At 66.8% G+C, this 55,799-nt stretch carries 59 protein-coding genes and 1 riboswitch (1 of these 60 running past the window's edge); of the genes, 23 read left to right on the top strand and 36 right to left on the bottom strand.

The features are described 5' to 3' along the window. From QH168_RS20215 to QH168_RS20200, 4 genes are all read right to left on the bottom strand, one after another. Positions 1-380, bottom strand: the 5' portion of a protein-coding gene (locus QH168_RS20215; protein WP_280236311.1) for a DJ-1/PfpI family protein. The gene continues 253 nt to the left of window position 1, outside the view; the window shows 380 of its 633 coding nt (coding positions 1-380); the start codon lies at positions 378-380; its stop codon lies beyond the left edge, outside the window. A 105-nt stretch (positions 381-485) separates the two neighbouring features. Next, complete coding sequence (locus QH168_RS20210; protein ID WP_280236310.1) at positions 486-1,700, bottom strand: O-succinylhomoserine sulfhydrylase; 1,215 nt, start codon at positions 1,698-1,700, stop codon at positions 486-488. Next, positions 1,697-2,113 (bottom strand): rhodanese-like domain-containing protein, encoded by a 417-nt coding sequence (locus QH168_RS20205; RefSeq protein WP_280236309.1) that lies wholly within the window; start codon positions 2,111-2,113, stop codon positions 1,697-1,699. Before QH168_RS20205 ends, QH168_RS20210 begins: the two co-directional genes overlap by 4 nt. Positions 2,114-2,134: 21 nt before the next feature. Continuing rightward, positions 2,135-2,249, bottom strand: a riboswitch (SAM riboswitch). A 65-nt stretch (positions 2,250-2,314) separates the two neighbouring features. Then, complete coding sequence (locus tag QH168_RS20200) at positions 2,315-2,794, bottom strand: Rv0361 family membrane protein (RefSeq protein ID WP_280236308.1); 480 nt, start codon at positions 2,792-2,794, stop codon at positions 2,315-2,317. Positions 2,795-2,957: 163 nt separating this feature from the next. On the opposite strand from QH168_RS20200, the gene QH168_RS20195 reads away from it, so the two are divergent. Both QH168_RS20195 and QH168_RS20190 read left to right on the top strand, forming a co-directional pair. Then, positions 2,958-4,346, top strand: coding sequence for an FAD-dependent oxidoreductase (locus QH168_RS20195; protein ID WP_280236307.1), 1,389 nt, complete (start codon positions 2,958-2,960; stop codon positions 4,344-4,346). 52 nt (positions 4,347-4,398) lie between these two features. After that, entirely contained in the window at positions 4,399-5,268 is an 870-nt protein-coding gene (locus QH168_RS20190; RefSeq protein ID WP_280236306.1) for an amidohydrolase family protein, read from the top strand. A 46-nt stretch (positions 5,269-5,314) separates the two neighbouring features. Here QH168_RS20190 and QH168_RS20185 read toward each other — a convergent pair whose 3' ends face one another. The 3 genes from QH168_RS20185 to QH168_RS20175 all read right to left on the bottom strand — a co-directional run bounded on the left by QH168_RS20185 (position 5,315) and on the right by QH168_RS20175 (position 6,272). Further along, positions 5,315-5,590, bottom strand: coding sequence for a hypothetical protein (locus tag QH168_RS20185; protein WP_280236305.1), 276 nt, complete (start codon positions 5,588-5,590; stop codon positions 5,315-5,317). Positions 5,591-5,820: 230 nt separating this feature from the next. Then, complete coding sequence (locus tag QH168_RS20180; protein WP_280236304.1) at positions 5,821-6,021, bottom strand: hypothetical protein; 201 nt, start codon at positions 6,019-6,021, stop codon at positions 5,821-5,823. Between the two features lie 8 nt (positions 6,022-6,029). Further along, positions 6,030-6,272 (bottom strand): hypothetical protein, encoded by a 243-nt coding sequence (locus tag QH168_RS20175; RefSeq protein ID WP_280236303.1) that lies wholly within the window; start codon positions 6,270-6,272, stop codon positions 6,030-6,032. 291 nt (positions 6,273-6,563) lie between these two features. On the opposite strand from QH168_RS20175, the gene QH168_RS20170 reads away from it, so the two are divergent. Next, the gene (locus QH168_RS20170; protein WP_280236302.1) at positions 6,564-7,430 is read left to right on the top strand and encodes a DUF5753 domain-containing protein; all 867 of its coding nucleotides are present in this window, start codon (positions 6,564-6,566) and stop codon (positions 7,428-7,430) included. Beyond that, complete coding sequence (locus QH168_RS20165) at positions 7,427-7,798, top strand: DUF397 domain-containing protein (RefSeq protein ID WP_280236301.1); 372 nt, start codon at positions 7,427-7,429, stop codon at positions 7,796-7,798. Before QH168_RS20170 ends, QH168_RS20165 begins: the two co-directional genes overlap by 4 nt. Positions 7,799-7,850: 52 nt before the next feature. Here QH168_RS20165 and QH168_RS20160 read toward each other — a convergent pair whose 3' ends face one another. The 3 genes from QH168_RS20160 to QH168_RS20150 all read right to left on the bottom strand — a co-directional run bounded on the left by QH168_RS20160 (position 7,851) and on the right by QH168_RS20150 (position 9,520). Further along, positions 7,851-8,474 carry an SMI1/KNR4 family protein gene (locus QH168_RS20160; protein WP_280236300.1) on the bottom strand — a complete coding sequence of 208 codons (624 nt, stop codon included), beginning with the start codon at positions 8,472-8,474 and terminating at the stop codon, positions 7,851-7,853. Positions 8,475-8,646: 172 nt separating this feature from the next. Then, entirely contained in the window at positions 8,647-9,051 is a 405-nt protein-coding gene (locus QH168_RS20155) for a hypothetical protein (RefSeq protein WP_280236299.1), read from the bottom strand. 79 nt (positions 9,052-9,130) lie between these two features. Continuing rightward, positions 9,131-9,520, bottom strand: coding sequence for a hypothetical protein (locus QH168_RS20150; RefSeq protein ID WP_280236298.1), 390 nt, complete (start codon positions 9,518-9,520; stop codon positions 9,131-9,133). A 167-nt stretch (positions 9,521-9,687) separates the two neighbouring features. Here QH168_RS20150 and QH168_RS20145 point away from each other — a divergent pair, with 167 nt between their 5' ends. Beyond that, the gene (locus QH168_RS20145; protein WP_280236419.1) at positions 9,688-9,930 is read left to right on the top strand and encodes a type II toxin-antitoxin system Phd/YefM family antitoxin; all 243 of its coding nucleotides are present in this window, start codon (positions 9,688-9,690) and stop codon (positions 9,928-9,930) included. Further along, positions 9,927-10,346: a type II toxin-antitoxin system VapC family toxin gene (locus QH168_RS20140; RefSeq protein WP_280236297.1), complete on the top strand. Its 420-nt coding sequence runs from the start codon at positions 9,927-9,929 to the stop codon at positions 10,344-10,346. Before QH168_RS20145 ends, QH168_RS20140 begins: the two co-directional genes overlap by 4 nt. A gap of 33 nt (positions 10,347-10,379) precedes the next feature. On the opposite strand, the gene QH168_RS20135 is transcribed toward QH168_RS20140, so the two are convergent. Continuing rightward, complete coding sequence (locus QH168_RS20135; protein WP_280236296.1) at positions 10,380-10,703, bottom strand: hypothetical protein; 324 nt, start codon at positions 10,701-10,703, stop codon at positions 10,380-10,382. 117 nt (positions 10,704-10,820) lie between these two features. Beyond that, on the bottom strand, positions 10,821-11,303 hold the full coding sequence (locus QH168_RS20130; RefSeq protein ID WP_280236295.1) for a DUF456 domain-containing protein: 483 nt from the start codon (positions 11,301-11,303) through the stop codon (positions 10,821-10,823). A 293-nt stretch (positions 11,304-11,596) separates the two neighbouring features. Between QH168_RS20130 and QH168_RS20125 the strand changes: the two genes are divergently transcribed. Further along, the gene (locus QH168_RS20125; protein ID WP_280236294.1) at positions 11,597-12,691 is read left to right on the top strand and encodes a CaiB/BaiF CoA transferase family protein; all 1,095 of its coding nucleotides are present in this window, start codon (positions 11,597-11,599) and stop codon (positions 12,689-12,691) included. Between the two features lie 79 nt (positions 12,692-12,770). Here QH168_RS20125 and QH168_RS20120 read toward each other — a convergent pair whose 3' ends face one another. Next, positions 12,771-14,255, bottom strand: coding sequence for a PLP-dependent aminotransferase family protein (locus QH168_RS20120; RefSeq protein ID WP_280236293.1), 1,485 nt, complete (start codon positions 14,253-14,255; stop codon positions 12,771-12,773). A gap of 61 nt (positions 14,256-14,316) precedes the next feature. On the opposite strand from QH168_RS20120, the gene QH168_RS20115 reads away from it, so the two are divergent. From QH168_RS20115 to QH168_RS20105, 3 genes are all read left to right on the top strand, one after another. Further along, positions 14,317-14,556, top strand: a complete 240-nt coding sequence (locus QH168_RS20115) for a hypothetical protein (protein ID WP_280236292.1) — start codon at positions 14,317-14,319, stop codon at positions 14,554-14,556. 80 nt (positions 14,557-14,636) lie between these two features. After that, a complete protein-coding gene (locus tag QH168_RS20110; RefSeq protein ID WP_280236291.1) occupies positions 14,637-15,200 on the top strand; it encodes a methylated-DNA--[protein]-cysteine S-methyltransferase in 564 nt (187 codons plus the stop codon). Positions 15,201-15,620: 420 nt separating this feature from the next. Beyond that, a complete protein-coding gene (locus tag QH168_RS20105; protein WP_280236290.1) occupies positions 15,621-16,151 on the top strand; it encodes a C40 family peptidase in 531 nt (176 codons plus the stop codon). A 15-nt stretch (positions 16,152-16,166) separates the two neighbouring features. Here the strand turns inward: QH168_RS20105 and QH168_RS20100 are convergent, their stop codons facing one another. After that, complete coding sequence (locus tag QH168_RS20100) at positions 16,167-16,598, bottom strand: MarR family winged helix-turn-helix transcriptional regulator (protein ID WP_280236289.1); 432 nt, start codon at positions 16,596-16,598, stop codon at positions 16,167-16,169. A 76-nt stretch (positions 16,599-16,674) separates the two neighbouring features. On the opposite strand from QH168_RS20100, the gene QH168_RS20095 reads away from it, so the two are divergent. Beyond that, positions 16,675-17,070 (top strand): RidA family protein, encoded by a 396-nt coding sequence (locus QH168_RS20095; protein ID WP_280236288.1) that lies wholly within the window; start codon positions 16,675-16,677, stop codon positions 17,068-17,070. 89 nt (positions 17,071-17,159) lie between these two features. On the opposite strand, the gene QH168_RS20090 is transcribed toward QH168_RS20095, so the two are convergent. From QH168_RS20090 to QH168_RS20080, 3 genes are all read right to left on the bottom strand, one after another. Beyond that, entirely contained in the window at positions 17,160-17,738 is a 579-nt protein-coding gene (locus QH168_RS20090; RefSeq protein ID WP_280236287.1) for a GNAT family N-acetyltransferase, read from the bottom strand. 106 nt (positions 17,739-17,844) lie between these two features. Beyond that, positions 17,845-20,445: a helix-turn-helix transcriptional regulator gene (locus QH168_RS20085; protein WP_280236286.1), complete on the bottom strand. Its 2,601-nt coding sequence runs from the start codon at positions 20,443-20,445 to the stop codon at positions 17,845-17,847. Positions 20,446-20,711: 266 nt separating this feature from the next. Further along, entirely contained in the window at positions 20,712-21,998 is a 1,287-nt protein-coding gene (locus tag QH168_RS20080; RefSeq protein ID WP_280236285.1) for an adenylosuccinate synthase, read from the bottom strand. A gap of 247 nt (positions 21,999-22,245) precedes the next feature. On the opposite strand from QH168_RS20080, the gene QH168_RS20075 reads away from it, so the two are divergent. Together QH168_RS20075 and QH168_RS20070 are read left to right on the top strand one after the other, a co-directional pair. Then, the gene (locus QH168_RS20075) at positions 22,246-22,905 is read left to right on the top strand and encodes a hypothetical protein (RefSeq protein ID WP_280236284.1); all 660 of its coding nucleotides are present in this window, start codon (positions 22,246-22,248) and stop codon (positions 22,903-22,905) included. Then, positions 22,902-23,681, top strand: a complete 780-nt coding sequence (locus QH168_RS20070; protein ID WP_280236283.1) for a site-2 protease family protein — start codon at positions 22,902-22,904, stop codon at positions 23,679-23,681. The genes QH168_RS20075 and QH168_RS20070 overlap by 4 nt, the downstream gene beginning before the upstream one ends. A 285-nt stretch (positions 23,682-23,966) precedes the next feature. Here QH168_RS20070 and QH168_RS20065 read toward each other — a convergent pair whose 3' ends face one another. Both QH168_RS20065 and QH168_RS20060 read right to left on the bottom strand, forming a co-directional pair. Continuing rightward, positions 23,967-25,070 carry an FUSC family protein gene (locus QH168_RS20065; protein ID WP_280236418.1) on the bottom strand — a complete coding sequence of 368 codons (1,104 nt, stop codon included), beginning with the start codon at positions 25,068-25,070 and terminating at the stop codon, positions 23,967-23,969. 80 nt (positions 25,071-25,150) lie between these two features. Beyond that, complete coding sequence (locus tag QH168_RS20060; protein ID WP_280236282.1) at positions 25,151-25,594, bottom strand: DUF3151 domain-containing protein; 444 nt, start codon at positions 25,592-25,594, stop codon at positions 25,151-25,153. A gap of 207 nt (positions 25,595-25,801) precedes the next feature. Here QH168_RS20060 and QH168_RS20055 point away from each other — a divergent pair, with 207 nt between their 5' ends. Together QH168_RS20055 and QH168_RS20050 are read left to right on the top strand one after the other, a co-directional pair. Beyond that, positions 25,802-28,450 carry an Rv0361 family membrane protein gene (locus QH168_RS20055; RefSeq protein WP_280236281.1) on the top strand — a complete coding sequence of 883 codons (2,649 nt, stop codon included), beginning with the start codon at positions 25,802-25,804 and terminating at the stop codon, positions 28,448-28,450. 99 nt (positions 28,451-28,549) lie between these two features. Further along, complete coding sequence (locus QH168_RS20050; protein WP_280236280.1) at positions 28,550-29,611, top strand: fused (3R)-hydroxyacyl-ACP dehydratase subunits HadA/HadB; 1,062 nt, start codon at positions 28,550-28,552, stop codon at positions 29,609-29,611. Between the two features lie 12 nt (positions 29,612-29,623). Here QH168_RS20050 and QH168_RS20045 read toward each other — a convergent pair whose 3' ends face one another. From QH168_RS20045 to fbaA, 3 genes are all read right to left on the bottom strand, one after another. Next, on the bottom strand, positions 29,624-31,090 hold the full coding sequence (locus QH168_RS20045; protein ID WP_280236279.1) for a DUF4185 domain-containing protein: 1,467 nt from the start codon (positions 31,088-31,090) through the stop codon (positions 29,624-29,626). 153 nt (positions 31,091-31,243) lie between these two features. Further along, positions 31,244-32,362 carry a BTAD domain-containing putative transcriptional regulator gene (locus QH168_RS20040; protein WP_280236278.1) on the bottom strand — a complete coding sequence of 373 codons (1,119 nt, stop codon included), beginning with the start codon at positions 32,360-32,362 and terminating at the stop codon, positions 31,244-31,246. Positions 32,363-32,390: 28 nt separating this feature from the next. Beyond that, positions 32,391-33,425: a class II fructose-bisphosphate aldolase gene (gene fbaA / locus QH168_RS20035; RefSeq protein WP_280236277.1), complete on the bottom strand. Its 1,035-nt coding sequence runs from the start codon at positions 33,423-33,425 to the stop codon at positions 32,391-32,393. Positions 33,426-33,635: 210 nt separating this feature from the next. Between fbaA and QH168_RS20030 the strand changes: the two genes are divergently transcribed. Together QH168_RS20030 and QH168_RS20025 are read left to right on the top strand one after the other, a co-directional pair. Continuing rightward, the gene (locus QH168_RS20030; RefSeq protein ID WP_280236417.1) at positions 33,636-34,307 is read left to right on the top strand and encodes a DedA family protein; all 672 of its coding nucleotides are present in this window, start codon (positions 33,636-33,638) and stop codon (positions 34,305-34,307) included. A 6-nt stretch (positions 34,308-34,313) separates the two neighbouring features. Next, the gene (locus tag QH168_RS20025; protein WP_280236276.1) at positions 34,314-35,000 is read left to right on the top strand and encodes a DedA family protein; all 687 of its coding nucleotides are present in this window, start codon (positions 34,314-34,316) and stop codon (positions 34,998-35,000) included. Between the two features lie 154 nt (positions 35,001-35,154). Here QH168_RS20025 and QH168_RS20020 read toward each other — a convergent pair whose 3' ends face one another. Both QH168_RS20020 and QH168_RS20015 read right to left on the bottom strand, forming a co-directional pair. Further along, the gene (locus QH168_RS20020; protein WP_280236275.1) at positions 35,155-35,826 is read right to left on the bottom strand and encodes a response regulator transcription factor; all 672 of its coding nucleotides are present in this window, start codon (positions 35,824-35,826) and stop codon (positions 35,155-35,157) included. Then, a complete protein-coding gene (locus tag QH168_RS20015) occupies positions 35,823-37,196 on the bottom strand; it encodes a sensor histidine kinase (protein ID WP_280236274.1) in 1,374 nt (457 codons plus the stop codon). Before QH168_RS20015 ends, QH168_RS20020 begins: the two co-directional genes overlap by 4 nt. Positions 37,197-37,388: 192 nt before the next feature. Here QH168_RS20015 and QH168_RS20010 point away from each other — a divergent pair, with 192 nt between their 5' ends. The 3 genes from QH168_RS20010 to QH168_RS20000 all read left to right on the top strand — a co-directional run bounded on the left by QH168_RS20010 (position 37,389) and on the right by QH168_RS20000 (position 39,722). Beyond that, positions 37,389-37,772, top strand: coding sequence for a DUF4190 domain-containing protein (locus tag QH168_RS20010; RefSeq protein ID WP_280236273.1), 384 nt, complete (start codon positions 37,389-37,391; stop codon positions 37,770-37,772). Positions 37,773-37,827: 55 nt separating this feature from the next. Beyond that, positions 37,828-38,511 (top strand): TrmH family RNA methyltransferase, encoded by a 684-nt coding sequence (locus QH168_RS20005; RefSeq protein WP_280236272.1) that lies wholly within the window; start codon positions 37,828-37,830, stop codon positions 38,509-38,511. A 122-nt stretch (positions 38,512-38,633) separates the two neighbouring features. After that, positions 38,634-39,722, top strand: coding sequence for a glycoside hydrolase family 76 protein (locus QH168_RS20000; RefSeq protein WP_280236416.1), 1,089 nt, complete (start codon positions 38,634-38,636; stop codon positions 39,720-39,722). 73 nt (positions 39,723-39,795) lie between these two features. On the opposite strand, the gene QH168_RS19995 is transcribed toward QH168_RS20000, so the two are convergent. After that, positions 39,796-40,338: a dihydrofolate reductase family protein gene (locus QH168_RS19995; RefSeq protein WP_280236271.1), complete on the bottom strand. Its 543-nt coding sequence runs from the start codon at positions 40,336-40,338 to the stop codon at positions 39,796-39,798. Between the two features lie 138 nt (positions 40,339-40,476). Then, positions 40,477-40,929, bottom strand: a complete 453-nt coding sequence (locus QH168_RS19990; protein ID WP_280236270.1) for a nuclear transport factor 2 family protein — start codon at positions 40,927-40,929, stop codon at positions 40,477-40,479. A gap of 181 nt (positions 40,930-41,110) precedes the next feature. Between QH168_RS19990 and QH168_RS19985 the strand changes: the two genes are divergently transcribed. Then, positions 41,111-41,557 carry a DUF3592 domain-containing protein gene (locus tag QH168_RS19985; protein ID WP_280236415.1) on the top strand — a complete coding sequence of 149 codons (447 nt, stop codon included), beginning with the start codon at positions 41,111-41,113 and terminating at the stop codon, positions 41,555-41,557. A 16-nt stretch (positions 41,558-41,573) separates the two neighbouring features. On the opposite strand, the gene QH168_RS19980 is transcribed toward QH168_RS19985, so the two are convergent. The 6 genes from QH168_RS19980 to clpB form a co-directional block, all read right to left on the bottom strand. Beyond that, a complete protein-coding gene (locus QH168_RS19980) occupies positions 41,574-42,266 on the bottom strand; it encodes a lysoplasmalogenase (RefSeq protein ID WP_280236269.1) in 693 nt (230 codons plus the stop codon). 4 nt (positions 42,267-42,270) lie between these two features. Further along, positions 42,271-43,329: a beta-ketoacyl-ACP synthase 3 gene (locus tag QH168_RS19975; RefSeq protein ID WP_280236268.1), complete on the bottom strand. Its 1,059-nt coding sequence runs from the start codon at positions 43,327-43,329 to the stop codon at positions 42,271-42,273. Between the two features lie 63 nt (positions 43,330-43,392). After that, a complete protein-coding gene (pyrE, locus tag QH168_RS19970; protein ID WP_280236267.1) occupies positions 43,393-43,941 on the bottom strand; it encodes an orotate phosphoribosyltransferase in 549 nt (182 codons plus the stop codon). A gap of 116 nt (positions 43,942-44,057) precedes the next feature. Continuing rightward, a complete protein-coding gene (locus tag QH168_RS19965; protein ID WP_280236266.1) occupies positions 44,058-45,212 on the bottom strand; it encodes a hypothetical protein in 1,155 nt (384 codons plus the stop codon). An 85-nt stretch (positions 45,213-45,297) separates the two neighbouring features. After that, the gene (locus QH168_RS19960; RefSeq protein WP_280236265.1) at positions 45,298-46,092 is read right to left on the bottom strand and encodes a DUF5666 domain-containing protein; all 795 of its coding nucleotides are present in this window, start codon (positions 46,090-46,092) and stop codon (positions 45,298-45,300) included. Positions 46,093-46,164: 72 nt separating this feature from the next. After that, complete coding sequence (gene clpB, locus QH168_RS19955) at positions 46,165-48,720, bottom strand: ATP-dependent chaperone ClpB (RefSeq protein WP_280236264.1); 2,556 nt, start codon at positions 48,718-48,720, stop codon at positions 46,165-46,167. A gap of 341 nt (positions 48,721-49,061) precedes the next feature. Here clpB and QH168_RS19950 point away from each other — a divergent pair, with 341 nt between their 5' ends. Next, the gene (locus QH168_RS19950) at positions 49,062-50,219 is read left to right on the top strand and encodes an FAD-binding oxidoreductase (RefSeq protein ID WP_280236263.1); all 1,158 of its coding nucleotides are present in this window, start codon (positions 49,062-49,064) and stop codon (positions 50,217-50,219) included. Between the two features lie 92 nt (positions 50,220-50,311). Next, complete coding sequence (locus QH168_RS19945) at positions 50,312-51,097, top strand: FAD-binding oxidoreductase (RefSeq protein WP_280236262.1); 786 nt, start codon at positions 50,312-50,314, stop codon at positions 51,095-51,097. 97 nt (positions 51,098-51,194) lie between these two features. Here QH168_RS19945 and QH168_RS19940 read toward each other — a convergent pair whose 3' ends face one another. The 4 genes from QH168_RS19940 to dnaK are packed head-to-tail and all read right to left on the bottom strand — an operon-like array spanning position 51,195 to position 55,326. Further along, on the bottom strand, positions 51,195-51,596 hold the full coding sequence (locus tag QH168_RS19940; RefSeq protein ID WP_280236261.1) for a heat shock protein transcriptional repressor HspR: 402 nt from the start codon (positions 51,594-51,596) through the stop codon (positions 51,195-51,197). After that, on the bottom strand, positions 51,596-52,756 hold the full coding sequence (gene dnaJ, locus QH168_RS19935) for a molecular chaperone DnaJ (RefSeq protein ID WP_280236260.1): 1,161 nt from the start codon (positions 52,754-52,756) through the stop codon (positions 51,596-51,598). Before dnaJ ends, QH168_RS19940 begins: the two co-directional genes overlap by 1 nt. 45 nt (positions 52,757-52,801) lie before the next feature. Next, complete coding sequence (grpE, locus tag QH168_RS19930; protein ID WP_280236259.1) at positions 52,802-53,482, bottom strand: nucleotide exchange factor GrpE; 681 nt, start codon at positions 53,480-53,482, stop codon at positions 52,802-52,804. Beyond that, positions 53,479-55,326, bottom strand: a complete 1,848-nt coding sequence (gene dnaK, locus QH168_RS19925; protein ID WP_280236258.1) for a molecular chaperone DnaK — start codon at positions 55,324-55,326, stop codon at positions 53,479-53,481. Before dnaK ends, grpE begins: the two co-directional genes overlap by 4 nt. Positions 55,327-55,799: the final 473 nt, after the last annotated feature.

Raw genomic sequence — 55,799 nt, 5'->3', positions numbered from 1 at the left:
CTGGTGTGCTTGCGTCCGTCGAGCAGCCCTTCGCGCGCCAACCCGAACGTCGCGCCACAGATGGCCGCGACCGGAACACCGGCATCGAGGAATTTCCGTGCCTCGGCGGCGAATTCACCGAGTTCACCGTTGTCCCAACCCCCGGATCCGGGCAAGATCAGCAACGCACTGTCGGCCGGATCGAGATCGGCGAGCGCCATATCCGGCACGATCCGCATCCCACCCATCGTCGTGACCGGCTCGACCGACGCCCCGACCGTCCGAATCCGGAAACCACCCGGCTCGCGCTGCAAATTCACATTGCCGCCGATGTGCGCGATCGCCGCACCCACTTCCCAGTCGGCGAGCAGATCATAAACGGCTACATGCACTGTCTTCATGTCCATGACAGTATGCTGTCATATTTGACAGCATACTGTCAATGCCAAGGGTCGAAAAAGGCCGGTGCCCTCATCGACACCGGCCGTTTCCGCAGCGTAGGAACCTCAGCTCAACGCATGCTCCAGATCCCCGAGCAGATCCTCCACATCCTCGAGCCCCACCGAAATACGCACGACGCCATCGGTCAGGCCGATGGTCGCGCGTCCCTCCGGCCCCATCGCGCGATGGGTCGTCGTTGCCGGGTGGGTGATGAGGGTTTTCGCATCACCGAGGTTGTTGGACAGGTCGATGATGCGCAGCCGGTTCAACACCTCGAAGGCGCGTTTCTTCGCCTCGTGCTCGGGCGCGTTCAGCTCGAAGGTGACCACCGTGCCGCCACCACTCATCTGGCTCTCGGCCAGGTCGTACTGCGGATGCGATTCGAGGAATGGGTATTTCACCCAGCTCACCGCATCGTTGCCCTCGAGGAAACGCGCGATCCGCAACGCCGATTCGGTCGAATGACGCACCCGCAGCGGCATGGTCTCCAGGCCCTTGAGCAGGGTCCACGCGTTGAACGGGCTCAAGGCCGGACCGGTGTGCCGCATCAGATTCTTGACCGGACCGCCGATGTAGTCCTCGGCGCCCAGGATCGCGCCGCCGAGCACCCGCCCCTGTCCGTCGATGTGCTTGGTACCGGAATACACCACCACATCGGCGCCGAGTTCGAAGCCGCGTTGCAGCAGCGGCGTCGCGAAGACGTTGTCCAGCACCACTTTCGCACCGGCGGCATGGGCCATCTCGCTCACCCGGCGCACGTCGACCAGGGTCTGCATGGGATTGGCCGGCGTCTCGAAGAACACGGCCGTGGTCGGCACCGACAGCGCCTGCTCCCACTGGTCGAGGTCTTCGCCGTCGACGAACACCGTCTCCACACCCCAGCGCGGCAGTATCTCGTTGCACACCACGAAGCACGAGCCGAACAGGCTGCGCGCGGCGACCAGCCGATCACCCGCGCCGAGCAGCGCGCCGAGCGCGGTGAAGACCGCGGCCATACCGCTGGCCGTGGCGAAACACGCTTCGGCGCCGTCGATCAGCCGCATCCGCTCCTCGAACATGGCGACCGTCGGGTTGCCGTACCGGGAGTAGACGAAATGCTCGACCTCGCCGGTGAACGCGGCCTCGGCCGCTTCGGCGCTCTCGTAGACGAAACCCGACGTCAGATACAGCGCCTCGGAGGTCTCCTCGAAACCCGAACGCCGCACTCCGCCACGCACACCCAGGGTGGCGGGCCCGACACCCTCCGGCAGCGGCCGGTTGAACGCACCGCCGGTGATCACGACTGGCGCCAGGGTAGGCCGTCGGCGCGCCAACCGGCGCCGCCGCGGTGACCGAACTCGTCGAGCGGACCCTCGAAACCCTCGCTGACGTTGTACGCGGGCTCGATACCCACGCTGGTCGCCACGGTCGCCGCATGTGCGGAACGCTGACCGGAACGACACAGGAACACCACGGGGGCGTCGGGATCGCGGCCGTCGAGGATGGTGCTCAGCTGCTGGGCGAAATCGGCGTTACGCGCGCCGGTGCCGTCGACCCATTCGATCAGCACGGTCTGCCGGTCGATGGCACTGGTGTCGGGAATGCCGACGAATTTCCATTCGGCCTCGGTGCGCACGTCCACCAGGACCGCCCGTGGATCGTCGCGCAATATCTCCCACGCCTGCTTCGGGGTGATGTCGCCGGCATAAGTCATGTGTGTGGCACCTTCCTAGAGAATCCGCACTTGCCGCATCTGGGTTCGATGCGTGCCAGGTCGTCACCCGGAGCACCCCACCGCGGAGGAGGGTTGCCGACCAGCCAGCCGGGGCTTGGCGCTGGTACTCATGACCTGAAACGAGATTGCCTGGCCGGGGGTTGTCGTGTCAAACCCCCGATCAGCGGCTTGCGCTGGGGTTCAGTGGCAGACCAGCCACTCGTTGTCGACGCGGCGCAGCCGCCAGGTTCCGGTGGCCTCGGCACCGTCGACCTTGCTGAGGACCGTCACCGTCGCGCGGTCGCCCTCGACCTTCATTCCGTCGAGTTTCGTGATTTCTATGGCTTTTCCGGTCTCGCCCTCGTCGAGCCGTCCGGCCAGCGGCGATTGCTTCGGATCGAAGTCCGGGCACGCCGCTTCCTTCGGCGGCACCAGGCCGTAGCGCGAACTCGCCTCGCCGAAGTCGCGGACCGCGGCGGCGACCCGGTCGGCCTCTGTGACATTTTTCTCAACCGGGGACACCAGCTCGGCAATGACGATGACGGCGAGCACGATCGCCGCGATCGCCGCCGCGATGATGAACGGTGCCATCGAGCGGGTCGAATCGTCGCTTTCCTGCCCGTCTGCCGGTGTACGACGGGGCTCGTCGGCACCCGGTTCGGCTGACTGCTGATCGCTCATGACAGACGATGATCCCTGGTCCCCGCAGCCCGCTCGAGCGGCCCCCGATAGAATCGGCGAGATCGCGGCCGGTGCCGTACAGGTGCAATCCAGCCGTGCGTCAACTTAGCCTAAGCTAATCAGGACGCCATTTACTGTCCCAACCATAAGGTGCGCGTAAACGATGACCGAACAGACCGCAGCTGCACGCCCGCTCCGCATCGCGATCGTGGGTGCCGGACCGGCCGGTATCTACGCCGCCGATGCGTTGATGAAGTCGGATGCGGACGTGTCCATCGACCTCTACGAGCGGATGCCCGCGCCGTTCGGCCTCATCCGCTACGGCGTCGCGCCGGACCATCCGCGCATCAAGGGCATCATCACCGCCCTGCACAAGGTGCTCGACAAGCCGCAGGTGCGCCTGCTCGGCAATATCGACTACGGCTCCGACATCACCCTCGACGACCTGAAGGTCTACTACGACGCGGTGATCTTCTCCACCGGCGCCAACGCCGACCGGGCGCTGCCGATCCCCGGTATCGATCTGGACGGCTCCTACGGCGCCGCCGACTTCGTCTCCTGGTACGACGGGCACCCGGATGTGCCGCGCACCTGGCCGCTGGAAGCCGAGAAGGTCGCGGTGCTCGGCGTCGGTAACGTCGCCCTCGATATCGCGCGCGTGCTGGCCAAGACCGGTGACGAGCTGCTCCCGACGGAGATCCCGCCGAACGTCTACAAGGGCCTGAAGGAGAACAAGGCCGTCGAGGTGCACGTCTTCGGACGTCGCGGCCCGGCGCAGGCCAAGTTCACCCCGCTGGAGCTGCGCGAACTTGATCATTCGCCGACCATCGAGGTCATCGTCGACCCCGAGGACATCGACTACGACGAGGGCTCCGAGGCCGCGCGCCGCCACTCCAAACAGGTCGACATGGTCGCCAACACCCTCGAGCAGTGGGCGATCCGCGACCAGGGCAACCGTCCGCACAAGCTCTACCTGCACTTCTTCGAATCGCCCGCCGAGGTGCTCGGTGAGGACGGCAAGGTCGTCGGCCTCAAGACCGAGCGCACCCAGCTCGACGGCACCGGCAACGTCAAGGGCACCGGCGAATACCGGACCTGGGATGTGCAGGCGGTCTACCGTGCCGTCGGCTACCTGTCGCAGAACATCACCAACCTGCCGTTCGACGATCAGGCCGGCGTCGTGCCCAACGAGGCCGGGCGCGTACTGGCCGACGAGGACGCCGACGGCGCCGCGCGCTACCTGCCCGGCACCTACGTCACCGGCTGGATCAAGCGCGGCCCGGTCGGCCTGATCGGCCACACCAAGGGCGACGCCAACGAGACCGTGGCCTGCCTGCTCGACGACAGCAAGGACTTCACCCCCGCCGAGCGCCCCGAGCCCGAAGCGGTACTCGAGTTCCTCGAGGGCAAGGGCATCCCGTTCACCACCTGGGACGGCTGGTACCGCCTCGACGCCCACGAACGCGCGCTCGGCGAGCCCGAAGGCCGCGAGCGGGTCAAGGTGGTCGAGCGTGAGGACATGCTGCGCGCCAGCGAGCCGCACAAGGTCTGACGCTGTCCATTCGGGGGAAGCGCAAAACACGACGCTGAGGCATGCTGTACAGGTGTTCGATGCCCATGTCCACATCATCGATCCGCGTTTTCCGCTGATCGAGAATGAGGGCTACCTGCCGGAGCCCTACACCATCGACGACTATCGAAAGCGTATGTCGCGCTTCGATGTCGCTGGTGGAGCGGTGGTCAGCGCTTCCTTCCAGGGCAGTGATCAGAGCTATTTGAAGGCGGCGCTGGCCGAACTCGGCGAGGGCTGGGTCGGCGTCACCCGGCTGCCGCTGGACGCCAGCGACGCGGAGATCGTGGAGCTGGACCGCATCGGGGTGCGCGCGCTGCGATTCAACCTCAAGCGCGCCGCCGCCGATATCGCCGCGATGACATTGCAGGCGGTGCGGGCCTATGAGCTGGCGGGCTGGCATGTCGAGGTCTATATCGACGGCCAGATGCTCGCCTCACTGCAACCGGTCATCCTGAAGCTGCCCGCCCTGTCGATCGACCATCTCGGCATGTCCGAGGACGGCCTGCCCTACCTGCTGGACCTGGTCGACCGTGGCGCCCGCGTCAAGGCCACCGGTTTCGGCCGCGTCGATATGGACGTCGCCACCGCCCTGCGCCGCATCCACGCCGTCAGCCCCGAAGCCCTCATGTTCGGCACCGACCTCCCCGGCACCCGCGCCGGACGCCCCTTCGAGGACTCCGACGTGGACCTGCTCTGCGACATCGTCGGCGTCGACATGTACAAGGTCCTCGAAGACAACGCCCGCGCCTTCTACCGCCTCCCACCCGTCAAACGCGAAATCGTCGACCCCGACCCGACCCTCCCCCTCCACGCCCCACCCGAACCCACCCTGCCGCTACGCCTTTCGGACCTCCCGAAACCCGAGACGCTGGACACGGTCCCCCTACCGATCGTGGAGTGAGCGCCCGCCGACAGCGTTTTCAGGCTGTATCGCAGACGGCTGAGGTTCACATGGTCTTCCGATCAACGGATGCAAGGCCATCCGAAGCCGAGTGCTCGCGCACGGCGTCGGCGATTCCGCGCCACGATCGCGGCAGCTCGACCCTTCTTGACATCACCTGGGGCACCAGATCGTCGTAACCGTCGCGAAGTTCGGCCAGCTGCACCCACGCTCGATGCACCCGTTCATCGGCCGGAGGCCATCGCGTCAGCTCCCATTGCGCCAGCACGTGGGCCTCCGCCAATCGCGATACGACCGATCCCAGCGATTCGGTCCCTCGCACCGGGCCACATCGTCCCGGCGGCAACTGCGCAACGAGCCACGCATCGATGGCAGCCACCACCGCTGAGATCCCCACCCGAATCTCGGAAAGCCGTCGCGTATCCGCGACCGAGTCCCGGTACAGGATTGCCAGCTCCCCCGCCCAGACCAGCAGTGGCGAGCCGGTGCCATGCCCGCCGCGAACCGCAGACAGCACTTCATCCGCCGATGGCAGTGACCTACCGTGCTCGATCACGCTGTTCGCCTGTCCCGCAGCGGAACCGGACGAGCCACACTCTCGTGGCCGACCGTCTGCTCGTACTCGAGCCGAGCCTGAATGCTGCGCACCGACCATGCCGGGTCAGCGCGGCCGGGCCGCACGAAGATGATCACGACGCCCGCCATCAGGCCGCCCACTCCGATCCCGAGGACGAACAGCAGTAGATCGGTCATGGTCTGTCTCACCTCCACGCCGACCGGAGGCTGGATCGTCGTGCCCGCGCCGGGACGGCATCGGGCGCAGCACAATCCACCCCGAGCAGCGCGGCGAACTCCCGTGCGGTGTAGCCGAGCAGACGCACATCCGAATGCACATCCGGCCACACCGGATCGTGCACTCCAGGTTGTCCGTCGAGGACTTCCGCGGCCCGAATCGCGGCCACCGCGCATTCGGTCGGCACGGTCCGCCCCGGTAGCCACAACATCGACCACCTGTTCTGCCCTACGTACCACGCCGACCGCTTGACCTGGTCGTTCCCCGTTCCGACCCCCGACACGAGCAGCATCATCCGAACCCCTCCGATGAATGGGTCGTCGCATGGTTTGTGACAACCCGGCACCAGGACGCTAAGCGACGAGGCCATTTGCAGTCAATGTATACAGTCGATTGCACTTACTTATTGCATGTAAATTTACATTGCTTCGTACCGTGTGCCATCGGCGTCGGTGTATCGTCTACCTGCATCCAGCTCGTTCGGACCAACGAAGGAGACTCCGTGGCGCCACCGTCACCGACCGTCGCGAAGTGGGAATTGTTCTCGCGGTTGCGACTTCGCCAGCATGAGCTGGACCTGAACGGCACGGCCATCGCGAAGAAGCTCGGCGTGGCCCCGAACTACTGGTACCGGGTGGAGCGGGATCGAATGATCCTGGCCGAAGACAGACTCATCGCCCTACTCGAGCTGCTGGAAATCGACGGTGGCGAACGCGAGCAGATTTTGAAGTTGCGCACCCTCGCCAAAGGGCGCGGCTGGTGGGATGAGTACGCGAATGTCTTCAACGCGGAAGAATCCCGCCTCTGGGGGCTGGAGTTCGGCGCCGAGGAGATCAGCTCGTTCGAAAGCCTGCTGATCCCCGGCCTACTCCAGACCGAGGATTACGCCCGCCATCTCATCTCCGGCGATCAGGTCATAGTGCGGCGCCCCGAGGTACGGCGACGTGTCCAAGCTCGGATGAAGCGGCAGGAGCGGATCGGCAACGACCCTGTGCGCCTGAACGTCGTAATCTCCGAAGCTGCCCTCCACCAGCAGATCGGAGGACCCGACGTCCTTCGTGCGCAACTCGAGCACCTGGTCGAGGTCATCAACGACCACGACACCATCGACGTGCTGGTCCTCCCGTTCAGCAGCACCACAGGACCCACACTTGGTGGCGCCGCATTCCATATTCTCGACTTCCCCGGCGACCGAACACCGCCCGTCGGCTGGCATGAGTCGGCCGTGGTAGCCGAGGTGATCGAGGACTCGGGCAAGATCGAAACTTTGGCCGCCGCCTTCGGTTCAGCCGCGCAGGCGTCACTATCGCGTGAGGGCTCTCTGGCACGGATTCAGGATGTGATCAGAACGATAGGATCGACCTCATGAGCACCACACTACGAGGCGGCTGGTTCAAGTCCTCCTTCTCCGCATCGTCGAACAACTGCGTAGAAGTCCGGTTCAGCACCGGTTCGGCGCTCATCCGGGACAGCAAGCATCGCCGCACCACGAACGGAGCCACGGTCAGGCAGCCGGTAATCACCATCCCCTTCACCGCCTGGTCCGGCTTCTTGACCGCAGCAACCGAGCGCACAAACCGCTCACTGCCCGGGGTCGCCTCGTTCACCCCGACCAGCACCGGCGAGATGACCCTCCGCGCCCCAGACGGCACCGCCCTCACCTACACGGCCCAGGAATGGGACGCCTTCACCGCAGGTATCGAAGCAGGCGAATTCTCTCTCCTCGCCGCCGCCTGAGACGTCCCTGATCCCGGTTACCCGGGCTCGTACGAAGGGTGTCGGGGATGGTTCACTCTTCCCAGTTCCAGCGCAAATAGACCTTCTCGGTGCGGTTCGACTCCCACACGCCGGGGGTCTGGTCGTGAAAGGGGGTGCGGGTGTCGAGGGAGTGCGTGAGGGCGTCGAAGAATCCGAGCAGCGTATCGGCCCACAGAGTGCCTTCGAAGGCGCCCGAGCCGATACCCAATTCGATGACATGACCGTAGGTCGGCCCGGGGCGGTGCTCGACGAACAAGATACCGGCGTCGATGGAGTGAGCGATCGGAACCCATTGGTGGCCATGGCCGTAGAGGGCCTCCTCGGGTATGCCCATTGCTCGGTTCTCGGCGCTGAAGGTGGTTCGCGAATCGTGACCGACGAGGATCTGGTCGATCGGGTCGAGCATGTACCCCATAGGCAGGAATTCGGCACCTTCGACGGCATTCCCGTCGACATACGCAGCGCCGTTGTGATGTTCGAGTAGTGCCCGAACGTCGGGGTGCAGATCGAAACCCAGGACAGCTTCCAGATGCGCGATCTGCTCGGCGGTGGCGCCAGGTTGCAGGGTCTCGACGGAGGCGGGCGAGTACCTGCCGAGCTGATGCAGGAAATGAGTCCACACCTGATCGAAGGTGCGCGGAGCGGGATGGGTCATACGGTGACCGTAGCGACGGGCACTGACACCGCCCGGTGGGCAAACCGTATACAGCGGCGCGGGAGGCGTGCGGTTTCCTCGATGGTGCGCCTTCGACCGGAACCCGAGCGCCGGTCATCGCGGCGGTGGGCGAGTGGTTGCGAGGCGCGGCAACCACTCGGAACCACACCCCTCAGCCGCAGTGCACCTTGAAGGTCTGCCACTTGTCGTCACCGATGAGGCCACCCCAGTCGATGCACTGCCCCTTCGCCTCGACCGTCACCGGGCCCGCGTACTCCTTGTACTGATCGTCATCGATGACCTCTTTGTCGTGGTCGGACGACAGCCGCAGGCCCGCACCCATCCGTATCGGGTCTCCCGGCTGGTCACGCACGGTGACAACGCAGTTCTTCGATCCGTTGTAGGTGAGGAAGACCGTGCCGCCCTTCAGTTCATGCGAGTCGATGACCTTGAATCCGGAGCCACACTGACCGCCGTAGGTTGCCGCGGACGCGGTGGCCGGGAGCAGAACCGCTGTACCCGCCGCGATTCCGAGTGCACCCGCACCTACCGCGATCATCTTCCTGGCGTTGAACATGTGGAGCTGCTTCCTCTCGATATGGGTCTCCGATTCAGCTACCCACGCCGTGAACGCTCAAACTCGGACTGCCACCGCCCTACCCGATACGCCGCCGAGCCTCCCGAACGCATGGAGTCACCGGAAACCACTCGTCAGGGTCTTCGCCCGAGCAGGCCCAGTACTCGAGCACTCCAGCTATCGCCGGTGCCTCCGCAGCCTCCAGCACCTCGACCAGCACTTCGGTCAGCGACTCGGCCCGCTCACGAAGATCGTCTCGCCCACCCGCCGACTCGAGCACCAGATTCAGTAACCAGTACGCCAACTCCCCATCCGTCTTGTTCGCGACGAGCAGCCCGACGAACTCGTCCAACCGTTCCGGATCCGACACCTCGACCGGCCAGTCCTGCATCCACTCTTCGTGAACCACATCCGCCATCCGTGCCGCGCGCAGCATCGATTCCCGAGACGGATGGATCCTGTCGCGCACACAGCCGAGGGTAGTTCGGGCCTCAGCACCGGCTGCGCACCAGACTCCTCAGGCAGATGGCCTGGCGCAGAGAACCCTGTCCGCCCACGGCCTCGGAGTCGGAATATTCCTGGCGCAGGGACCGCCGGTGCCCTAATGTAGGTACGTACCTACATTAGGAGGTGTCGATGACCACGATGAGTGCACGCGAGTTCAATCGCGACGTCAGCGCTGCCAAGCGCGCAGCGGCCGAAGGCCCGGTCGTGATCACTGATCGCGGCGCGGACGCCTTCGTCCTGCTCTCGATCGAGGAGTATCGGCGATTGCGCGCCGACAGCCAGGACATCCTGGCCCGGTTGAGCATGGAGGACGACGACATCGATTTCGATCCCGCTCCGCTGCACGTCGAAACGAAGATTCCGCCGCTGTGACATTTCTGCTCGACACCAACGTCCTCAGTGAACTCCGGAAATCGTCACGCATCGCGAGCCCATCGGTCCGAGCGTGGATCGGCGGACGACGGCCGTCCGAACTGTACTTGAGTGTCATTACCGTGATGGAGATCGAGATCGGGATCGGCCGAATCGAACGACGTGATTCGATCCAAGGAAAGCGGCTCCGAACGTGGCTCGACGAAGAGGTTCTCGACACATTCGCGGGCCGGATTCTCGACCTCGATCTGGCATCTGCACGCCGCGCCGCTCGGTTTCACGTACCGGACCCCCGCCCTGAACGGGACACGATGATCGCCGCAACTGCGAGCGAGCACGGCATGACGCTCGTTACGCGGAACGTCAAGGATTTCACTCCGATGGGCGTACCGCTGATCGACCCGTGGAATGCCTGAAGATCCGGCTGGCCCGGTCCGGCGGTCTTTCGGTCAGAGCTTCGCGAGCCGCTCCTGCTCCTTCTGATAGGCGCGCCACGCCTGCTGCGTCGGGGTCGGCCTGGTGGTGAGGGCGGTCCAATCGGTCGAGCGGACGAAGTTCACCACCATCAGCACCGGCACGATGAACGCCTGGAAGAAGATCAGATAGCTGCCGCCTTCGAAGACAAACGCCAGATATCCCGCGTAGGCGAGGAATCCGGCGCCGAAGGCGCCGTTGAGCCACCGGGACGCCTCACTCTGCCCACCCTTCACAGCAGCCATCACGATCATGATGAGGCCGCTGACCACGAGCATCCAGACGTACCAGTCGAACATGGCGTTCCTCCCGAGTCATCACGCGGCGCCAACGCAGCACCGGACGACCGAAAGCAAACCGCCCACCCCTTGCCGAACCCTTGCGGAACCCTTACGCCGTCACTCGCGTACCAACCGTCAGGCGACGAAAGCGCCGATCAACCACAGGCCCGATGCGAGCAGCGCCCCGAGCAGTTCGACCAGGATCGACAGCCCGACACCCTTGACCGCGTGCCAGGTGGACTGCCAGGCCAAACGTTGGCCGCGGACGCGCTGAAGTTCGGAGATGTACACCCCGGCAATGAATCCCACGAACAAGCCCACGACGGGGATGACGAAGAAGCCGATAATGCCGAGAACGGCGCCGAGGTAGAGGGAGCGGTTGGGGACGCCCGCTTCCTTCAGTTTCCGTCCGGGCCAGGTGTATTTGATGACGCCCGAGATCACCAGCAGGACAGTGCTTATCGCGAAGACCGTCCAGGCGGTGGCGCCGCCGGTGAGGAAGGCCCATACGGCGATCGCGCCGAAGATCAGTACCACGCCGGGCAGGATCGGGATGACGATCCCGAGCAGGCCGACCAGAATCACCAGGCCGACGACGATCTCGCCCCACACACTCACTGTCTCGTCCCTCCGTTGTCGGCGCGGTAGCCATCGGCCCGACCCCACCGGCATTGATGCCGCCGCACCGCTCAACCCGGACAACGCGGGCGACTACGGCGCCGACGCTCCCCCCGATCGCCGGGCGAACCTTGTGTCCGAATTCTGTCGTACCGGACGAGGTCATGCAGCACGGAGGCACCGGTACCGTAGGTCCAGGTTATTGTCGTACTGTCAATACAGTCACCGGGCGGCTCCCGGCGACGAGCACCGGCCCCCGGTGCGCAGGATTCGACGACGAACCGAGGTAGGGCGTGAGCACTCCATCCACCACGCAGGGCCCGCTCGCGGGCATCCGGGTTATCGAACTGGCCGGTATCGGCCCTGGTCCGCACGCCGCACTGCTGCTGGCCGATCTCGGCGCCGATGTGGTGCGGGTCCAGCGGGCCGGTCAGCTGCCCGGCGGCTTCGACCGGCCGCAGCTGCGCGGCCGCACCATCGTCGAAGCCAATCTGAAGGACCCGGCCGATGTGCAGAAGGTGCTGGGCCTGCTCGACAAGGCCGATGTGCTGATCGAGGGCTTCCGTCCGGGCGTCACCGAACGCATGGGCCTGGGCCCCGATGACGTGCTGGCCCGTAACCCGCGCCTGGTGTACGGCCGGATGACCGGCTGGGGTCAGTTCGGCCCGATGGCCGACCGCGCCGGTCACGACATCAACTACATCAGCCTCACCGGCGTCCTGCACGCCATCGGCCGTAAGGGCGAACGCCCGGTGCCGCCGCTGAACATGGTCGGCGATTTCGGTGGCGGCTCGATGTTCCTGGTGTTCGGCATCCTCGCCGCGCTGGTGGAACGGCAGAACTCCGGTAAGGGGCAGGTCATCGACGCCGCGATGGTCGATGGGGCCCTTGCTCTTTCGCATATGATCTGGGGTATGCGCGGTTCCGGCGCGTGGTCCGACGAACGCGGCGTGAACCTGCTGGACACGGGCATGTCGTTCTACGACACCTACGAAACCGCCGACGGCAAGCATATGGCCGTCGGCGCCATCGAACCGCAGTTCTACGCCCAGCTGCTGGCCGGTCTCGGCATCGACCCCGAAGGTCTGCCGTTCCAGATCGATCCCGCAGGCCAGGACACCCTGAAAAAGCTGTTCGCCGAACGCTTCCGCACCAAGACCCGCGACGAGTGGACCGAGATCTTCATCGGCACCGACGCCTGCGTCACCCCGGTGCTGACCTTCGAGGAAGCGACCGAGAACGACCACATCGTGGCCCGCGAATCCCTGCTCGACCTGGAGAACATCACCCAGCACGCACCGGCCCCACGCTTCTCCCGCACCCCCAACCCCACCCCGACCCCGCCGCCTACTGCGGCGACACCGATCGAATCGGTCTGGGCGGACTGAGTTCCCGCGCCGGTACGGCCACGCTGTCCGGACAGCGTGGCCGTACCGGCGCACAGCAAGTTCCGCCTACATTGGGCACTCAGTAGCAGGTCAGCGGTTGCAGCGGTTCCGCTGCGCGAGGGCTGAGGGCCGCGTAGGCGACCGCGATCGATTCGACCGCGCGGTGCAGGTCGGCGGTGGGGTGGGTGAAGGGGAGGCGGACGAAGCGTTCGAAGGCGCCCTGGACGCCGAACCTGGGTCCGGCCGCGAGGAGGACGCCGTGGTTCGGGGCGGTCGCGGCCAAGGCCGTGGAGACCGGGGCCGGTAGCTGGGCCCAGACCGACATTCCACCCGCGCCCGCGGCGACCTGCCAGTCCGGCAGGTGCTCGGACAGGGCGGTGAGCAGGGCCGCGCGTTGATCGCGGAGTTGGGCGCGGCGGTGGGTGAGGATGGTGTCGGCGTGTTCGAGCAGGTGGGTCGTGGCCAGCTGATCCATGACGGGGGTGCCGAGGTCGACGGTGGCGCGGATGCCGAGCAGGCGGGTGATCAGGGACTGACCCGCACGGATCCAGCCGACGCGCAGGCCGCCCCAGAACGATTTCGATGCCGAACCGATGGTGATGATCTCGGCGCCACGGGCGAACGCGGCGGTCGGCGGAGGTGGGGTGGCATCGGTGAGGGCCAGGTCGGCCATGGACTCGTCGATGATGATGGACATGCGGGTGTCACGGGCGATGGCGGCGAGTTCGGCGCGATCCTCGGCGGGCATGAGCAGGCCGGTCGGATTGTTGAAATCGGGTACCAGATAGGCCAGGGTGGCCGCGGTTTGCCTTGCTGCGCTACGGATTCCATCGAGATCCCACCCGGACTCCGGACGCAGCGGCACCGGGACCGGGCGTGCGCCGACATCGCGGATGGCTTCGATGGCATTGGGGTAGGTGGGGTGATCGATCAGGACGCGCGCGGCGGGCGGGGCGAGCACATTGAGCAGCAGCCGAAGTCCGTGCTGCGCACCGAGCGTCACCAGGATCTGGTCCGCATCGGTGGGAAGTCCGCGCTCGGTGTAGCGACGCGCCACCGCCTCGCGGAGCGCGAGCACACCGACCGGGTCCATGCCGTGGGTGCCGAGGTAGGACGGAATACCTTGTAGCGCTGTCGCATACGCCGCCTCCATCTCGGGCGGCGCGGTCATGGCGGCGTAGGTGAGATCGACCGTCGGCTGATCGGCCCCACCCATCATCGCCAGGATGCCCTTGGCCGGTCTACTGCCGTCGTGCTGGACGGTCGGCGGTAGTGCGACGGTGCTGCGCGAACCCTGTCGGGTGATCAGATAGCCGTGCTCACGCAGCAGGGAGTAGGTGGAGGTGATGGTGGTGCGGCTGACGCCGAGGGTGGTGGCGAGATCACGTTCGCTCGGCAACGCGATACCCAGCGGGGCGCGACCGTCGTGGATGAGCAGGCGAATCCCCTCCGCCAACGCCAGATAGGCCGGACGCGCGGGTTTGCGGGCCCCTTCGGCCTCCGGATCACGCCAGCTGCCGAGGTCGCGAGCCAGGCCCGCCGCACCGATCACACGTGTCGCCATACAGTCCAGTATCGGGGCATTGGCTCTTTATCGGCAAGGCCAGTCGGCGCACGCTGGGGAAATGACCTTCCTCGTCACCCTCTTCGTCATCGTGACCTTCAGCTTGTCGGCCTACTACTACGCGCCGCGGCGTGCTGCGGATGGGCAGGATGTGGACCGGTTGCGTCCGCGCGATCCGATCAGCAACCTCCCTGTTTCGCATTACGATGAGCAGCGTCTTTTTCGCGATATCGCCGCCGTGTACGCGCATCAGTGCGAGCCCGAGTGGACTCCCTCCGCGCGATGGCGGCAACGCTCCTGACGAAGCCCTCGTACAGTCCAGTTGATGCGACTGGACCGCACGTACCGAATGTGTCGGTGGCACCGGGCAGACTGTCACCCATGAACGCACCAGGTGGCCCGCCGGTGGTGGCGGCCCTGTTCGATACCGCGATCGGAACGTGCGCGATCGCATGGCGCGCGGACGCGGTCGTGCGATTTCGGCTCCCCGAGGCGAGCGCGCAGGCCACGCGCGCGCAGATCACTCGCGACAGCCCGGAGTTCGGCGCCATCCAGGAATCCGAACCCGACGGCGTGATCGCCGACGCCATCGCGGGCGTGCGGGCACATCTGGCCGGCGAACTGGACGATCTGCGCTGGATCCCCCTGGACATCAGCACGATCCCGCAGTTCCATCGTTCGGTGTACGAGGTCACGCGCGATATCGCCCCGGGCCGCACCCTCACCTACGGCGGGGTCGCCGAACGCGTCGGCGCCGTCGGCGCGGCCCAAGCCGTCGGGCAAGCACTCGGCCGCAACCCGATTCCGCTGATCATCCCCTGCCACCGAGTCCTGGCCTCCGACCATGGGCTGCACGGTTTCTCCGCCCCCGGTGGCATCGACACCAAACAGCGGCTCCTACAGATCGAGCGCACGCCGGGCATCGGCGAACCGACGCTCTTCTGATCAATCCACATTAATCCACAGCGAAACCGTTGTTATTGTTTCGTTATTGAACAATGGCGTGTTCCGCTGTACTGAGTGTGCCGTCGAAAGAAAGATCAACCCCCGGATCCACTGGACCGAACAGATCACCGTGACGTTTTTCGAATCAATTCGAAGGCCGTGGTGAACACCGCTCGTCCGCCATCGGCCTCGATGTGACCATCGGAGGACCGCATCATGGCAACATCTGACGACGACGTTCGATATTCTCGCAGGCTGCGCGCATTTTTTCTGGCCATCGGCTCGACAGCCGGGGTCGCAGCAGCCCTGCTACCAACTGCGGGACCGGCATTCGCGCAGCCCCCGGAAATTCCCGAAATCGACTCGTTCAACCATCCCGTACCCGATAGTTTCGATGCCCCGGAAAAAGTGAATATTCCGGTGCAAGATATTTCACCGGCGGAAATTCTGGGCAGAAGTCCGGCGCTCGTACCCGCGCGAGGTGAACCAACCGGGCCTCAGTATCCGCCAGCCGTCGAGGTCGAAACCATCGATTTCTCCCTCCCGCCGCTGCCCCTAGATCTGTCATTCCTGCCGGGCATTCGTCCACCCGCCGCCATCCCGGAGCAGACCCGAGGCGACGCCGCCATAGCAGCCGCACGCAGCAAACTGGGCGCGAGCTACGCCGCAGGTGGCACCGGCCCCGACGCGTTCGACTGCTCCGGCTTGGTGCGGTGGTCCTACAGCCGTGCGGGCGTCGACCTACCGCGCACAAGCCATCAGCAGCTCGCCGCCGGAACCCCGGTCGCGCGCAACGACCTTCGCCCCGGCGACCTGGTGTCGTTCTACGGCGGCGGCCACTCCGCCCTGTACTCCGGCGGCGACAAGGTCATCCACGCCTCGACCTCCGGCGAGGGCGTCATCGAATCCGATATGTCGACCATGCCGTTCGCGGGCGCCAGCCGATACTGAACCGGGCCGCCACGATCACGCGCGGAGTTTTGCGGCCAACTCGCCGATCCGAGTATCCGCGGATGCCTCGTCCAGCGCTTTACTCAGGGCTTCCCGATAGGTCGGCTCGGACTCCCGATACAGGGCACGACCCTCTTCCGTGATCACGGTGTACACACCCCGGCGATCTCCGGGGCACAGATCACGGCGGGTAAGACCCCCCGCTTCCAAGCGGGCAACCAGGCGGCTGACCGAACTCTGATTGAGTCCGATGAGTTCGGCCAGCTCCTGCATCCGCAGCTCACCATCGTCGGCGCGGGCCAGCTGGCACAGGGCCTGATACTCGGAGAGACCGAGGCGATGGCGGCGCTGCATCTCCTTGGCCAACCGCTGAGTCACCATGCCGTGCAGGCTCTCCAGCTGCTCCCAGATCACCGCGTCCATGATTCCCGCCTTCCGTGTTGACATCAGAGTACATGTAGTGACAACATCTGTATGTACATACATTAATTGCAGGTACATACAACGGCAAGGGAGTTCGATCATGACCGCACAGCGCATCGAGAAGGTCGCCACCGCACTCGACTGGTACGAGCCCTACAACATCTCACAGGCCATCAAGGCCAACGGTTTGCTCTACGTTTCCGGACAGGCGGGTTTCGACGAGCAGGGAAACACCGTCTCCGACGACTTCCTGACCCAGGGACGCCAGGCCTTCGCCAACATCCAGCAAGTCTTGGCAGCGGCCGGAGCCGACCTCGCGGACGTGGTCAAGGTCGGCATCTTCGTCACCGACATACCGGCCAACCTCGACAAGATCATCGCGCTCCGCGAGGAATTCCTCAGCAAGCCGTACCCCGCCGACACCTTGCTCGAAGTGTCGGCCCTCGCCCAGCCCGACTGGCAGATCGAAGTCGAAGTCACCGCCCTTGCGCCCTGACTCCGACTACCGGCCCATGAAGTACGCAGCACTCGAACCGCGACCATCGGGCGAGGGGCGATCTCGCCGATATGGTGCGCCCGGTACGGTCATCCTCGACCCAGATCCCGGCTCATGAAGATCGCGATCTCACCGTCGCTCGGCGTGCCCCGGTACAGCGATGTGTCGAGCCCGCAGAAGGTGAATCCCATACGGAGATAGGCCTTGATCGCGGGTGCATTGATATTGGTGACCTCGAGCCACAAGGTGTGTGCACCCAGCTCACGTCCGTGTTCGACAGCCAGGCCGACCAGCTGTCGGCCGAGGCCGACACCGCGGCGATTCGGAGCGACTCTGATATCGGCGATCGTCAGGCGCCCGTTCCATTCCTCGAAGAGGATATCGATGGCACCGCAGATCTCACCGCCCTGATCCACGGCGACGAACCGGACCGATTCGTCCGCGTCGTCGTCGACATCGTCCGGGAAGCGTTTGACGATCGGCTCGGGCACCGTGATCTCAACAAGCGCGAACCCTGCACCGGTGTCGCGGACATCGAAGATCGTACTGGTGGTGAACGACTCGTCGATCCGGTCCACCGCATCGGAATCAGCGGGGGTGCCCCGGCGGAAGGAATCCGTCGTCGCCTGCGGCGCGGAACTCGTCCGATGTTCGGTCTTCTCGGTCATTCCGCGATGCTCACACAAGGTTGTCGGATACGCCAACGAGTTGTCATGTGGTGTCCGGGGTGGTGGCTCGGGCGGAGTAGGTATACGCGCCCGCACATCACCGGACTCAGGTGGATTTTTCGCCGCGCAGCACCGCTGCCAGCGACTCCCGGTCTGTCACATCCATTTTGATGCACGCACGGTACAGGTGGCCTTCCACCGTGCGGACCGACACGGTCAGCCGGTCGGCGATCTGGCGGTTCGACAGACCGGCGGCCACCAGATTCGCGATCTCGCGTTCGCGTGCGGTGAGCGGAAGCGGTTGCGCCGCTTGCCGGAGGGCGGGCGTGCTCGCACCACCGCAGGCGGCGGCGAGCCGGTTGGCGGTGGCGGCCGATTCCAGTAGGCGACGGCGATCCCCCGCGCGTTCATGCGCCGAGGCGGCTTGGGCGGCGGCGTCGGCGGCCGACAGCAGTGCACCGATGCGCTCGAATTCCGTTGCGGCGGCGTCGAGTCCGGGACCGTCGTGGGCGGCGAGGGCGACGGCGTGACGGGCCTGCACCTGTACCAGCTCACCATCGACCTTGGCGGCCAGATCGGCGAGCCGACCTGCGACCGAATGCTCACCGAACCGCGCCGCGGTATGCAATGCGATCGCTTCGATGGCGTGCTGATGTGAGCGGGCCGCGGCGTCGGCGGCGGCCATGGCCGAGCGGATCGCGGGGGTCATCGTCCCCTCGGCACCGGCCAGCCACGCCTTGGCGATCTCGAGCTGCGGTTCGTATACGGCGCTGTGCCTGCCGCCCCGTTCGGACGCGCCCGCGATGGCCTCGGCGGCATCGGTGGACCGGCCGAGCGCCGAATACGCTTCGGCCAGCCGCAATCGCGCCGGAAACATCCAGGCCGCAGCGCCTTCGGTGCTCAGCGCGGCCAGCGCCTGTTCCAAATTATCGATGCCGTCGGGGAACCGGCCCTGCGCCACATCGACGGTGCCTTGCAGGATCTTCGACATTCCCCAGGCCAGATACTGTCCGGGCGCCGAGTAGCCGAAATAGGCGGTGGCGCGGCGGCGCGCACCCTCCAGATCGCCGGTGAAGGTCAAGGCCAGCACTTCGGCGTGGGTGGACATGAAACGGTTCAGCCCATCGATATGCGATTCGACCTCGTGCCCGCGTGCCGCGTACTGGCGCGCGGCCTCACCGCGGCCCATCAATGCCAGCGCGAGACCGCCGCCGAACGACGCCCACCACACCGCCCATGGCGGGGCATCCTCGGTGTTCATCACGGCTTCGGCGGCATCGAAGGCATCGTCGATGCGGTTCTCGTTGACCGCGCACGCCGACGCCAGCCCGGTGAGGATCACCGCGATCTTCGGATGACTCACCTTCGACCGCACCAGGGCGAGCACCTCGTCGGCGCGGTCGGCATCGCCCATGGCCCACAGCAGATTCGACACCCGAGTGCTGCCCCAGCGCGCGAGCTGCACCTCGCTGAGCTGGTCGGGATCGAAGCTGGCCAAGGTGCGTTCGGCCTCGATCCGATGGCCCTGCCACAGCAACGCCCGCGCCAACAAGTCCGCCGACTCCACTCCACCGCGACGTTCCACCGCGGCGCGGGCGAACCGTTCGCCGAGTGGCAGATTCGCCAGGCCGATCGCATCGGCCGCGGCGGCTTCGAACAGTTCGAGATCGGCGGATTTATCGCTGTCGAGGGCCAGTTCGGCCAGGCGGATCCGGTCGGCGGCGGAGTTGATCCGCCGCTCACTCAACGCCGAATACAGCTGTCCGCGCAGCCGCCGGGCCGAGGCGATACCGAGCCGGCGCCGGATGACCTCGCCGAACAGCGGATGGTTGTAGCGCACGACCAGTTCGTGGGAGTTCTCCACCACCCGGATGACGCCGCGGTTCTCGGCCGCCTCCACCGCATCCTCACCGGCGAGTTCGGCCATGACCTCGAGGTCGATGGGTTCGCAGAAGGTGAGCAGTTCCAGCACCCGAAGCACCGGTTCGGGTAGTTGCTCCACCCGATCTTCCAGCAGCGCCGCAAGTTCCGAGGTGACAGCGGCCCGCCCACGCAGCTGCCAGACGCCATTGACCTGACGCAGCGAACCCGCCTCGAGCGCACCTTCCACCAGATGCCGCAGGAACAGCGCGTTACCGCCGGAGGATTCCCACATCAGGTTCGCGGTGAATCCCTCGAGCTGCCCACCGAGCATCGATTCCACCAGATCCACGCTCTGCCGCTGGCTGAACGGATTCAGGTCGATGCGCAGCAGATGCCCGTCTTTCCACAGCGAGGTCACCGCATCGGGCACCTGGACTCCGCTGCGCACGGTCGCGACGATCCGGGCGGCCCGGTCGATCGCCAACTGCAACAGCAGTGTCGCGGAGAGTTGATCGAGCAGATGAGCGTCGTCGACGCCGATGATGATCGGCCCATCGGCCAGCAGCGCCTCCCGCGCGGCCGACATGAACGTCACCGGATCGTGGGCGGTGTATACCCCGACCATATGGGCGAATACGCCGAGCGGGATGCTGCGCGCCGACTCGGTGCCGGCCACCCAGCGGACGTTACCGCCCACCGCCGCCGTGGCCTGCCTGGCGAGCGTTGTCTTACCGACCCCCGCATCGCCGGTGAGCACCGCACCGACCGGGCCGTCACCGGTGAGCGCGGAGCGAATCGCCTCGAATTCGGTCGCGCGTTCGATCATCGGCCAGTTCCGAGCCATCCACCTACTGTAGAGCCAACTGTGTTCGATTGCGTCGCCTCCGGCGCCGCGGTTCGCGGCCCCTTGGTGTCTCGCCTCTGCCCTAACGCAGGGTTCGATGGGCGGTCGCAGCGGCAGCGGTGACGCGAGACGGGCCGCGAACTTTGGGGCTCGGTCTCGCTTCGCTCGAAAATTGGGCGGGACCGGCTGTTGCGGCGATGGCGCACCGACGTAGTCGCCGGCATCGGACTTCGTGTCGTCGGCCGCTGAGCCGGCGTCGCGGTTCGCTACAACACGTCGTGGCGGACGATCGTCTGATCCCGGCCGGGGCCGACGCCGATGCAGGAAATGCGCGCGCCCGAAAGCTCTTCGAGCCGCCGCACATAGGCCTGCGCGTTGGCGGGCAGGTCCTCGAAGGTCCTGGCCCCGGAGATGTCCTCCCACCAACCCGGCATTTCTTCGTAAATGGGCTTGGCGTGGTGGAACTCGGTCTGGGTGGTCGGCATCTGTTCTACCCGTTCGCCGTCGACGTCGTAGGCGACGCAGATCGGCACGGTGTCCAGGCTGGACAGCACGTCGAGCTTGGTGAGGAAGTAGTCGGTGATGCCGTTGACGCGGGTGGCGTAGCGGGCGATGACGGCGTCGAACCAGCCGCATCGACGTGCGCGGCCGGTGGTGACACCGACCTCGCCGCCGGTTTTGGCCAGGTAGGCGCCGGATTCGTCGAACAGTTCGGTCGGGAAGGGGCCGGAGCCGACGCGGGTGGTGTAGCACTTGAGGATGCCGAGCACGGTGGTGATCTTGTTGGGCCCGACGCCTGCGCCGACGGCCGCACCGCCGGAGGTCGGGTTGGACGAGGTCACATACGGGTAGGTGCCGTGGTCGACGTCGAGCAGGGTGCCCTGCGAGCCTTCCAGCAGCACGGTCTCGCCGCGCTCGAGCGCCTGGTTGAGCTGCAAACGGGTGTCGCTGATGCGGTGTTTGAAGCTCTCGGCCTGTTCGAGGACCTCGTCGACGACCTGCTGCGGTTCGAGCGCGCGTCGGTTGTAGATCTTGACCAGCACCTGGTTCTTGAACTCGAGTGCGGCCTCGACCTTCTGGGTGAGGATCTTCTCGTCGAGCACATCGGCGACCCGGACGCCGACGCGGGCGACCTTGTCCTGGTAGCAGGGGCCGATACCGCGGCCGGTGGTGCCGATCTTGTTGTTGCCGAGGAAGCGTTCGGTGACCTTATCGATGGCCACGTGGTACGGCATGATCAGGTGCGCGTCGGCCGACAGCAGCAGTCCGGTGGTGTCGACGCCGCGCTGTTCCAGACCGGCGAGTTCGTCGAGCAGGACACCCGGGTCGATCACGACGCCGTTGCCGATGACGTTGGTGACACCGGGGGTGAGGATGCCCGACGGGATCAGGTGCAGTGCGAAGTTGTCGCCGTTGGGCAGCACCACGGTATGACCGGCATTGTTGCCGCCTTGGTACCGAACCACCCATTGCACGCGCCCACCGAGTAGATCGGTAGCTTTGCCCTTGCCCTCGTCGCCCCACTGGGCGCCGATGAGGACGATTGCCGGCATGGTCGTGTCTCCTACGGTTCGACGCGCAACACCGTCTGTGTTGCAGCTACCTGCCGTATCGAGGCGGTGGCCGGAAGCACAGTCTAGTCGACCCATCGATCGGCACGGCTCCAGCCTTGCCGGACAGCGACCAGGCGCGGAATAGTCGACAGAGCTATGGTTGCTGCTGGCGGATGTTGAATCGTCCGAGTGAAGTGGGCTGGACGACCGACGGGAGTCGGCCGGATCGAGGAGGGTGTACGGCAGTTTGAGTACCCATGTTCTCCGTTGCGACGGCGCACCGGTACCGATTGCCCTCGCTTCCCAGCCGACCACGCAGACCGACGCCATCCCCGATACCGGCGAGATCGATGAGCTGCTTCCGGTGCTCGCGGCCGACAGCCTGCCGCGTTTGATCGTGCTCGGTGACGACGCCGCCCTTGCCGCGGTGCTCACCCATCTGATGCGCACCGAACGGCTGAATGTGGAGATCGGTTATGTGCCGGTCGACAAGACCTACGGTTCACGCGCTTATGAGACCGGCACCGGTAACGCCGCGGCGCGGCGGGCGCTGGAGGGGCGCGCCACCGAGGTGCCGCTGATCCGTGACGACACCGGGACGGTGCTGGTCGGCCGGGCGACGCTGGTCGGCGCCGAGGGCGACAAGCTGGAGGGCGAGGCCTACGTCGACGACACCCAACTGTTCTCCGGCAAGGTCGCGGCCATGCTGGTCTCGCCGACGCTGGAGATGCCAGGCGTACGCGCCGCCGTGCAGCGCGGGGTGCGTAAACGACGCTGGGTCAGCGGGCGCGCCGCCCAGCTCGGCACGCCAGGCGCCAGGGTGACCCGCGACGGCATCGACAGCGAACGCACCGTGCCCCGATCCACGTTCTACCGGCATCACGAGCCCTGGTTGCTGGTCCGATGAGCTTTCCCATCGCGGCCCGCCGCTCCGGCGCGGTGCGGCCGAGCCCGATCTTCCTGCTGGTCGTGGTGATCGCGGTGGCGGGCGGTGTGCTGGCCTGGGACGCCGATCTGGACTCGGTGCGGGCCAAGGCCGGTGTCTTCCTACTCGTGGTGTTCGGGTGGATCGTCAGCCTGTGTCTGCACGAGTTCGCGCACGCGTACGTGGCGTGGCGGGCCGGGGACCGCGAGGTCGAGCTGCGCGGGTACCTCACGTTGAATCCGTTGAAATACAGTCATCCGCTGCTGTCGATCGTCTTGCCGATCGTGTTCATCGCGCTCGGCGGCATCGGTCTGCCCGGTGGCGCGGTGTATGTGCACGCGCACAACTTCTCCACTCGGATCCAGCGGATCATCAGTGGGGCCGGGCCCGCGGTGAATGTGGTGTGCGCGGCGCTGCTGCTGCTCATCGTGCGACTGTTCGGCAGCGCCGAGGAACATGCCGCGTTCTGGTTCGGGTTGAGCTTTCTGGCGTTTCTCCAGGTGACGGCCGCATTGCTGAATCTGCTGCCGATTCCGGGGCTGGATGGTTACGGAATCCTGGAGCCGTCGCTGAGCTATCAGACGCGTCGCGCGCTCGACCAGTTCAAGCCGTTCGGCATGCTGATCCTGTTCGCGCTGCTGTTCACCCCGGCGATCAATCAGGTGTTCTTCGATGCGGTGTATGCCCTGTACGAGCTGTCGGGTGTGCCGTCGCTGTGGTCGCGCTGGGGCGGTTACCTCACTCGATTCTGGACCTGACCGCAGAACTCAGGGCCGCCCGGTCGATGGACCGGACGACCCTGGTCTTCGCCTCCGCAGCGCGGCCCCAGCCCGCTGGGCCACCTACACCGAGATGCCCCCGGCGCGCGTCACGCTGTGCGGCGAAGTGTGTGACCGCACCACCCCTCGTCGGCTCGGTCGGCTCTCACGTTAGGGATCGGTGGGAGGCGTCGCCTGAGTAGCCGACTACGCGAAGATCGGTGGTGCCGCCGCCGCGGACGCCGGTCGGACACGCAGTGTGGGCCGGGTGGGTCGAGTAGTCGGTCAGTCCTCGGGCCGCACATACGGATTCGGCACGGTCGGCGGCAGCAGCGCGATGGCCGAGATGCGCTGCATACCGCAGACCTGCATCAGATCGACCACCGTCGAACGTACCTGGGCGAAGACCACATGGGCCGAAAGACCGGCGCCGGAAACGAGTTCGGGACGTGCACCCTTGGCGACCGAACGCAGTACCCGTGCGGCTTCGGCCCGATCCGGCTGCTGGCCCGGGTCGGCGAGCATCATCCGGCGCACCACGTCGACCGCGCGACCAAGGCCCTCCACCTCGTCGATCAGGCGCGGATCGAGGATCTCGTCGTCACGAACCAGGGTCAGGCCGCGCCGCAGCAGCACGCGCGTATTGCGGACGGCGTTGTCGAGCGGATCGGCGGTGGCGCGGATGCGTTCGAGGCGTTTGCGCGAGTTCCAGTACAGCGGTGAGATCCGGCTGATCTCCCGTCCGCCCTCGAGGGTTTTGCGCAGCGAATCCAGCTGCGATTGGGTGGCGCGGACCGCGCTCAGCGCGTTGTGCACCTTGTCGGCATCCTGTTCCAGCAGGCCCTCGGCGCCGTCGATCAGGGATTTACCCATCACACCGAGGATCTCCCCTGCCTGCTCCCGCGCCCGGCGCACCGGATGCAACGGGATCGCGGCGACGACGACCACGCCGACCAGACCACCGACCAGCGCATCGATCATCCGGGAGAAACCGCCGCCCGCGGTGGGCGGCAGCAGGGTCGCGACCAGCACGGCCGAACCGGCCGCCTGCATGGCGATGATGGTGCCGCCGTCGAGGAACACCGCCAGACTCATGGCCACCGCGACGACCAGCGCGATCTGCCAGATGCCGGTTCCGGCCTGGGAGATGAACAGGTCACCGATGCCGATGCCGACCGCGACACCCACGACCAGCTCCACCGAACGACGCAGCCGCGCGCCGAAGGAGATCCCGATCGACACGACCGCCGCCGTCGGCGCGAAGAAGGGCAGCGCGTGACCGATGACGTTGTGCGCGATGAACCAGGCGAGGGCGGCGCCGACAGCGCACTGCAAGATGGGCAGCGCGGACAGGCGCAGGCGGGTCCAGGAACTGCGCAACCGGTCCATGCCACCGGCCCGTGCGAGGGCGACGCGGGAGGTCGGGTCGATCAACTCGGGATCTGTTTCGTCGAGGGTCGGTGTTGGGATCAGTCCAGACCGAGTTCCGCGGCGGCGCGCGGATCGCAGTCCTCGAGCAGGTCGAGACAGCGGGCGTATTCATCGGATTCGCCGATGGCACGTGCGGCCCTGGCGAGCGCACCGACGCTGCGCAGGAAACCCTGGTTGGGTTCATGGCTCCACGGCACCGGGCCGAAACCCTTCCAGCCGTTGCGGCGCAACAGGTCGAGACCGCGGTGGTAGCCGGTGCGGGCGAAGGCGTAGGCGGCGACGACGTCGTGATTGACGGTCTCCCCCGCCGCTTCCGCGCGCGCCAGCGCCGCTTCGGCCAGATGCGCCCAGGCGATCGAGGCGGCCGGATGATCGGCCGCGACCTGCACCGGATCGGCCTTGGCGAGGAGCGCGTCCTCGGCATCGGAGATTTCCGGCAGCAGTACCGGTTGCGGTCCGAGCAGATCACCGAACGAGGTCATGCGCTTCATTGTGCACGGCGGACCGCCCTCCCGATACTCGACCTCTGTGGCCATCGGTGGGGGCGGATCGGCTGGACGCGGGGAACCGGCGTTACCGCCGCGGCGGTAACGCCGGGAATTCCGGCGCGGACATGACATACCGACGGCCATCGCGCCCATTAGGCTTGCCGTCGAGTTCACATTGTTTCCGCTGAGCGAGGGGTAGTGGTGTCCGACCCGAACGACGACAAGAATCCGGCGCGCAAAGCCGCCGACGTCCGCAAGACGGACGGACCGGACCTGCCGCCCACCTCTGCCGTCGACGGGACGAGCCCCACCTCGCCGACCGCCTCGGACGCCGACGCCGATGCGCCGACCAAGGCGTTCACCCAGGTCTCGTCAACGGGTGCCCGCACCGATGCGGCCGGGGACGGCGCGAAGTCCGCGCCAGGAACCGGCTCGGAGCCCGGCGCGGCCGCGAGCCCCGCCGATAAGCCCGCCTCGGCCGATGAGTCCGGCGACTCCGACGCGGAAACAGCCGAGATCTCCCGCGACCGGATCGCGGAACGTACGGACGTGAACTCCACCGACTCCCCCGCCGCGTCCTCCGCATCCGGTAACGAAGCAGCTGATGGGGGCACCGACGGCTCAGCCGCGACCGCCGAAAGTCGCTCCACCACAGGCGAGTCGAATTCTGCGGAGAAGGCCGGGACCGCCGGATCCGGTGCGACGGCCAGTGCTTCGCCGACCGCCCCTCCCGGTTCCGACGCGGCGACAAAGCCTGCCGACGCCGATGTCGACCGCACAACGGACACGGACGAACAGGGTGCTGGCACCGGCAAAGCGGCATCCGGCACGTCGGCGACCACTGCCACGGGTGAAGCCGCGGAAGAATCGGCCGCGTCCGACGGTGCCGGGCAGCCGCATGACGGTAGCGCCGATGCGGCCACGGTCGCCATGCGCCGCGTCGACCTCGCACGCTCGGATAACGCCGAGTCCGGCAGCCGAGACACGGAAGCTACCGCTGATTCCAAAGGCGCGTCGAGCGCGGGCGCCGCGAGCGCGGCGGGCGCGAAAGCCGCGGGGTCAGCGGGTGCGAACACCGCAGGGTCAGCAGGCACGAACACCGCAGGACCAGCAGGCAGGAACACCGCGGGGTCAGCAGGCACGAACACCGCAGGACCAGCAGGCACGAACACCGCAGGACCAGCAGGCACGAACACCGCAGGACCGGGCGGTGCGAAATCCGCGGGATCAGGTGGTGCGAAAGCCGCGGGATCAGGTGGTGCGGATGCCGCTCAGCCCGACGACGAGCAGGCCACAAGTGTGCCCGACGCAGGCGTAGCCGCAGGCACCGAGGAGACGCAGAGCATCGATGGCCGCCCCACCGGTGACGTGCAGAACGCCGACGAGCCCGCGTCGGCAGGTGAGAAAGCAGCCGACCAGGACGGTCCGGCCGAGGCAGCGCAAGCCGAAGCGCCCGCAGACCCCGCGGGCGAAGCCAAGACCGTGAAGATGCGGGCCGTACCGAACCCGGCCGACGCCCAGACGGTCGCCATCCCGGTGCAGCGTCCGGGTGGAACCGATCGGGTGTCGGGTGGTGGTGCGCGGCAGCCGCTCAGTAAGCCACCGAGCACACCGCGACCGGCCGCCGGACCCAAGCAGGCGGGCGCACACGGACCGTCGGGCCCCGACCACGGCGCCGCGCCACCGCAGGGCAAGCCCCGCCCCGGCGCGCCTCAACAAGGTGAACCGCAGCAGCGCGACGCCGAGCAAGGTGGACCCGGACAACGCAGCACCCAACAGGGCGGCGCACAGCACGGCCACCCCCAACAGGGCGGACCCGAGCAGCGCGACGCCGAGCAGGATGGGCCCGGACAGCGCGGCACCCAGCAGGGCAGGCCCGAACAGCGCGGAACACAACCGGGTGGCACACAGCAAAGCCACCCGCAGGCGGGCGGACCCCAACCACACGGCGGTCCACAACGGCCCGGCGCACAACCGAAGAACGGCACCCAGCAGCGCGGCCCACAGCAGGGTGACCCCCAGCCAGGCGGACCGCAGCAACGCGGCCCACAACAGGGCGGTCCTCGTCCACACGGCGGCGCACAACCGAAGAGCGGTCCACAGCAGGGCGCTGCCCAACAGCGGGATGGGGCGCAGCCCGGCGCAACCCTGCCGACAGGCAGCGGGCAGCAAGGCGCGGCCGCCGCGCAGGGTGGCGGCCAGCCCCGAGGCGATGGGCAACAACCTGGTCCGGGCAAGTCCCCAGCAGGCCCATCGCGTCCCGGCAGCGCGCCTTCACCTGCGGATATGCAGCCGACGACGCCCGCGCAGTCGCTGGCGGGCCCCCGTCCCCCGCAACCGCGGGCGGTGGCTCAGCCGCAGCGCGTTGAGCCCGCATCGGCCGCCGAACCGCCAGCGCGGGCGGGTGGCGGGCGCTCGAATCGGTGGTTGCTCACGGTGGCCGGTGCTGTGGTGCTGATCGTCGGGCTCATCGCGGTGCTGCTGGTGGCGGTGGTCGGTTCGGGGGACGATTCCCCCGAGGCGCAGATCCGCAATGCCATCGGCAGCTACACCGCGGCGCTGGAGGATGGCGATCTGGATTCGCTCCGATCCGCCACCTGCGGATCGCTGCACGAGTTCTACCAGGGCATTCCCGATGATCAGTTCGCCGGTGTGCATCAGCAGTCGGTCGATCAGGGCAGTATTCCGGTGATCGAGAACATCCAGGCCATCCGGATCACCGATAACACCGCCATCGCCCAGGCCACCGTCTACACCAAGGCGGACCCGGCGCGCTCGGCCAGGACCTTCGATCTGCAACACACCGGGGACGGTTGGAAGGTCTGTGACCCACCGGACAGCGCCCCGTAGCGAGGCGGCATCCATTGATGCACTATCCGGTATCAATGGTCACAGTTACCCCTTCCTAGCTGGTCGCTGGTCCTGATCGCCAGTAGCATGGCCCGGATCATGGGCAGGGAACAATCGATGGCGCGGCCGGACGACGAAGTGGTGCGGACGGCGACGCTCGCGGGGCGACGGTTCCGAATCCGGGATCACTACGTGGTCGGCCGGGAGAAGATCCGCGAGTTCGCGCGCGCGGTGCAGAACGATCACGGCGCACATCAGCACGAGGTGGACGCACGCAAGCTGGGTTACGACGGTGTCGTCGCCCCACCGACCTTCGCCTCGGTGATCGGTATGAGCGCGACCAATGTGCTGCTGGATTCGGTGCTCACCGATTACGACCTGTCGCAGATCTTGCAGACCGATCAGGTGTTCCAGGTGTACCGGCCGATGGTGGCCGGTGACCGGATCACCACCGAGGTCGAGGTCGAATCGATTCGCCAGTTCAACGACAACGACTTCATCCACGTGAAGTTCCTGTTGACGAATCAGGACGGTGAGGTCTCCCAGGTCGGCACCACCACCATCGTCGCGCGGCGCGGAGTGGAGGTGGCGCCCGATATCGCCGAAGCGGTCGAGAACATCATGATGCAGGGCCGCGCCGACGCCGAACATGCCGCGCTCGGAGAGCTGGACGCGCTCATCGAACTCGATGCCGATGCCGTCGATACCGCGTCGATGCCGTCGCCCGCTCCGGTGCACACCGACCCCGAATTCGACCGGTTGTCGGTGGGCGATGAGATCGATCTCGGCACGGCCACGCTGACGCGCGGCGACCTGGCGAACTACGCCGGAGTGTCCGGCGACTCGAACCCCATCCATTTCAGCGAGCACGCCGCCAAACTGGCCGGTCTACCGACGACGGTGGCGCACGGTCTGCTGACGATGGGCCTGGCCGGCGGAAAGCTGACCTCCTGGCTCGGTGATCCGACAGCGGTCGAATCGCTGAGTGTGCGGTTCGCGGGTTTCGTGCCGGTGGCCGCCGATGCCCGCAGCGTCGTCGAGTTCTCCGGCAAGATCAAGAAACTCGATCCCGAGCGCCGCACCGCCACCATCATGCTGTCCGGGAAATCGCAGGGCCGCAAGCTGTTCGGCCGCGCGATCGCCGAGGTCCGGCTGGGCTGAGCCCGGCGACACTCACTCCATCGTGGCGTGCATCAGATAGACGTTGTAATCGCTCCACGTGGTGATGTTGAAGTACAGATCCGATCCCGATGACCACGGGTGGATGAATCCGCCGTACAGCTCGGGGTGATCGCGCACGGTCACCGTCGGCGTGCCATCGGACCACACGCCCTGCGGCGAGTTCGCCTCGCGCACCACGATCGCCGCCTTGGCGGTATCCAGATAGCTCATCTGCCAGACCTCCCTGGCTGCGTCGTAGCGCACCGAGAGTTCACCGGCGGGTCCGTTGACGATGGGGGTCGCGGAGGCGGCGCCGCCCACCGGCGTCCAGGAACCATCGCGCCAGTACTGATAGGCGGTGGTGTTCAGGATCTGGTCCTTCGGCACCCGCGCCAGACCGACCGCGCCGAGCCGGGTGTTCGGTGTGCCGAACACGTACACATGCTCACCGTGCGGAACCATGGCGCTCACTTGGAAATTCGCGAGGCCGAAGATGTTGTCCCAGCGGGCGTGCGGGTCTTTGGTCCAGGTCTGACCGTGATCGTCGGAGTAGGCGATGCCGCCGTAGTTGGTGAAGAAGGTGCCGGGCAGGCTGTTCCAGGTGCGAATCGACATGTAGCTCAGGTACTGCCGATCGCCGAGGGCGAAACCGGAGGTGGGGATGGTGGTGACTTCGACATTGTCGAGTTTGCGACTCGACAGCACCTCGGCGGCGTGGCAGCGGCTGTCGGTGACCATCCGGTCGTAGGTCATACCGTCGTCGAGGGTGCGGTCGGTGCTGAAGGCCAGCACATTGCTGCGCCAATCGCCGCCCATACCGCCCGGCGGATGGAAGCCGCGGCCGACGGTATCGCCGAAGGCGGTGGCGATTTCACCGGGCGCCGATTCCCACATGATGCCGAGATCGGTGCCCTGCACCTGCCAGCGTTTATCGGTTCGATTGATCGAACTGGCGCCGGTCTGCTTGGCCACCTCACGGACCGCACGCACCCTCGGCGCGGGCGGCGCCGGTGTCTGCGCGGCGGCCTCGACCGGCGGTTCGACGGCCGGTGGCGGCGCAGGCGCCGGTCCTGGATCGGGTCCGGGGCCGGGGATGGCGAAGTGGAACGGCTTGGGGCTCAACAGGATTTCCGGGATACCGAGCTGATTCGCCAGGCTCGGCGGTTGTGCGGCCTCATCGGTGAGATCGGGGCAGGGGTCGGTGCACGGATCGAGCGGCAGTTCCATCTCGACGCGGGTCGGCGTCGGTTCCGGCGGCTGCGGCGGCAGCACGGTGATCACCGGATACGGGATGGGCACTTCCAGCGTTTTCGGCACCAGCGGTTCATGTGTGGGCGCCGGATCACTGCTGCACGGGCCGCTCCCCGGCACACCGACCGCGACCTGCGGTTGTGCTCCGACCGTCACCGGTTCCGCGCACACCACCACACCCGCGCCGAACACCACCGCGCCGAGCGCGGCCATCACCCGCCTCGCCATCGTCAACCCCTCGATCCATGGCTGTTTCGTGGAAGTTCCGCACCAGCGAGTGACCCTACCGGCCCCGGGCCCGTCGCACGGTGAACTCGCGCGGCATCACCACGGTGGTGGGTGCCCCTTCCGCCACCGGATCGCCCCGGTCGACCGGCAGCGCTACCGAGCCGCTTGAAAGACCAGCACGGTCCCGCCGATGCGGATGGCATCACCATCGGCGAGCAGAGCGCCGGTGTCGATCGCCTGTTCGTTGACGAACACGCCGTTGGCCGAATGCAGATCCTTGACCAGCAGCCCGGCCCGGCTCGGCATGATGTGCGCGTGATACCGGCTGGCCTTCGGATCATCGATCACCAGGTCGTTATCGGTCATCCGGCCGATCCGCATACCCGCCTGCGTGACAACCACCGCACGCCCGTCCGGCATCAGCAGCTGCCCGCTGCGCACAGCGCTCGGCACCTCGGTGACGGTCTCGGTCATCGCCGCGGCCATCCGCTCGGCGCGCTTGAATTCGACGGTGTTCAGCGGTTCCTGGCGCAACACCCGCTGCTCCAGCTCGGTCAGCGCCGGGCCTGGGTCGATGCCGAGTTCGTCGGCGAGCACCGCACGCACCCGTCGGCAGGCGTCCAGCGCATCGGCCTGACGACCGGACAGGTACAGCGCGGTGATCAACTGCCCCCACAGCGGCTCCCGCAGCGGATGCTCGGTGGTCATCGACACCAGCTCACCGATCACCGAAGACGCACGCCCGCACGCGATCTCGGCATCGATGCGCGCCGAGGCGGCGAGCAGGCGCTCTTCGTCCATGGCGGTGGCGAAACCGTCGGCGAACTGCAAACCCGCCAGATCGGCCAATGCGCGGCCGTCCCATTCACGCAGCGCGGTACCGAAATGATGGGCGGCCGTGGCATGGTCGCCCACCTCGGCGGCGCGGGCGCCGGCATCGCGGGCGGCTTCGAAACGGCCGAGATCGCAGGCGTCCTCGGCGATCTCGAGCCGATAGCCCGACGATTCCGTACGCAGCACCACGGCCGGATCGATCCCCGAATTACGCAGCGCCTTACGGATATTCGAGACGAATACCTGCAAGCTCGCGGCATAGGAGTCGGGCGGATCCTCGTTCCACACCATATCGGCCAATGCGACCGACGACACCGCGCGCCGCCGATTCACGGCCAGCGCCGCAAGCAACGCCCGCGGCTTGGGCCCACCGACTGCCACCGGCTCACCGCCGACGAGCAGCCGCACGGGCCCGAGCAGGCGCACCTCGAGACTCATGTGCTGTTGCCCCCGCCAGGGTTGTGGGTCAGGCGCTGATCGACCGTCCCGCGGACTTCAGATCATTGCACGCCTCGACGACACGCGCCGCCATGGAAGTCTCGGCCTTCTTCAGGTAGCTACGCGGGTCGTAGGTCTTCTTGTTGCCGACCTCGCCGTCGATCTTGAGCACACCGTCGTAGTTGGTGAACATATGTGCCGCGACCGGACGGGTGAACGCGTACTGGGTGTCGGTGTCGACGTTCATCTTCACCACACCGAAGCGCAGGGAATCATCGATCTCGGACTTCAGCGAACCCGAACCGCCGTGGAAGACGAAGTCGAACGGCTGCGCGTCGGCACCGAGACCGAGCTTGGCCGCGGCCACCCGCTGCCCCTCGGCCAGCACCTCGGGACGCAGCACCACATTGCCCGGCTTGTACACACCGTGCACATTGCCGAAGGTGGCGGCGAGCAGGTACTTGCCGTTCTCGCCCGCGCCGAGCGCGTCGATGGTCTTCTCGAAGTCCTCCGGCGAGGTGTAGAGCTTCTCGTCGATGGCCGCCTCGACGCCGTCTTCCTCACCGCCGACGACACCGATCTCGACCTCGAGGATGATGTTGGCGGCCTTGGTGGCCTTCAACAGGTCCTTGGCGATCTCCAGGTTCTCATCGATCGGGATGGCCGAACCGTCCCACATATGCGACTGGAACAGCGGGTTGCGACCCGCGTTCACCCGCTCCTGGGAGATGGCGATCAGCGGCCGGACGAAACCGTCCAGCTTGTCCTTGGGGCAGTGGTCGGTGTGCAGCGCGATGGTGATGTCGTACTTGGCCGCCACCACATGCGCGAACTCGGCCAGCGCGACGGCGCCGGTCACCATGTCCTTCACACCCTGGCCGGAGCCGAACTCCGCGCCACCGGTGGAGAACTGGATGATGCCGTCACTGCCCGCGTCGGCGAAGCCCTTGATCGCCGCATTGACCGTCTCCGACGAGGTGCAGTTGATGGCGGGGAAGGCAAAGGAGTTCGCTTTGGCCCGACCGAGCATCTCGGCGTAGACCTCCGGAGTCGCGATGGGCACTGTGAAGACCTCCGTGTCGTGCGGCAAAAGGCAGTTGCCGATTCTGTCAGGCCCCACCCTAGGCCAGCAGGCTTTCGGCCGATATCAGGGGATCGATGCGCCACCACGCGGGCAATGGGGGCCGGACCCGGTACTGTGGGCCGGGTGATTGCGCTCGCAGCCTCCGACGCGGTGACAAGCAACCTTGCCCTTACCCAGTTGCTTGATCCGATGTACCTGCTCCAGGAGACGTGGCTGCAACACGCTGTCCTCCCGGCCATCCTGGTGATCGTCTTCATCGAGACCGGCCTGCTGTTCCCGCTGCTGCCCGGCGATTCGCTGCTGTTCACCGGTGGTCTGCTGGCCGCGCAGGAGAACCCACCGGCGGGGTTGTCGATCTGGGTGCTCGTGCCCGCCGTCACACTCGTCGCGTTCGCCGGCGACCAATGCGCGTATTGGATCGGCCGCAAGATCGGGCCCGCGCTCTTCCAGAAGGAAGACAGCCGCTTCTTCAAGAAGCATTACGTCACCGAGACGCACGCCTTCTTCGAGAAACACGGCCCCAAGACCATCATCCTGGCCAGATTCGTGCCGATCGTGCGCACGTTCATGCCGGTGCTCGCGGGTGTGTCGACGATGGACTACCGCAAGTTCGTCTCCTTCGACATCGTCGGCGCGATCCTGTGGGGCGGCGGCGTCACGATCCTCGGCTACTTCCTCGGCAATGTCGCCTTCATCCGCGATCATGTCGAGGCGATCTTCCTGCTCATCGTGTTCGTGTCGATCCTGCCCGGGATCATGGCCGTCGCGAAGAAGCTGCTCGGCCGCGGTGCGCAGGCCGAGCAGACCGCCCCCGCCCGCGATGTCGAGCTGACCGCCTCGACGAACGAGACCACCCGCTGATCGCCCGTGACGCCTGCGTCCTCCACTCTCGCACTCGGCAGTTTCGAACCGCTGATCTCGGCGGGGCCCGCGCTCGTCTGGACGATCGTGCTGACGTTCGTCTTCCTGGAGTGTGCCTTCATCATCGGCTTGTTCCTGCCCGGCGATTCGATGCTGATCACCGCCGGTGTGGTGATGGCCTCGCACGCCTCCGGTGAGGCGCAGGTCTGGGGCCTGTCGCTCGGCACGATGGTCGCCGCCATCGCGGGTAACCAGGTGGGCTATGTCGTCGGCAGCCGCACCGGCCACCACCTGGTGGCCCGCAAGAACGGCCGCTACATCAACACCCGCAACCTCGCCCGCGTCACGGAGATGCTGCATCGGCACGGCTTCGTCGCGGTCCTGGTCGCCCGCTGGATCCCCTGGGTCCGCACCCTGTGCCCGATGGTGGCCGGCGCCGCCGGCATGGACCACCGCAAATACACCATCGCCAGCACCATCGGCGCCATCCTCTGGGCCCCGGTCCTACTGCTCATCGGCTATTACGCGGGCGGCTTCATCCAGCGAGTCCCCTGGTTGATGCCCGCGGTCGTGGTGGTGCTCGTGGTCGGCCTGATCATCGGCACCGTGCTCGGCGTGCGGCAGTACCGCCAGGAGATGGCGCAGCCCGCGGAGGATTTCGATCTGGATTCGGCGGGCGTCACCGAGCACTGAGATCGGCCCGTGTGGTGCTACCGGGCGCGATTACTCGTCGGGCTTGCCAGGTCGATCATGACCGTGGCGCCCGATAGGTCGAGCGTCACATGGTGCGAACTGTCGGCCACCAGTTCGTAGTGGTCGTCGACCAACCCGGCATTGAGCCCCGGCCTCACCCCCGCAACCGCAGCACCGCCATCACCCGACGGTGATGAGTCTCCGACGGCGGCAGGTCGAGCTTGGTGAAAATATTGCCGATGTGCTTTTCCACCGCTCGTTCGGTGACGGTGAGCGAGCGGGCGATGGCGCCGTTGGTCAATCCCTGGGCCATGAGTTCGAGGACTTCGCGTTCGCGCGGGGTGAGGCGGTCGAGGGCTTGTTGCTGGCGGGAGGCGCCCATCAGTTGGCTCACCACCTCGGGGTCGAGGGCGGTGCCGCCGGTGGCGACCCGGTCCAGGGCTTCCATGAATTCGCCGACGTCGGCGACTCGGTCCTTGAGCAGATAGCCGACGCCGTTCGCGCCGCTGGCGAGCAGTTCGGTGGCGTAGCGGGTCTCCACCCATTGCGAGAAGACGAGTACGCCGGTGAGCGGGAATTTGCGGCGCAGTTCGATGGCGGCCAGCAGGCCCTCGTCGGTGTAGGTGGGTGGCATCCGCACATCGACCACCGCGACATCGGGTGCGTGCTCGGCGACCACATCGGACAGGTTCGTCGCGTCCCCGACCATTGCCACGACCTGATGCCCGCGTTCGGTGAGCAGCCCGGCCAGGCCGTCGCGGAGGATGGCACTGTCCTCCGCGATCACCACGCGCAGCGAATGCGGTTGCCCGGCAGCCGTGCTCATCGCGGCCCCGCCGTGGGCAGGGTGATAGTGACGACAGTCGGCCCGCCGACGGGACTGTTCACGGTGAGACTGCCGTCCACGCTCGCCGCCCGTGCCGCGAGCCCGGCCAGACCGCTGCCCGATACCGGTTCGCCCGCCATCGGTTGCAGCACACCCCCGCTGCCGTTGTCGCGTACCGAAACCATCAGGGAATCATCGCCGGACGGCAGCACCGACACCCACACATGGCTCGCGTCCGCGTGTTTCACCACGTTCGTGAGCAGTTCGGCGACGGAGAAGTAGGCGATCGCCTCGATGGCCGGATGCGGCCGCACTGGCAGATGCACCCGCAGTTCCACCGGCACCGAGCAGCGTGCGGCGAGCGTCTCCAGTGCGGGTTCGAGCCCCAATTCGAGGGCCGGCGGATGGATTCCGCGAACCAGCTCACGCAGTTCGGCCAGTGCCTCCTTGGTACTCGCATGTGCGTCGGCGATCAGATCGCGGGCATCACCACCGTGGTCGATGCGTTCTTCGGCTCGACCGAGCGCCATCGCGATGGTGACGAGCCGCGCCTGGGTGCCGTCGTGCAGATCCCGTTCCAGCTTGCGCAGGGTGGCGGCGGAATCCTCGACCACGACGCGCCTGCTCTCCTGGAGATCGGCCATGCGCCGGTCGCGCGCGGTCGGCGCCAGCAGCCAGATCGCCAGCTGCCGATGCACCAGGCACACCACCCGGAACAACCACGGCAGCAAGAAGCAGCCGATGACGCCGAGCGCCGCGAAACCGAGCACCCGTGGCCAGGTGTCGATGTAGAAGTCGCCGAACTGGGCCAGCGAATGCCGCTCCACGCCGTTGTCATCGATATTGGTCGGGGTGAACAGGTACCACGGAATCGGTGAGATGGCGGTGAACACGATCATCGCCGTCGCGACCAGCACGAAGTACCCACCGACCATGCCGACGATGCCCTGCACCACCACGAAGGCCAGCGCCCGCCAACTCGGCATATCGGTGAACACCGACTTCAGGAACCCGAGCAGACCCGGCTGCGGCGCGAACGGCGGCGGCGCGTCCAGCGGTGTGCCGAGCAGATCGCGGACCAGGGCCCGATACACATGGGCCCACAGTCGTCCGCCGAGGATCACCAGGGCCAGCACCGGGATGCCGATGATCGTCAGCGCCACCAGCACACCACCGCCACCGGCCAGATACACGTAGCCGACGCCGAGGGTCGCGAGGATGAACGCGACGATCAGATAGCCGAGTTCTTTCCAGGTGCGGGCGGTGAACGGCGCGCGCAGCACCGTACGTAACACCCGGACGCCGGTCGGTTCGGGTTTGCCGGTCGACGCATCGAGTACCAGTGTCGGAGTGACGGAGGAATCGGTCATGGTCTCCAGGTTCGTCGAGGTCGAGGACGGAATCGAGGGCGCTGACCACCGCAATGATGGTGTAGCTCGCACTACCATCGTCGCCGATCCGGCCATGTCCGCGGCGGCGCGACGCCGATCGGATGGTCCCGGTTCATCGTGCATATTCGCTGCCGGGCGACGTGACGCGGAGTCACCTATAACATCACCCGCATGACTTACCCACCGCCGCAACCTGGCCAGGACCCTTACGGTTCCCAGCCGTACGCTTCACAGCCCTACGGTGCACCGCAACCCTATGGGGCCTACCCGCAGCCGTACGGGTACGGGGCGCCACAGGATCACCCGCAGTCCACCACCATCCTGGTTCTCGGCATTCTCAGCCTGGTGATGTGTGGCATCCTCGGCCCATTCGCCTGGGTGATGGGCAAGAAGGCACTGGCCGAGATCGACGCTTCCGGGGGGATGCTCGGGGGCCGGGGGAACGTCAAGGCGGGCTACATCTGCGGGATGATCTCCTCGATCCTGCTGATCGTCTCGTTCGTCTTCGTGATCCTGTACATCATCATCGTGGTCATCGCCATCGGCGCCTCCTAGGAGTTCCCACCTGCCCGGCTCGGGCGCTGGCACCTCGGGAATTAGCATCGTCGGCGTGAAAGACCTCGCGCCGGACGTGCCGGAACAGCTACCCGGACCCACCGAATGGGGCGAGCATCCGCATGGTGTCGGCCCGTGGGCAGCAGAATTCGGCGGGCAGCCACCGGACGATCCGCGATTCGATCCGGTGCTGCTCGCCGAGGGTGACCGCCGCAATGTCGTGGATGCCTACCGGTATTGGACCCGCGAGGCGATCGTCGCCGATATCGACAGCCGTCGACATCCCTTCCATGTCGCGATCGAGAACTTCGGGCACGACGCGAATATCGGCACCGTGGTCCGCACCGCCAACGCCTTCGCCGCGGCGGCCGTGCACATCGTCGGCCGGCGGCGCTGGAATCGACGCGGCGCCATGGTCACCGACCGCTATCAGCACATCGAACACCACACCGATATCGCCGAACTGATGGAGTTCGCCCGCCGCGAGGAGCTGGCCGTGGTCGCAGTCGACAACGTGCCGGGTTCGGTGCCGTTGGAAACCGCTCGACTGCCGCGCCGCTGCCTGCTGCTGTTCGGTCAGGAAGGGCCGGGCGTCACCGAACACGCGCGTGAAGCCGCGACGCTGACGGTGTCCATCGCGCAGTTCGGCTCCACCCGCAGCATCAATGCCGGTGTGGCCGCAGGCATCGCCATGCACGCCTGGATCCGTGAACATGCCGATCTGACCACAGCCTGGTAACAATTAGGCGGCGAAAACCGGTGCCGACCTGGCACCATTGAGCTATGACCTCGCGGAGTGACGCACGGCGTCAGGGGGAATTCAGCGAACCGACGCCCGCGCTGTGGTCCGAACGCGCCGATATGGCCGAATCGGCCATCATTTCCCGGCATCTGCGTGCCCTGTGGGGTCTGCCCGGAACCATGCTCGGCGTGGTCGGCTGGCCCGCCGCCCGCCGCGAACGACTGTTCCTGTCCTGGCATTACTGGTGGCAGGCGCATCTGATCGACTGTGCCGTCGACGCCGCCACCCGAGTGCCGACTCCGGCCCGCCGCAAACGAATCAGCGCCCTCATCCGTTCGCACCGCCTGCGCAATATCACCGGCTGGACCAACCGCTACTACGACGATATGGCCTGGCTGGCCATCGCGGTGGAGCGCGCGCAGCGGACCCAGGGCACCGAAGAAGCACCCGGCGCGCTGCTCGCACTGGAGAAGGAACTCTACGAATCCTGGGATCCCGACACCGGCGGCGGTATCCCGTGGCGAGTCGGCGCGGACTATTTCAACGCACCCGCCAACGGCCCTGCCGCGATCGCATTGCTGCGGCTCGGACGCCATGAGCGGGCGGCCGAGATGGCCGACTGGCTCGACGCCACACTGCGCGATCCAGAGACCGGACTGATCCTCGACGGCATCCACCTGCCTTCCGGTGAGATCGAACGCCCGGTGTTCACCTACTGCCAGGGTGTGGTGCTCGGCGTGGAGACCGAACTCGCGGTGCATACCGGCGAAGCTGTACATCTCGAACGTGTCCACCGGCTGCTCGCCGCGGTCGAAGACCGGATGACGACCCGCGGCGTCGTCCAAGGTGGTGGCGGTGGCGACGGTGGCCTGTTCAACGGCATTCTGATCCGCTACCTCGCGGTAGTGGCATTGATGCTCCCCGGCGATGACGCCGAGCAAGTGGCCGACCGCCGCCGCGCGGCCTCCATCGTGCTGTCCTCGGCGAAGGCGGCGTGGGCGAATCGGCTCGAAGTGGAAGGCGAACCACTGTTCGGCCACGATTGGAGCAAACCGGCCCAGCTGCCCGGCGGCAGTTCCGGCGCCGGACACTTCACCTCCGGCGGCTCGGTCACCGCCTCGACCGTGCCCGAACGGGATCTGTCGGTGCAGTTGTCGGGGTGGATGTTGATGGAGGCGGCGTACCTGGTGAGCGCGGCGGGGTTGTGAACGGATATCGCTGAGCGCGGCGGCGCGGAGGTCGACCGAATCGGGCCTGGTCGACCTCGCTACCGCGCCGCGTTCAGCTCAGTCGATAGGTCAGCTTGGCGAATTGCCCCATTCGGTCGACTGCGATCAAACGCATTCGGTCGGAGAGGATTCGGCGTGGGAGTAGCGGGGCGCCGCCGCCGAGTGTGACCGGGGTGATGCCGACGATCACCTCGTCGAGCAGGCCCGCGTCGGCGAATTGCCCGGCCAGGTCGCCGCCGCCCAGCACCCAGATATCGCGGTCGCCCGCCGCTGCACCCATCTGGGCGTGCGCTGCGGCGACATCGTCCGCGACGAACCTGACATTCGCTCCGGGGATTGCGGGCAGGTCGCGGTGGGTGAACACCCAACACGGACGGTCACCGTAGTTGTCCGGCCAATACTCCGGCGGATTGTTGGCGGCCATCCATTCGTAGGTCGTTGCGCCCATACACATGGCTCCGACGCCGAGCAGGAACTCGTCCACATCGCTGGTAGCGGTGTCGGCGTCGGCTACGGCCATCAGCCAATCCAGGGAGTTGTTCGGGTCGGCGATATAGCCGTCGAGGCTGGTCGCGGTGTAGTAGCGGGTGGTCATGAACGTCGATCCTGACACCGAACCCTGACATCCTCGGTCAGGTTTTGGCGGCCAGTCGGCGAAACAGCAACACCCACCGAACTCCGCCAACTGAACGTCAACGACGGACCACCCGATCTCTGATCGTCGTACCGAAAGCTATGAACTGCGGGCGGATTCGGTTGAGAGGGGCGTCGTCGCATCGGCGATGGCCCGGGTATCCCAGTAGAACGGCCGGATCTCCGCGATGCGGGAGTCCTCGATACGCAGGGTTTGCAGGATGGGGAAGTCCAGTTCGTGGCCGGTGGCGCGGGCTCGGGCGTGGATGTGGGTGTGGACTACGGCGGTGGTGCCGGTGGCGAGGAAGTGCTGGTCGAGTAGGTCGAAGACTTCCCAGACGGCGCTCATGGCGGTGAAGAAGCGTTCCAGGCCGAGGTGGCCGCGCCAGATGCCGCCGTAGGGGAGGGCGTCGGCCTGGTAGAGGACGACGTCGGGGCTGAAGTAGGGGGCGAGGGTGGTGAAGGAGGCTCGACCGGGTCCTCCGGCGGCCAGGTAGCGGGATTCGGCGGCGTACATGCCGGTGAGGACGTCGAGCGTGGTCTGATCGGACATGAGAACAGCATTTCGCCCGGAATCGAGCTGTGCTGGCGGCAATCGGCCACCGCGTTCGCACTGCCTGCCGAGCAGCAGACGCCGGCATCCGTCGGCGGCGGGCGGTACCGCACTCGGCTGGCCGGAGAGCGGCGTCGAGACCTGTTCACCAGGCATATCCTGGACCTACGGGGTGATGACAATGGACCACGTGCGCGTACTGCGGGTGGTACTCGGGGTGACGGCCGGGTACCTGATCCTGCTTGCGCTGTGGCTGGGGTGGGTGGTGGACCATACACCGGACGGGACGGTGCCGTATCAGATCATGGCGCTGGTCGGGCTGTTCGGATCGTGTCTCGGGATCGGGCTGATGTGGGCGGGGCGGCCGTCGAAGGCGGATCGGCGGTTGGCGCGGCACGGGATCGAGGGGTGGGCGCGGGTGGAGCATGTGCGGCCGCTGGCGTGGACGGATCATCACAGCGAGCTGACCGAGCTGGATCTGGAGTTCACCGTGCCTGGGTCCGAAAGTTACCGGGGGACGGTGGTTTACGACGTGACACCCGCAGACAAGGAACGCTTGGCGATCGGGGAGACGATTTCGATCCGCGTTGATCCGGAGAACCGCGACCGGGTCATGTTCTGCCTGTGAACCGGCACCGCTGGGCTCAGCCGCGGTCCACGTGCGCCTTCGGGTCGGCGAGCAAGTACTGCGCCGCACCATAAGTCGCCAGAATGACACCCTCGGTCACCCGACGCGACCGCTCGCTGCGCGCGAACAACCGCCGCAGCACGATCAATCCATCGGACACCGTGAACAGCAGCGCACCCAGACCGAGCCTGCTGCGCGGATCATTGTTCGGGATATTCAGCCCCGCAATGTTTTCCGCACCAGGCGCGAGCCCAGGATCGGATGCCAGCACCGCCGCGGTACCCAGCGTCGCACCGTAGGCCGTCAACGGAGCCGCGATGGCGGGCGCCTCGGCACGCATCAACGCACCGGCACCCAGCCACGCCAGCACCCGGGGCACCGCGATCGCGGGCTGCGGCCGCGCACCATGACGCCACCACAGCGTCGCGTACCCGGCCTGCATCACCGCGAACGACGACGCACCCGCGATCAGCCTGCGATCGTCATCCGGGTCGATGAGCAGCACGTCACCGACGGTGGCGGCACCGAGCGCGCCGAGCAGTACGGTCCGGTCGGTCGGATCGAGGTCGGCTTCGGTACGTGCGACATCGGCCGCGAGCAGCGGCATCATCAACGGTTTGGCAACCCACTGGAGCTTCTCGCGTCCGGTGAGCGCACCGAACACAGTGACCGCGGTGGCGGCGAGATACCCGGCGCGAAAGGGCCGCATGAGGTCAGAAGCTCGGTTCGGCGGGCTTGGGCGGCAGGGTGACGACCTGACCGGCGTAGCTGAGCCCGGCGCCGAACCCGAGCAGCAGCGCCAACTGGCCGCCCTTGGCCTTGCCGGTGACCAGCATTTCCTCCATGGCCAGCGGAATCGAGGCGGCCGAGGTGTTGCCGGTGTTCTCGATATCGTTGGCCATCGGGATGTCCTCGGCCAGGCCGAGGTTCTTCTTCATCAGCTCGTTGATGCGGGCGTTGGCCTGATGCGGCACGAACACCTCGATGTCTTCCTTGGCGACGCCGGAAGAGTTCAGCGCCTCCGACAGCGCCCGCGGCAAGGTCACCGCGGCCCAGCGGAAGACCTTGGGCCCCTCCATCCGCAGCGCCATCCGCTTCAGCGGTTCGCCGTCGTAGCCCTCCTGCTGGAGCGCGTCGGCCCGGTTCATGTATTCGAGGAAGTCGACATCCTGGGCGATGGCCTCGGCGTTCTCGCCGTCGCTACCCCACACCGTCGGGGAGATGCCGTTCTCCTCGCTCGGGCCGACGACGACGGCGCCCGCACCGTCACCGAAGATCATGGCGGTACCGCGGTCGGTGGGGTCGAGGCCGACGGTCATCGTCTCGGCGCCGATCACCAGCACGTATTCGGCCGAACCGGAGCGGATCAGATCGGCGGCGACACCGAGGCCGTAGCCGAAGCCGCCGCAGCCGGAGGTCAGGTCGAAGGCGGGGATGCCATTGATACCGAGATCGGCGGCGATGGTCGGCGCACCGTGCGGGGTGAGCTTGAGCCAACTGGAGGTACACAGGATGAGCGCGCCGATCTTGGACCGGTCGATACCGGTGTTGTTCAGCGCGCGGTCACCGGCGGCCGCGGCGATGGAACGCAGCGTCTCGTCACCGCTGATCCAGCGACGGTTGCGGATGCCGGTGCGCTCGTAGATCCACTGGTCGGTCGAGTCGAGAACCTCGCACACCTCGTCATTGCTGACCACGCGCTGCGGCCGGTAAGCACCGATACCGAGCATCGCGACATTGTCGCGACCCTTCTTGACTGCAATGCTCACCACGGCGACTCACACGACCCTTCGACTACCGAATTAATCAGCACCAGGCTAGCCGAGGGCAACTACTCAGCCCAGAGCCAGATCCTTCAGTCCGAGAATCGAACGGTACTCCAAGCCCTCGGCGGCGATGACCTGATCGGCGCCGGTCTCCCGGTCGACCACGGTCGCCACACCGACGACGGTCGCACCGGCTTCACGCAGGGCGCGAACGGCGGTCAGCGGTGAGTTGCCCGTGGTAGTGGTGTCCTCGACCACCAGCACCCGCTTGCCGACGATATCGGGGCCTTCGATCTGGCGCTGCATACCGTGGGTCTTGGCGGCCTTGCGCACCACGAACGCGTCGATCGGACGGCCGGGTGCGTGCATGACGGCCAGCGCCACCGGATCGGCGCCCATGGTGAGCCCGCCGACGGCGTCGAAATCCCAGTCGGCAACCAGTTCGCGAAGCAGTTTGCCGATCAGCGGCCCGGCCTCGTGGTGCAGCGTCGCGCGGCGCAGGTCGACGTAGTAGTCGGCCTCTTTACCCGAGGACAGCGTCACCTTGCCGTGCACGACGGCGAGTCGGCGCACCAGCGCCGCCAGACTGTCCCGGTCGGTTGTTGCCTGGTCGATCATGTGAGTCCTTCCGCGTGTGTTCAACGAGTCGCGTCACAGCGGTTTCGGCGAAGTCCGCCCGCCGGCATCTGCGGGTCAAGGGTACGGCGTGCGCTGTGGACGCCGAGCAGGCCGGGTTACTTCGGGACCGGACCCTGGTATGGACGGAATCCGGGGTGGAACGGGCCGCCGGGTAGCTGCGGTAGGTCGTCGTCGGCGGCGGGTGCGCGGTAGTCGGCCGGACGGCTGGTGCGGTCGGCGGATTCGACGCGATCGGCGCCGGACCTGCGGTCTTCGCGGGCGGCCGGACGAGAGTCGGGGACGACGGCCAGGCTCGGGCGACGAGACGGCGTGGACTCCGGCAACGCCGGGTCGGCGCGGTCGGCGGTGTCGTCGGGGAGGTCGTCCGCGGCAGGCCTTGCGCCGATCACTCCGGACCGATCGTGGTCCGGTTCGTCGTACTCGGAGTCGTCGTAATCGTTGTCGTCGAAGTCGCCGTCGTCGTAGCCGGAATCGTCGTAATCGGGGTCGGCGTCGTCGTATTCGGCCTCGTCGAGCTCGGGCTCCTCCTTGCGCAACCGCGGCGACGGCGCCGGACGTTCGACGGGCTCGTCGACCTCGGCGGCCCGGCTGCGCGCCCGACCGCGGTCGCGGCCGCCCTCGTTGTCGAGCCCGCGGGGTTCGGCGACCGGCGGCAGCACATGCAACAGACCGGACAACCGCAGCACCGCGTCGATCGCGGTCTCCCATTCCTTGGCGGGAGTGCCGACCGACAGCATGCCGAGGGTCCAGTTGCCCTCGCTCCAGAGCATCTGCACCGTCTCGGGCAGCGTCTCGATGAAGGCGACCATCCGCTGGTCGACAGCGTGCCTGGCGATCTCGGGATTGGTCGCGAAGACCACGCGGTCGCCGATGGCGCCGAGCAGTTCCAGATCGTGGTCCTTGGGCGGGGCCGCGGTCTTCAACCGCATATCGACGTCGATATCGGAGCCGATCTGCCTGCGCACGGCGACCAGGGTCGCGGAGTCCTCGAGATCGAAGAGCACGAACTTCTCGCCCTTGCGGATACCCGAGACCACATCCACCGCCGACAGATAGCCCAACTTGGCCAGCGCACCGCGCCGCCACGTCGAGGGCAGTGCCGGTTCCACCGACACATACGTATAGCCCTGGGCCTTGGCCCAGACCTGGCGTGCGTGACCGGTCCGCTGCCGCTGGAGCCGATCGAAATACAGCAGTACGACCGCACCCACGAGTGCGATCGCCGCCAACCCGAACCACATAGCCGTCATCGTCGTCCAGCCTATCGAGCCGACCGGGTGTTTGCCCGGCACCACCCGCGCGCGCCGCAGCGTTTGTGGTGGATCACGAAATCTGTCATCGCCCGCCGCCCGGAAGCGCCGTGCTGATGATGATCTTGGCGTGGATGGTGCCGTCGGGCGCTTTATCGCCCTGGACCACCACGAGTTCACCGGTGGGCAGATCCGCGGCGGTCCCACCCGACATCGAGATCACCTGGGTATCGGCGTCGGTGGTGACCGTGACGCTCGAACCGCCGATCGAGCTGACGGTGAGGGTGCCGCCGTCGTTGGCGGTGATGGTGCCCATGGTCGCGCCGATACCGTCGATGCCCTCGATACCGGGCAGGCTGGGGATGACCAGCGGTGGTGTGCTCGGTCCCGGCGTCGCGTTCGGGGTACGGCCCGCGGTGGGCGCGGCGGAGGTCGCGGTATCGCTGGCCGTCGGTGTCGAATCGCCGCCGAACAGCAGACCGGCGACCGCGCCAGCCACCGCGATCAACAGCACAACGGCGAGGCCGAGCCCGATCCACAGACCGGTATTGCGCTTCGGCGGACGCGGCGGCTCGCCCGAGGGCGGCATCGCACCGTAGCCACCCATCGCTGCCGGATCGGGCGTCGGCTGGGTGGGCGGCTGCCACTGCTGCCCTTCGTAACCACCCCATTGACTCTCGTAGGTGGGCATTTCGCGGGTCGGGTTCGACGGTGGTTTCCACGACTCGTACTGATCGGAACCCGGATACGCCGTCGGCCCGTAGGCCTCGGTGTATTCGGTGGTGTGCAGCGGCTCGGTCCCGGATGCCCCCGGCGGACCGAGGTGTTCGGTCGGCGAATCGTCCGGCCGTTGCCCCCACGGATCGTTCGGGTTGGTCATGCACCCAAGCGTACGAGGGACGGGCGCCGCAAGCATTCGTGTCGGAATACTCGCGACGCCCGTCCGTGCCGATCAGCTGCCGACGATCAGGGCGTCGCCGTCGGGGCTGAGGTTGACCTTCACCGTGTCACCGTCGCTGACCTCACCGGCCAGCAGTTCCTTGGCGAGGGTGTCGCCGATGGACTGCTGGATCAGCCTGCGCAGCGGACGCGCACCGTAGACCGGGTCGTAGCCGCGTACGGCCAGCCAGAACCGCGCCGAATCGCTGACGTCCAGCTTCAGCCTGCGCTGCGAGAGCCGCTTCTGGAGCTGATCGAGCTGGATGTCGACGATGGATTCCAGCTGTTCCTCGTCGAGCGGGTGGAACATCACCACATCGTCGAGTCGGTTGAGGAACTCCGGTTTGAACGCCGAGCGCACCGCGTTCATCACGAAATCCTTGTCCCCACCGGCACCGAGGTTGGAGGTGAGGATGAGGATCGTGTTGCGGAAATCGACGGTGCGGCCCTGACCATCGGTCAGCCGTCCCTCGTCGAGCACGGCGAGCAGGATGTCGAACACATCGGGATGCGCCTTCTCGATCTCATCGAACAGCACCACCGTGTAGGGCCTGCGCCGCACCGCCTCGGTGAGCTGACCGCCCTGGTCGTAGCCGACGTATCCGGGCGGTGCGCCGACCAGCCGTGCGACGGCGTGCTTTTCGCTGTATTCGCTCATATCGATGCGGACCATGGCGCGTTCGTCGTCGAACAGGAAGTCGGCCAGCGCCTTGGCCAGCTCGGTCTTGCCGACGCCGGTGGGACCGACGAACAGGAACGAGCCGGTGGGCCGGTTCGGATCGGCCACGCCCGCGCGGGCCCGGCGTACCGCGTCCGACACCGCCTGCACGGCCTCGGTCTGCCCCACCACGCGACGGCCGAGTTCGGACTCCATGCGCAGCAGCTTCTGGGTCTCACCCTCGAGCATGCGGCCCACCGGAATGCCGGTCCACGCCGAGACCACCTCGGCGATATCGTCGGGCCCGACCTCCTCCTTCAACATCACCTCGCCGTCACCGGCGGTCGCCGAGGCCTTCTCGGCCTCGGCGAGCTGCTTCTCCAGCGCGGGGATCTTGCCGTAACGCAGCTCGGCCGCCTTGCCCAGATCACCATCGCGCTCGGCCCGATCGGACGCGCCGCGCAACGATTCCAGTTCCTCCTTGAGCACCCGGACCTGGTCGATGGCGTTCTTCTCGTTCTGCCAGCGGGTAGTGAGCTGGTTGAGCTTTTCCCGGTCGTCGGCGAGTTCGGAGCGCAGTTTCTCCAGCCGCTGCTTGGACGCCTCATCGGTCTCCTTGGCGAGGGCGACCTCTTCGATCTCGAGCCGCCGCACCGCGCGTTCGACCTCGTCGATCTCCACCGGACGGGAGTCGATCTCCATCCGCAGCCGCGAGGCCGATTCGTCGACCAGGTCGATCGCCTTGTCCGGCAGGAACCGGGAGGTGATGTAGCGATCGGACAGGGTCGCCGCGGCGACCAGCGCCGAATCGGTGATGCGCACACCGTGGTGCACCTCGTAGCGCTCTTTGATGCCGCGCAGGATGCCGACGGTGTCCTCCACCGACGGCTCACCGACCAGCACCTGCTGGAAGCGTCGCTCGAGCGCCGCGTCCTTCTCGATGTGCTGACGGTATTCCTCCAGTGTGGTGGCGCCGACCAGGCGCAGTTCACCACGGGCGAGCATGGGCTTGATCATGTTGCCCGCGTCCATCGCCGATTCACCGGTGGCGCCGGCGCCGACAATGGTGTGCAGCTCATCGATGAAGGTGATGATCTGCCCGGCGCTGTTCTTGATGTCTTCGAGCACGGCCTTGAGCCGCTCCTCGAACTCACCGCGATACTTCGCACCGGCGACCATGGCGCCGAGGTCGAGTGAGACCACGGACTTACCGCGCAGCGATTCGGGGACGTCACCGGCGACGATGCGCTGGGCCAGCCCCTCGACGATCGCGGTCTTACCGACGCCGGGCTCACCGATGAGCACCGGGTTGTTCTTGGTGCGCCGCGACAGCACCTGGACCACCCGCCGGATCTCGGTATCGCGCCCGATCACCGGGTCGAGTTTGCCGGAGCGGGCGGCGTCGGTGAGGTCGGTGGAGTACTTCTCCAGCGCCTGGTAGCTACCTTCCGGATCGGGGCTGGTGACCCTGGCGCTGCCGCGCACGGTGGTGAACGCCTCGCGCAACGCGTCGGCGGTGGCGCCGTACTTGGTGAGCAGCATGGTGACGTCGGTATCGCCCTCGGCCAGACCGGCCATGACGTGCTCGGTGGATACGTATTCATCACCCATCTCGGTGGCCAGCCGCTGGGCGGCGGTGATCGCGGCCAGCGCTTCGCGGCCGAGCTGGGGTGTGGTGGTCGCGCCGGTCGCGCGCGGCAACCGGTCGACGATGTCCTGCGCTTCGCGTCGTACGGCCGCCGGATCCGTGCCGACGGCCTTCAGCAAAGGGGCGGCGATGCCATCGGTTTGATCCAGCAACGCCACCAGCAAGTGCGCCGGACGGATCTCCGGATTGCCCGCGGCCGAGGCCGCTTGCAGGGCAGCGGTCAGCGCTGCCTGGGTCTTGGTGGTGGGATTGAACGAGTCCACAAAGCACCTTCCTACTGGTCGATATCTCCCCGGTGCCGAATGCGCGCGGCGGCTGCCGCCGCTGTCGGCTCGGTGTCCTATCGTTCAACGCTCGAAAGGTTGAGTCTGTTCCGCTCAACTTTGGAATTTTTCACAACTCGCGCGGGCCGGACCCGATGCGAACGCTACGCCGCCATCGTGACCGGCAGAACGATGTTGCGCATCCAACATGTGATAAATGCCGGTAGCCTGCCCTTACCCACATGACCACGGCGTTTTCAGGGATACTTGGCCTCGACGCCAGGACCGCCGGATTCGGGTAGGTCCGTTGGCAGCTATTCGAGGGAAAGGAAGCCCACGCCGTGGATGCGCGTTCGGCTGCGCTGGTCCGCGCCAACTTCCGTACGGTGATCGACTCACCGCACGGACCCGAGCGGTTGATCAGTGCGTTTTATGGTCATCTGTTCGCCGAGAATCCTCGGCTGCGGGAACTGTTCCCACCTGCGATGGATATGCAGCCGAAACGCCTGGTCACGGCCATCCAATACATGCTCGATCACCTCGAGGACTGGGATCGGGCGCAGAAGTTCCTCGAACAGCTGGCCCGCGATCACCGCAAATACGGGGTCGAGGCCTCCCATTACGACCTCGCCGGGCGCGCGCTGTTCGCCGCGGCGCACATCTACAACGGTCCGGCCTGGACCGCCGAACTGGCCGACGGCTGGCGTGATGTCACCCTGTTGATCGCCGCCGCCATGGCCATCGGCGCCAACTCCGACGATTCACCGCCCTACTGGGAGGCCACCGTCGTCGGACACCGGCACGTACTCGAAGACCTGGCCATCGTGCGGCTGCAATCCGACAGTCCGATCCCCTATCAGGCCGGACAGTATGTGCCGGTCGCGGTGCCGCAGCGGCCCAAGATGTGGCGCTATCTGTCCCCGGCCATCCCGGCCAATCCGTACGGCGAGATCGAATTCCATGTCCGCAAGGTCCGCGGCGGCTGGGTGAGCCCGGCCATCGTCAACGACACCACCGTCGGCGACCGCTGGCTCATCGGTGGACCGCTCGGCGGTCTGCACGTGGACCCCGACAGTGGCCGCGATGTGCTGATGATCGGTTCGGGCACCGGCATCGCACCGCTGCGCGCCCAGCTGATCGAGATGGGGCAGCGCGGGATCAACCCGCGGGTGCACTTCTTCATCGGCGGGGTCTACCCCTGCGATCTGTACGACGTGGAGAACATGTGGCAGCTCTCGCAGAGCAATCCGTGGCTGACCATCGTGCCGGTCTGCGAGCAGAAGACCAATCCCTGGTGGTATCCGCATCCGGCGGCCGACGCGCCGTACGGCATGCACCGGCGGCTGGTCGGTAATCTCGGTGCGGTGGTCGCCAGCTTCGGCTCGTGGTCGGACCGCCAGATCCAGATCGCCGGTTCGGCGAAGATGATCGCCGACACCAGGCGCGCGCTGCTCGCGGTGGGCACACCGGAGTCGATCATCAGCTCCGATCCGGTCTGACCGCACGCCGGATCTCATTCGGCCGCAACGAATCCGGCAGTACCCGAAGCCCGTGTCGGCCGACGCCCGCACCAGAGCCCCTGAGAGTAGGTATGGACATCGATCCGAGTGCGCCGCGCAACGGCGCGGTGCCGGAAGCACCCGTGTGGAAATCGACCGTCGTCGGGCATCATCGGCTGCGCCATGATCTCGCGGTGATCCGGTTGATCGGCGAGTTCGTCCCGTTCACCGCCGGACAATCGGTGGAGGTTCGGGTGCCGCAGTTCCCCGGTCTGCGTCGCAGACTCTCCCCCGCGCTGCCGCCGTCACTGGACGGCAAGCTCGAGTTCCATGTGCGGACCGTGCCGGGCGGCTGGTGCAGCGGCGGGATCGTCGCCGATACCGCGGCGGGTGACGAATGGACCCTCGGCGCGCCCGCGGGAACGTTCGCGATCGATCCGGCGGGCGATGAGGTCGTGATGATCGCGGGCGGCACCGGCCTCGCGCCGATGCGGGCGCAGATCCTGGAGCTGGCCCGACGTGAGGTGCAGCCGCCGACCTATCTGTTCATCGGGGGAGCCTCGCCGCGCGAGCTGTACGCCGCGGACATGCTCGCCCTGCTGGCCGAGGAATTACCCTGGCTGACAGTGGTTCCGGTGGTGGAGAGCCTCGACGATCCCGACTGGTCCGACGAATGGTACGAGCGGTCCCGGGTCGATATCGGCTTCGCCGCCGATGAGTTGCTGTCCGGGACGCTGGCCGATGTGGTCGGCTCGCACGGCGCATTCGATCGTCATCAGGTGCTGGTGTGCGGATCACCGGCGATGACGCGGGCGACCGTCGAACGGCTGCTGGATACCGGCACACCGGCGGAGCGAATCCAGTTCGAGGGCGGCTGATTCCGCGGCCGCGGCGAGCTGGTCAGAAGAACGGATCGGGCCCCGGTCCGGTCCATTGCTGAACCGGGCCGGGGCCCGAGAACTCGCCGCCGAGCGACTACCGGCGATTACGCGGCTTCCACACCACGAGCGCGGTACTGCGCTGCGGCGGGGTCAGATCCGCATGGTAGTTCGCTCGGGTACGCTCCAGCTCCGCGTTCAGTTCGGCGACCCGCTGCTGCAAGGCCTCGACCTGATTGGTGAGTTCGATGATGCGTTTGATGCCCGCCAGGTTGACGCCCTCGTCCTGGGACAGCCGCTGCACTTCCCGCAGCAGCTCCACATCCCTGGCCGAATAGCGCCGCCCACCGCCCGAAGTACGTTGCGGCGTCACCAATCCGAGACGGTCATACGTGCGCAGTGTCTGCGCGTGCATGCCCGCCAGCTGGGCCGCCACCGAGATCATGAAGTACTCGGCTCGCGACGGCCCACCGGACGCCTGCTTCGGATCGCCGGACATCACGCACCTGCCCATCCCGCTCGCGGATCGAAACCGCTGGCCTTCTCCGCCTCCTGGAGCGCACGCAGCGCATCGGTGGCGTCGTTGTCCAATTTCTGCGGCACCGCGACCTTGACGGTGACCAGCAGGTCACCGGCCCCGCCGCCGCGCTTGGGCACACCGCGCCCGCGCACCCGGAGGATACGACCGTCGGCCGTGCCCGCGGGCACCTTCACCCCGACCCGGCCCTCCAGCGTCGGCACCGACACCGTGGTGCCGAGTACCAGTTCGCTGTAGCTGACCGGGAGCACAAGGGTCAGATCATCGCCGTTGCGGCCGAAGACCTTGTCCTGGCTGACGTGCACGGTGACGAACAGATCGCCCGAGGGCGCGCCACGCAGCCCGGCCTCGCCCTGGCCCGCCAGCCGGATCCGCTGCCCGTCCGCGACACCGGGAGGTATGCGGACGGTGATGGTTCGGGTCCGGTTCTGGATGCCGCTGCCGTGGCAATCGACGCACGGGTCATCGATGATCGAACCGGTACCGCGGCAATCGTCGCACGGCTCGCTGAACCCGAACGCGCCCTGGTTGCGGCTGATGACACCGGCCCCATTGCAGTGCGGGCAGACCCGAGGACTGGTCCCCGGTTTGGCTCCACTGCCGTGACAGGTGGTACACGGCGACGGGCTGGTCATCCGCAAGGGCACGGTGGCGCCCTGCGCGGCCTCACGGAAACCGAGGGTCGTCTCGGTTTCCACATCGGCGCCGCGCCGCGGGCGGCTCGCCGACCTGGTGCCGCCGCGATTGAACAATCCGCCGAAAATATCGCCGATACCGCCGTCGTTACCCGCGGCGCCCGCGCCGAAGATATCGCCGAGGTTGAACTCCTGCGAGAATCCGCCGCCCGCGCCGGGATTGAACCCGCCGCGCGGATAGCCACCGCCCGCGAACAGCTTGCGGGTCTCGTCGTACTCCTTGCGTTTGGCCGGATCCGACAGCACGGCATGCGCTTCACTGACGGTCTTGAACCGCTCCTCGGCTTTGGTGTCGCCGGGGTTGGCATCCGGATGCAGGTCACGCGCGAGTTTGCGGTAGGCCTTCTTGATCTCGTCCTGCGAGGCGCCGGAGGAGACACCCAGCTCCTTGTAGAAGTCCTTCTCGATCCACTCCCGTTGGCTCACCGGGCATCTCCTCCTTTCCGCCCTGCGTGCGGCTTGGCCGCGCTCTTATTCTTCGTTGGTGCCGGCATCAGCATCCGATGCCTCGGCGTCGCCCGATGCCGCCGCTTCGGCCTGGTCGCCGGGGGCGGCGGTGGACAGATCGCCCACGCCGTCGGTTACCCCGACCAGCGCGTGCCGAAGCACCCGATCACCGAACCGATAGCCCTTGCGCATCACGAGGCCGATCACCGGATCGTGCCCGGAGCCCTCGTGCTGCACTGCCTCGTGCAGGGTCGGATCGAAAGGCTCACCCTCCGAACCGAACTCCTCGAGACCCTGTTTGCGTAGTGCGTCGCTCAGCTTGTCGGCCACCGACTTCAGCGGACCCGATTCCAGATCCCCGTGCGCCCTGGCGCGGTCGAGATCATCGAGCACGCCGAGCAGTTCGGTGACCACGCCCGCCTTGGCCGCATCGGTGGCGGCCTTGCGGTCGCGTTCGACCCGACGCCGGTAGTTGGCGTACTCGGCGGTCAGGCGCTGGAGGTCGGCGGTGCGCTCGGCCAATTCCACCGCGGTGTCGGAGTCGGGCGCTTGCACGCCGTCGCCGTTCACCGCGTCCGGCCCGGCCGGGGCGGAGCCATTGCCCGCCCCGGCCTGCTCCCGAACCTCACCGGTCTCGGGATCGATCTTGCGCTTGTCGACGAAGCTGACCGGTTCCTCGGAGTTACCAGCGTTCGCGTGCGTCACTTCTTCTCCGTGTCCACCGGCTCGTCGACGACCTCGGCGTCGACGACCTGATCGTCGTCGGCCGTCGCGGAAGCGCCGTTACCGGAGGCGGCCGCATCGGCGGCCGACGCCTCGTAGATCGCCTGGCCGAGGGCCTGCGACTCGGTGGCCAGCTTCTCCACGGCTGCCTTGACTGCGGCGATATCGGTGCCCTTCAGGGCCTCCTTCGCCTCGCCGATCGCGGCCTCGACCTTCTCCTTCACATCGCCGGGCACCTTGTCGGTGTTGTCGGCGATGAACTTCTCGGTCTGGTGCACCAGCGATTCGGCCTGGTTACGGGTCTCGGCCTCCTCACGGCGGGCCTTGTCCTCGGCGGCGTGCGCCTCGGCGTCCTTGACCATCCGGTCGATCTCCTCCTTGGACAGGCCGGAGCCGTCCTGGATCTTGATCGTGTTCTCCTTGCCGGTGCCCTTGTCCTTGGCGGTCACGTGCACGATGCCGTTGGCGTCGATGTCGAAGGTGACCTCGATCTGCGGCACGCCGCGCGGGGCCGGCGGGATACCGGTCAGCTCGAAGGAACCGAGCAGCTTGTTGTGCGAGGCGATCTCGCGCTCACCCTGGAACACCTGGATCTGCACCGACGGCTGGTTGTCGTCGGCGGTGGTGAAGGTCTCCGAACGCTTGGTCGGGATGGTGGTGTTGCGCTCGATGAGCTTGGTCATCACGCCGCCCTTGGTCTCGATGCCCAGCGACAGCGGGGTCACATCGAGCAGCAGGACGTCCTTGACCTCACCCTTGAGCACACCGGCCTGGAGCGCGGCGCCAACGGCGACGACCTCGTCCGGGTTGACGCCCTTGTTGGGTTCCTTGCCGCCGGTCAGTTCCTTGACCAGCTCGGAGACCGCGGGCATACGGGTGGAACCACCGACGAGCACGACATGGTCGATATCGGCGACCTTGATACCGGCGTCCTTGATCACGGACTGGAACGGCGCGCGGGTGCGGTCGAGCAGGTCGGAGGTGATCTTCTGGAATTCGGCACGGGTCAGCTGCTCATCGAGGAACAGCGGGTTCTTGTCCGCGTCGACGGTGATGTAGGGCAGGTTGATCGAGGTGCTCTGGCTCGAGGACAGTTCGATCTTGGCCTTCTCCGCGGCCTCACGCAGCCGCTGCATGGCCATCTTGTCCTTGGTCAGGTCGATGCCGGAGCTGGCCTTGAACTTGTCGACCAGCCAGCCGACGACGCGCTCGTCCCAGTCGTCACCACCGAGGTGGTTGTCACCGGAGGTGGCGCGGACCTCGACGACGCCCTCGCCGATTTCCAGCAGCGAGACGTCGAAGGTGCCGCCACCGAGGTCGAAGACCAGGATGGTCTGTTCCTTGTCGCCCTTGTCCAGGCCGTAGGCCAGCGCGGCCGCGGTGGGCTCGTTGACGATGCGCAGCACATTGAGACCGGCGATCTGACCGGCTTCCTTGGTGGCCTGGCGCTGGGCGTCCTCGAAGTAGGCGGGGACGGTGATGACCGCGTCGGTGATCTCCTCACCGAGGTAGGACTCGGCGTCGCGCTTGAGCTTCATCAGCGTGCGCGCGCTGATCTCCTGCGGGGTGTACTTCTTGTCGTCGATCTCCACGGTCCAGTCGGTGCCGATATGGCGTTTCACCGAGCGGATGGTGCGGTCGACGTTGGTGACGGCCTGGTTCTTGGCGGGCTGACCCACCAGTACCTCACCGTTCTTGGCGAACGCGACTACCGAGGGCGTGGTACGCGAACCCTCCGAGTTGGCGACGACGACCGGCTCACCACCTTCGAGAACGGCGACGACCGAGTTCGTGGTCCCGAGGTCGATTCCGACCGCACGAGCCATTGTGTTTCCTCCTATGTATCGACTGCTTGTGTGATGTCGGGGCGATCAGCCCGTCACGGCGCTTTCCGCGCCATCGGACCCGGCCCCTGACACTGCACGGAGCACGGTCCCAGCAATGCTGAGCGTGGTCGGCTCAATCCTGCCTCCCGATCCCGCCGGGAGTCAAGTCAAACTTGAGTCCATCACACTCAATGTTGCTCGATCAGCTCAACCAGCGGTTCCCACGATCTATTCCCGGGAGAAGAAATCCCACCGAACCCACTCGCCCGGCCCCCACACCGCGCGTCATTCTTCCGGCATCGACCCCACCGAACCAGCACCCCGGCCATATCGTGACCCGCCCGCTACCTACCGGCCACCGGCGGCGGGGGGCCGGGGGCTAAACGGGGGGCCGCCCCCAGCCGCAACTCCTACGTGGGGCTGCCGCAAGGACATCCGGCGCCGCGCCGCGACGCCGGATGTTCGGCTCAGCG

This window comes from Nocardia cyriacigeorgica (assembly GCF_029868385.1).
Lineage (GTDB): Bacteria > Actinomycetota > Actinomycetes > Mycobacteriales > Mycobacteriaceae > Nocardia > Nocardia cyriacigeorgica_F.
The sequence above is the reverse complement of the archived record's forward strand: the minus strand, read 5'-3'. Positions and strand labels throughout refer to the sequence as shown.

Excerpts from the sequence above, each read along its gene's own strand:
- QH168_RS20120 (WP_280236293.1), bottom strand. The coding sequence starts at position 14,255 with ATGGCGACACGTGTGATCGGTGCGGCGGGCCTGGCTCGCGACCTCGGC.
- QH168_RS20135 (WP_280236296.1), bottom strand. The coding sequence starts at position 10,703 with ATGTTCGACTGGTACGTCTGGATGCTCGTGGTCAGCGGCCTCATCATG.
- QH168_RS19990 (WP_280236270.1), bottom strand. The coding sequence starts at position 40,929 with ATGTCCGATCAGACCACGCTCGACGTCCTCACCGGCATGTACGCCGCC.
- QH168_RS20070 (WP_280236283.1), top strand. The coding sequence starts at position 22,902 with ATGAGCTTTCCCATCGCGGCCCGCCGCTCCGGCGCGGTGCGGCCGAGC.
- QH168_RS20205 (WP_280236309.1), bottom strand. The coding sequence starts at position 2,113 with ATGACTTATGCCGGCGACATCACCCCGAAGCAGGCGTGGGAGATATTG.
- QH168_RS20020 (WP_280236275.1), bottom strand. The coding sequence starts at position 35,826 with ATGAGCACGGCTGCCGGGCAACCGCATTCGCTGCGCGTGGTGATCGCG.
- QH168_RS19995 (WP_280236271.1), bottom strand. The coding sequence starts at position 40,338 with ATGACCACCCGCTACTACACCGCGACCAGCCTCGACGGCTATATCGCC.
- QH168_RS20115 (WP_280236292.1), top strand. The coding sequence starts at position 14,317 with ATGACCTTCCTCGTCACCCTCTTCGTCATCGTGACCTTCAGCTTGTCG.
- QH168_RS19960 (WP_280236265.1), bottom strand. The coding sequence starts at position 46,092 with ATGACCAACCCGAACGATCCGTGGGGGCAACGGCCGGACGATTCGCCG.
- QH168_RS20180 (WP_280236304.1), bottom strand. The coding sequence starts at position 6,021 with ATGACCGATCTACTGCTGTTCGTCCTCGGGATCGGAGTGGGCGGCCTG.
- QH168_RS20065 (WP_280236418.1), bottom strand. The coding sequence starts at position 25,070 with ATGGACCGGTTGCGCAGTTCCTGGACCCGCCTGCGCCTGTCCGCGCTG.
- QH168_RS20155 (WP_280236299.1), bottom strand. The coding sequence starts at position 9,051 with ATGTTCAACGCCAGGAAGATGATCGCGGTAGGTGCGGGTGCACTCGGA.
- QH168_RS19940 (WP_280236261.1), bottom strand. The coding sequence starts at position 51,596 with ATGTCCGGCGATCCGAAGCAGGCGTCCGGTGGGCCGTCGCGAGCCGAG.
- QH168_RS20175 (WP_280236303.1), bottom strand. The coding sequence starts at position 6,272 with ATGTTGTGGCTACCGGGGCGGACCGTGCCGACCGAATGCGCGGTGGCC.
- QH168_RS20200 (WP_280236308.1), bottom strand. The coding sequence starts at position 2,794 with ATGAGCGATCAGCAGTCAGCCGAACCGGGTGCCGACGAGCCCCGTCGT.
- QH168_RS20160 (WP_280236300.1), bottom strand. The coding sequence starts at position 8,474 with ATGACCCATCCCGCTCCGCGCACCTTCGATCAGGTGTGGACTCATTTC.
- QH168_RS20110 (WP_280236291.1), top strand. The coding sequence starts at position 14,637 with ATGAACGCACCAGGTGGCCCGCCGGTGGTGGCGGCCCTGTTCGATACC.
- QH168_RS19965 (WP_280236266.1), bottom strand. The coding sequence starts at position 45,212 with ATGACGGCTATGTGGTTCGGGTTGGCGGCGATCGCACTCGTGGGTGCG.
- QH168_RS20100 (WP_280236289.1), bottom strand. The coding sequence starts at position 16,598 with ATGTCAACACGGAAGGCGGGAATCATGGACGCGGTGATCTGGGAGCAG.
- QH168_RS20010 (WP_280236273.1), top strand. The coding sequence starts at position 37,389 with ATGACTTACCCACCGCCGCAACCTGGCCAGGACCCTTACGGTTCCCAG.
- QH168_RS20195 (WP_280236307.1), top strand. The coding sequence starts at position 2,958 with ATGACCGAACAGACCGCAGCTGCACGCCCGCTCCGCATCGCGATCGTG.
- QH168_RS20095 (WP_280236288.1), top strand. The coding sequence starts at position 16,675 with ATGACCGCACAGCGCATCGAGAAGGTCGCCACCGCACTCGACTGGTAC.
- QH168_RS20145 (WP_280236419.1), top strand. The coding sequence starts at position 9,688 with ATGACCACGATGAGTGCACGCGAGTTCAATCGCGACGTCAGCGCTGCC.
- QH168_RS19945 (WP_280236262.1), top strand. The coding sequence starts at position 50,312 with ATGGACATCGATCCGAGTGCGCCGCGCAACGGCGCGGTGCCGGAAGCA.
- QH168_RS20045 (WP_280236279.1), bottom strand. The coding sequence starts at position 31,090 with ATGGCGAGGCGGGTGATGGCCGCGCTCGGCGCGGTGGTGTTCGGCGCG.
- QH168_RS20030 (WP_280236417.1), top strand. The coding sequence starts at position 33,636 with ATGTACCTGCTCCAGGAGACGTGGCTGCAACACGCTGTCCTCCCGGCC.
- QH168_RS20080 (WP_280236285.1), bottom strand. The coding sequence starts at position 21,998 with ATGCCGGCAATCGTCCTCATCGGCGCCCAGTGGGGCGACGAGGGCAAG.
- dnaK (WP_280236258.1), bottom strand. The coding sequence starts at position 55,326 with ATGGCTCGTGCGGTCGGAATCGACCTCGGGACCACGAACTCGGTCGTC.
- QH168_RS20090 (WP_280236287.1), bottom strand. The coding sequence starts at position 17,738 with ATGACCGAGAAGACCGAACATCGGACGAGTTCCGCGCCGCAGGCGACG.
- QH168_RS20015 (WP_280236274.1), bottom strand. The coding sequence starts at position 37,196 with ATGACCGATTCCTCCGTCACTCCGACACTGGTACTCGATGCGTCGACC.
- QH168_RS20165 (WP_280236301.1), top strand. The coding sequence starts at position 7,427 with ATGAGCACCACACTACGAGGCGGCTGGTTCAAGTCCTCCTTCTCCGCA.
- QH168_RS20060 (WP_280236282.1), bottom strand. The coding sequence starts at position 25,594 with ATGACCTCGTTCGGTGATCTGCTCGGACCGCAACCGGTACTGCTGCCG.
- QH168_RS19985 (WP_280236415.1), top strand. The coding sequence starts at position 41,111 with ATGGACCACGTGCGCGTACTGCGGGTGGTACTCGGGGTGACGGCCGGG.
- QH168_RS19980 (WP_280236269.1), bottom strand. The coding sequence starts at position 42,266 with ATGCGGCCCTTTCGCGCCGGGTATCTCGCCGCCACCGCGGTCACTGTG.
- QH168_RS20000 (WP_280236416.1), top strand. The coding sequence starts at position 38,634 with ATGGCCGAATCGGCCATCATTTCCCGGCATCTGCGTGCCCTGTGGGGT.
- QH168_RS20040 (WP_280236278.1), bottom strand. The coding sequence starts at position 32,362 with ATGAGTCTCGAGGTGCGCCTGCTCGGGCCCGTGCGGCTGCTCGTCGGC.
- QH168_RS20085 (WP_280236286.1), bottom strand. The coding sequence starts at position 20,445 with ATGGCTCGGAACTGGCCGATGATCGAACGCGCGACCGAATTCGAGGCG.
- pyrE (WP_280236267.1), bottom strand. The coding sequence starts at position 43,941 with ATGATCGACCAGGCAACAACCGACCGGGACAGTCTGGCGGCGCTGGTG.
- QH168_RS20050 (WP_280236280.1), top strand. The coding sequence starts at position 28,550 with ATGGGCAGGGAACAATCGATGGCGCGGCCGGACGACGAAGTGGTGCGG.